This is a genomic window from Vibrio sp. HM8-C (assembly GCF_058630515.1).
This window is the reverse complement of record NZ_JBMMKS010000010.1, coordinates 115,343-173,013: the sequence shown is the minus strand read 5'-3', so window position 1 is coordinate 173,013 and position 57,671 is coordinate 115,343. Positions and strand designations below refer to the sequence as shown.

Annotated in this window: 48 protein-coding genes (1 of these 48 cut by a window edge); 18 read left to right on the top strand and 30 right to left on the bottom strand. The window is 43.2% G+C overall.

What is annotated here, in order from left to right; all coding sequences use genetic code 11:
- Nucleotides 1-708 carry the start of a DEAD/DEAH box helicase gene (locus tag ACOSVQ_RS13155; protein ID WP_491982999.1) on the bottom strand. 1,215 nt of this gene lie to the left of the window's left edge, so 708 of the gene's 1,923 nt are visible here — the first part of the coding sequence; it begins with the start codon at nucleotides 706-708; its stop codon lies beyond the left edge, outside the window.
- Nucleotides 709-1,085: 377 nt separating this feature from the next.
- Here ACOSVQ_RS13155 and rnb point away from each other — a divergent pair, with 377 nt between their 5' ends.
- A complete protein-coding gene (gene rnb / locus ACOSVQ_RS13150) occupies nucleotides 1,086-3,140 on the top strand; it encodes an exoribonuclease II (protein WP_491982998.1) in 2,055 nt (684 codons plus the stop codon).
- A gap of 143 nt (nucleotides 3,141-3,283) precedes the next feature.
- Here rnb and ACOSVQ_RS13145 read toward each other — a convergent pair whose 3' ends face one another.
- On the bottom strand, nucleotides 3,284-3,637 hold the full coding sequence (locus tag ACOSVQ_RS13145; protein ID WP_491982997.1) for a DUF3024 domain-containing protein: 354 nt from the start codon (nucleotides 3,635-3,637) through the stop codon (nucleotides 3,284-3,286).
- A 215-nt stretch (nucleotides 3,638-3,852) separates the two neighbouring features.
- Between ACOSVQ_RS13145 and ACOSVQ_RS13140 the strand changes: the two genes are divergently transcribed.
- Nucleotides 3,853-4,677, top strand: coding sequence for a phosphate ABC transporter substrate-binding protein (locus ACOSVQ_RS13140; protein ID WP_491982996.1), 825 nt, complete (start codon nucleotides 3,853-3,855; stop codon nucleotides 4,675-4,677).
- Between the two features lie 52 nt (nucleotides 4,678-4,729).
- On the opposite strand, the gene ACOSVQ_RS13135 is transcribed toward ACOSVQ_RS13140, so the two are convergent.
- The 4 genes from ACOSVQ_RS13135 to ACOSVQ_RS13120 all read right to left on the bottom strand — a co-directional run bounded on the left by ACOSVQ_RS13135 (nucleotide 4,730) and on the right by ACOSVQ_RS13120 (nucleotide 9,385).
- Complete coding sequence (locus ACOSVQ_RS13135) at nucleotides 4,730-5,401, bottom strand: MaoC family dehydratase (RefSeq protein WP_491982995.1); 672 nt, start codon at nucleotides 5,399-5,401, stop codon at nucleotides 4,730-4,732.
- A 314-nt stretch (nucleotides 5,402-5,715) separates the two neighbouring features.
- A complete protein-coding gene (locus ACOSVQ_RS13130) occupies nucleotides 5,716-6,564 on the bottom strand; it encodes an NAD(+)--dinitrogen-reductase ADP-D-ribosyltransferase (protein ID WP_491982994.1) in 849 nt (282 codons plus the stop codon).
- The gene (locus ACOSVQ_RS13125; RefSeq protein WP_491982993.1) at nucleotides 6,561-7,529 is read right to left on the bottom strand and encodes an ADP-ribosylglycohydrolase family protein; all 969 of its coding nucleotides are present in this window, start codon (nucleotides 7,527-7,529) and stop codon (nucleotides 6,561-6,563) included. The genes ACOSVQ_RS13130 and ACOSVQ_RS13125 overlap by 4 nt, the downstream gene beginning before the upstream one ends.
- A 149-nt stretch (nucleotides 7,530-7,678) precedes the next feature.
- Nucleotides 7,679-9,385, bottom strand: coding sequence for a methyl-accepting chemotaxis protein (locus ACOSVQ_RS13120; protein WP_491982992.1), 1,707 nt, complete (start codon nucleotides 9,383-9,385; stop codon nucleotides 7,679-7,681).
- A gap of 194 nt (nucleotides 9,386-9,579) precedes the next feature.
- Here ACOSVQ_RS13120 and ACOSVQ_RS13115 point away from each other — a divergent pair, with 194 nt between their 5' ends.
- Together ACOSVQ_RS13115 and ACOSVQ_RS13110 are read left to right on the top strand one after the other, a co-directional pair.
- The gene (locus tag ACOSVQ_RS13115) at nucleotides 9,580-9,864 is read left to right on the top strand and encodes a PepSY domain-containing protein (RefSeq protein ID WP_491982991.1); all 285 of its coding nucleotides are present in this window, start codon (nucleotides 9,580-9,582) and stop codon (nucleotides 9,862-9,864) included.
- The gene (locus tag ACOSVQ_RS13110; RefSeq protein WP_491982990.1) at nucleotides 9,857-10,372 is read left to right on the top strand and encodes a cytochrome b/b6 domain-containing protein; all 516 of its coding nucleotides are present in this window, start codon (nucleotides 9,857-9,859) and stop codon (nucleotides 10,370-10,372) included. The genes ACOSVQ_RS13115 and ACOSVQ_RS13110 overlap by 8 nt, the downstream gene beginning before the upstream one ends.
- 644 nt (nucleotides 10,373-11,016) lie before the next feature.
- Here the strand turns inward: ACOSVQ_RS13110 and uxuA are convergent.
- The 5 genes from uxuA to ACOSVQ_RS13085 all read right to left on the bottom strand — a co-directional run bounded on the left by uxuA (nucleotide 11,017) and on the right by ACOSVQ_RS13085 (nucleotide 16,539).
- A complete protein-coding gene (gene uxuA, locus ACOSVQ_RS13105; RefSeq protein WP_165313037.1) occupies nucleotides 11,017-12,087 on the bottom strand; it encodes a mannonate dehydratase in 1,071 nt (356 codons plus the stop codon).
- A 3-nt stretch (nucleotides 12,088-12,090) separates the two neighbouring features.
- The gene (locus ACOSVQ_RS13100; protein ID WP_491982989.1) at nucleotides 12,091-13,572 is read right to left on the bottom strand and encodes a mannitol dehydrogenase family protein; all 1,482 of its coding nucleotides are present in this window, start codon (nucleotides 13,570-13,572) and stop codon (nucleotides 12,091-12,093) included.
- A gap of 156 nt (nucleotides 13,573-13,728) precedes the next feature.
- Nucleotides 13,729-14,691 (bottom strand): TRAP transporter substrate-binding protein, encoded by a 963-nt coding sequence (locus ACOSVQ_RS13095; protein ID WP_491982988.1) that lies wholly within the window; start codon nucleotides 14,689-14,691, stop codon nucleotides 13,729-13,731.
- Between the two features lie 16 nt (nucleotides 14,692-14,707).
- The gene (locus tag ACOSVQ_RS13090) at nucleotides 14,708-16,069 is read right to left on the bottom strand and encodes a TRAP transporter large permease (RefSeq protein WP_165313040.1); all 1,362 of its coding nucleotides are present in this window, start codon (nucleotides 16,067-16,069) and stop codon (nucleotides 14,708-14,710) included.
- Nucleotides 16,066-16,539 carry a TRAP transporter small permease gene (locus ACOSVQ_RS13085; RefSeq protein ID WP_491982987.1) on the bottom strand — a complete coding sequence of 158 codons (474 nt, stop codon included), beginning with the start codon at nucleotides 16,537-16,539 and terminating at the stop codon, nucleotides 16,066-16,068. The genes ACOSVQ_RS13090 and ACOSVQ_RS13085 overlap by 4 nt, the downstream gene beginning before the upstream one ends.
- 442 nt (nucleotides 16,540-16,981) lie before the next feature.
- On the opposite strand from ACOSVQ_RS13085, the gene uxaC reads away from it, so the two are divergent.
- The 3 genes from uxaC to ACOSVQ_RS13070 all read left to right on the top strand — a co-directional run bounded on the left by uxaC (nucleotide 16,982) and on the right by ACOSVQ_RS13070 (nucleotide 21,451).
- The gene (gene uxaC, locus ACOSVQ_RS13080; RefSeq protein ID WP_491982986.1) at nucleotides 16,982-18,394 is read left to right on the top strand and encodes a glucuronate isomerase; all 1,413 of its coding nucleotides are present in this window, start codon (nucleotides 16,982-16,984) and stop codon (nucleotides 18,392-18,394) included.
- Between the two features lie 99 nt (nucleotides 18,395-18,493).
- Nucleotides 18,494-19,954, top strand: coding sequence for a tagaturonate reductase (locus ACOSVQ_RS13075; protein ID WP_491982985.1), 1,461 nt, complete (start codon nucleotides 18,494-18,496; stop codon nucleotides 19,952-19,954).
- A 9-nt stretch (nucleotides 19,955-19,963) separates the two neighbouring features.
- Nucleotides 19,964-21,451 (top strand): UxaA family hydrolase, encoded by a 1,488-nt coding sequence (locus tag ACOSVQ_RS13070; RefSeq protein ID WP_491982984.1) that lies wholly within the window; start codon nucleotides 19,964-19,966, stop codon nucleotides 21,449-21,451.
- A gap of 127 nt (nucleotides 21,452-21,578) precedes the next feature.
- Here ACOSVQ_RS13070 and ACOSVQ_RS13065 read toward each other — a convergent pair whose 3' ends face one another.
- Nucleotides 21,579-22,328 (bottom strand): GntR family transcriptional regulator, encoded by a 750-nt coding sequence (locus ACOSVQ_RS13065; RefSeq protein ID WP_491982983.1) that lies wholly within the window; start codon nucleotides 22,326-22,328, stop codon nucleotides 21,579-21,581.
- A gap of 197 nt (nucleotides 22,329-22,525) precedes the next feature.
- Here ACOSVQ_RS13065 and ACOSVQ_RS13060 point away from each other — a divergent pair, with 197 nt between their 5' ends.
- Complete coding sequence (locus tag ACOSVQ_RS13060) at nucleotides 22,526-23,212, top strand: DNA-3-methyladenine glycosylase I (protein WP_491982982.1); 687 nt, start codon at nucleotides 22,526-22,528, stop codon at nucleotides 23,210-23,212.
- A gap of 91 nt (nucleotides 23,213-23,303) precedes the next feature.
- Here the strand turns inward: ACOSVQ_RS13060 and yghU are convergent, their stop codons facing one another.
- Together yghU and ACOSVQ_RS13050 are read right to left on the bottom strand one after the other, a co-directional pair.
- A complete protein-coding gene (yghU, locus tag ACOSVQ_RS13055; RefSeq protein WP_491982981.1) occupies nucleotides 23,304-24,164 on the bottom strand; it encodes a glutathione-dependent disulfide-bond oxidoreductase in 861 nt (286 codons plus the stop codon).
- 288 nt (nucleotides 24,165-24,452) lie between these two features.
- A complete protein-coding gene (locus ACOSVQ_RS13050) occupies nucleotides 24,453-25,256 on the bottom strand; it encodes a MetQ/NlpA family ABC transporter substrate-binding protein (RefSeq protein WP_491982980.1) in 804 nt (267 codons plus the stop codon).
- Between the two features lie 215 nt (nucleotides 25,257-25,471).
- Between ACOSVQ_RS13050 and ACOSVQ_RS13045 the strand changes: the two genes are divergently transcribed.
- Both ACOSVQ_RS13045 and ACOSVQ_RS13040 read left to right on the top strand, forming a co-directional pair.
- On the top strand, nucleotides 25,472-26,188 hold the full coding sequence (locus ACOSVQ_RS13045) for a glutamine amidotransferase (protein ID WP_491982979.1): 717 nt from the start codon (nucleotides 25,472-25,474) through the stop codon (nucleotides 26,186-26,188).
- Nucleotides 26,189-26,291: 103 nt separating this feature from the next.
- On the top strand, nucleotides 26,292-27,215 hold the full coding sequence (locus ACOSVQ_RS13040; protein ID WP_491982978.1) for a GGDEF domain-containing protein: 924 nt from the start codon (nucleotides 26,292-26,294) through the stop codon (nucleotides 27,213-27,215).
- A gap of 76 nt (nucleotides 27,216-27,291) precedes the next feature.
- On the opposite strand, the gene ACOSVQ_RS13035 is transcribed toward ACOSVQ_RS13040, so the two are convergent.
- Nucleotides 27,292-28,416 carry a M14 family metallopeptidase gene (locus ACOSVQ_RS13035; RefSeq protein WP_491982977.1) on the bottom strand — a complete coding sequence of 375 codons (1,125 nt, stop codon included), beginning with the start codon at nucleotides 28,414-28,416 and terminating at the stop codon, nucleotides 27,292-27,294.
- 105 nt (nucleotides 28,417-28,521) lie between these two features.
- Nucleotides 28,522-29,442 (bottom strand): LysR family transcriptional regulator, encoded by a 921-nt coding sequence (locus tag ACOSVQ_RS13030; protein WP_491982976.1) that lies wholly within the window; start codon nucleotides 29,440-29,442, stop codon nucleotides 28,522-28,524.
- Nucleotides 29,443-29,572: 130 nt separating this feature from the next.
- On the opposite strand from ACOSVQ_RS13030, the gene ACOSVQ_RS13025 reads away from it, so the two are divergent.
- From ACOSVQ_RS13025 to ACOSVQ_RS13015, 3 genes are all read left to right on the top strand, one after another.
- A complete protein-coding gene (locus ACOSVQ_RS13025; protein ID WP_491982975.1) occupies nucleotides 29,573-30,328 on the top strand; it encodes an SDR family NAD(P)-dependent oxidoreductase in 756 nt (251 codons plus the stop codon).
- A gap of 212 nt (nucleotides 30,329-30,540) precedes the next feature.
- The gene (locus tag ACOSVQ_RS13020; protein ID WP_491982974.1) at nucleotides 30,541-32,715 is read left to right on the top strand and encodes an esterase-like activity of phytase family protein; all 2,175 of its coding nucleotides are present in this window, start codon (nucleotides 30,541-30,543) and stop codon (nucleotides 32,713-32,715) included.
- A gap of 148 nt (nucleotides 32,716-32,863) precedes the next feature.
- Nucleotides 32,864-34,591 (top strand): S8 family serine peptidase, encoded by a 1,728-nt coding sequence (locus tag ACOSVQ_RS13015; RefSeq protein ID WP_491982973.1) that lies wholly within the window; start codon nucleotides 32,864-32,866, stop codon nucleotides 34,589-34,591.
- 60 nt (nucleotides 34,592-34,651) lie between these two features.
- Here the strand turns inward: ACOSVQ_RS13015 and ACOSVQ_RS13010 are convergent, their stop codons facing one another.
- Together ACOSVQ_RS13010 and ACOSVQ_RS13005 are read right to left on the bottom strand one after the other, a co-directional pair.
- Nucleotides 34,652-35,845 (bottom strand): acetate/propionate family kinase, encoded by a 1,194-nt coding sequence (locus ACOSVQ_RS13010; RefSeq protein WP_491982972.1) that lies wholly within the window; start codon nucleotides 35,843-35,845, stop codon nucleotides 34,652-34,654.
- 323 nt (nucleotides 35,846-36,168) lie between these two features.
- A complete protein-coding gene (locus ACOSVQ_RS13005) occupies nucleotides 36,169-38,160 on the bottom strand; it encodes a TonB-dependent siderophore receptor (protein ID WP_491982971.1) in 1,992 nt (663 codons plus the stop codon).
- Between the two features lie 130 nt (nucleotides 38,161-38,290).
- Here ACOSVQ_RS13005 and ACOSVQ_RS13000 point away from each other — a divergent pair, with 130 nt between their 5' ends.
- Entirely contained in the window at nucleotides 38,291-39,271 is a 981-nt protein-coding gene (locus tag ACOSVQ_RS13000) for a helix-turn-helix domain-containing protein (protein WP_491982970.1), read from the top strand.
- Between the two features lie 14 nt (nucleotides 39,272-39,285).
- Here the strand turns inward: ACOSVQ_RS13000 and vctC are convergent, their stop codons facing one another.
- From vctC to ACOSVQ_RS12955, 9 genes are all read right to left on the bottom strand, one after another.
- Nucleotides 39,286-40,044 carry an iron chelate ABC transporter ATP-binding protein VctC gene (gene vctC / locus ACOSVQ_RS12995; protein WP_491982969.1) on the bottom strand — a complete coding sequence of 253 codons (759 nt, stop codon included), beginning with the start codon at nucleotides 40,042-40,044 and terminating at the stop codon, nucleotides 39,286-39,288.
- Between the two features lie 2 nt (nucleotides 40,045-40,046).
- Complete coding sequence (gene vctG, locus ACOSVQ_RS12990) at nucleotides 40,047-40,997, bottom strand: iron chelate uptake ABC transporter permease subunit VctG (RefSeq protein ID WP_165313073.1); 951 nt, start codon at nucleotides 40,995-40,997, stop codon at nucleotides 40,047-40,049.
- Nucleotides 40,987-41,925, bottom strand: a complete 939-nt coding sequence (vctD, locus tag ACOSVQ_RS12985; RefSeq protein WP_491982968.1) for an iron chelate uptake ABC transporter permease subunit VctD — start codon at nucleotides 41,923-41,925, stop codon at nucleotides 40,987-40,989. The genes vctG and vctD overlap by 11 nt, the downstream gene beginning before the upstream one ends.
- A gap of 79 nt (nucleotides 41,926-42,004) precedes the next feature.
- Nucleotides 42,005-42,913, bottom strand: a complete 909-nt coding sequence (locus ACOSVQ_RS12980) for a siderophore ABC transporter substrate-binding protein (protein ID WP_491982967.1) — start codon at nucleotides 42,911-42,913, stop codon at nucleotides 42,005-42,007.
- A 199-nt stretch (nucleotides 42,914-43,112) separates the two neighbouring features.
- Nucleotides 43,113-43,871 carry a class II glutamine amidotransferase gene (locus tag ACOSVQ_RS12975; RefSeq protein ID WP_491982966.1) on the bottom strand — a complete coding sequence of 253 codons (759 nt, stop codon included), beginning with the start codon at nucleotides 43,869-43,871 and terminating at the stop codon, nucleotides 43,113-43,115.
- A 172-nt stretch (nucleotides 43,872-44,043) separates the two neighbouring features.
- A complete protein-coding gene (locus tag ACOSVQ_RS12970) occupies nucleotides 44,044-46,044 on the bottom strand; it encodes a HAMP domain-containing methyl-accepting chemotaxis protein (protein ID WP_491982965.1) in 2,001 nt (666 codons plus the stop codon).
- Between the two features lie 172 nt (nucleotides 46,045-46,216).
- Nucleotides 46,217-46,477 (bottom strand): hypothetical protein, encoded by a 261-nt coding sequence (locus ACOSVQ_RS12965; protein WP_491982964.1) that lies wholly within the window; start codon nucleotides 46,475-46,477, stop codon nucleotides 46,217-46,219.
- Nucleotides 46,478-46,706: 229 nt separating this feature from the next.
- Entirely contained in the window at nucleotides 46,707-47,051 is a 345-nt protein-coding gene (locus ACOSVQ_RS12960; protein ID WP_491982963.1) for a HopJ type III effector protein, read from the bottom strand.
- 94 nt (nucleotides 47,052-47,145) lie between these two features.
- Nucleotides 47,146-48,126, bottom strand: coding sequence for an ABC transporter substrate-binding protein (locus ACOSVQ_RS12955; RefSeq protein WP_491982962.1), 981 nt, complete (start codon nucleotides 48,124-48,126; stop codon nucleotides 47,146-47,148).
- 160 nt (nucleotides 48,127-48,286) lie between these two features.
- Between ACOSVQ_RS12955 and ACOSVQ_RS12950 the strand changes: the two genes are divergently transcribed.
- Nucleotides 48,287-50,221 (top strand): PAS domain-containing sensor histidine kinase, encoded by a 1,935-nt coding sequence (locus ACOSVQ_RS12950; RefSeq protein WP_491982961.1) that lies wholly within the window; start codon nucleotides 48,287-48,289, stop codon nucleotides 50,219-50,221.
- Nucleotides 50,222-50,261: 40 nt separating this feature from the next.
- On the opposite strand, the gene ACOSVQ_RS12945 is transcribed toward ACOSVQ_RS12950, so the two are convergent.
- The gene (locus ACOSVQ_RS12945) at nucleotides 50,262-51,800 is read right to left on the bottom strand and encodes a DUF3369 domain-containing protein (protein WP_491982960.1); all 1,539 of its coding nucleotides are present in this window, start codon (nucleotides 51,798-51,800) and stop codon (nucleotides 50,262-50,264) included.
- Nucleotides 51,801-52,024: 224 nt separating this feature from the next.
- On the opposite strand from ACOSVQ_RS12945, the gene ACOSVQ_RS12940 reads away from it, so the two are divergent.
- Nucleotides 52,025-54,022, top strand: coding sequence for a methyl-accepting chemotaxis protein (locus ACOSVQ_RS12940; RefSeq protein ID WP_491982959.1), 1,998 nt, complete (start codon nucleotides 52,025-52,027; stop codon nucleotides 54,020-54,022).
- A 68-nt stretch (nucleotides 54,023-54,090) separates the two neighbouring features.
- On the opposite strand, the gene ACOSVQ_RS12935 is transcribed toward ACOSVQ_RS12940, so the two are convergent.
- Both ACOSVQ_RS12935 and ACOSVQ_RS12930 read right to left on the bottom strand, forming a co-directional pair.
- Nucleotides 54,091-54,582 (bottom strand): hypothetical protein, encoded by a 492-nt coding sequence (locus ACOSVQ_RS12935; RefSeq protein ID WP_491982958.1) that lies wholly within the window; start codon nucleotides 54,580-54,582, stop codon nucleotides 54,091-54,093.
- Nucleotides 54,583-54,618: 36 nt separating this feature from the next.
- Entirely contained in the window at nucleotides 54,619-55,131 is a 513-nt protein-coding gene (locus ACOSVQ_RS12930; RefSeq protein ID WP_463598026.1) for a nicotinate-nicotinamide nucleotide adenylyltransferase, read from the bottom strand.
- 105 nt (nucleotides 55,132-55,236) lie between these two features.
- Here ACOSVQ_RS12930 and nadE point away from each other — a divergent pair, with 105 nt between their 5' ends.
- Together nadE and ACOSVQ_RS12920 are read left to right on the top strand one after the other, a co-directional pair.
- Nucleotides 55,237-56,067, top strand: a complete 831-nt coding sequence (gene nadE, locus ACOSVQ_RS12925; protein WP_491982957.1) for an NAD(+) synthase — start codon at nucleotides 55,237-55,239, stop codon at nucleotides 56,065-56,067.
- Between the two features lie 252 nt (nucleotides 56,068-56,319).
- Complete coding sequence (locus tag ACOSVQ_RS12920; RefSeq protein ID WP_491982956.1) at nucleotides 56,320-57,648, top strand: anaerobic C4-dicarboxylate transporter; 1,329 nt, start codon at nucleotides 56,320-56,322, stop codon at nucleotides 57,646-57,648.
- Nucleotides 57,649-57,671 lie beyond the last annotated feature (23 nt).

Here is a 57,671-nt window from a genome sequence, read left to right as displayed (position 1 = left end):
CATTGCTTCGTCTTTCTCTACGCCTTTTACAACCCAGAATTGTTGCTCAACTTTCTCAACAGTTTGGTTTGAACCAGCAACGTCTACACGTGCAGGGTTACGTAGGAAGCGGTCAACAATCGTTTTTACCATTGGTGGCATTGTTGCAGAGAACAGTACGCGTTGCGCTGACTCAGGAGCTTGCTCCATGATCCAAGTAACGTCGTCAACAAAGCCCATCTTCAACATTTCGTCAGCTTCATCAAGAACGAATGTATGACACTCGTCCAGGTGTAGACGCTCACGAGTGATCAAGTCTTTCACACGACCAGGAGTACCAACAACAATATGAGCACCTGAGCGTAGAGAACGCATTTGATCAACGATAGATGCACCACCGTAGATTTCTAGAACTTTAAGGCCAGAAATGTTTTGACCTAAGTTTTTGATCTCAGCAGCTACCTGAATCGCTAGCTCACGAGTTGGAGCCATGATGATTGCTTGAGGTTTGTGCTGAGATAGATCGATCTTGTTTAAAAGCGGCAAAGAGAATGCAGCTGTTTTACCTGTACCTGTTTGTGCTTTACCTAATGCGTCGCGACCTTCTAATAAAAGAGGAATAGCAGCAGCTTGGATAGGAGTTGGAGACACGAAGCCCATTGAATCTAGGGCTGAAAGAACAGCACTGTTAAGTGCTAAGTCACTGAATTGAATTACAGTATCAGACATGGGGATCCCACTAAAATAATTATTAACCAAGGTCCCATGTGCTCCACCATTTCCAACCAATCCTGCGATTGTCTGATTCCGTTCAGATACGGATAAGTTTTGTAACGCATCAAGCCACTAGGGACATATAAGGGAGGCGGATTATTCCCTAAAAGCATAAAAAAAGCTAGAAAAAATTGAAATTCATCACAATTTATTCTTATAGAGGATAAAAAACCATCAGAGCCTTGTTCCAACCCTCTTATTACTAAGCATTTTGTGCCACCAAACCGACAAATATTACCTTTCAAAATGCCTGAGAAAGGTTATGGCTGGGTAGTAATAATCGCCTGTAATGATTATAGTGTGCGCAATTCACTAAGCTAGAAATAGAAGACATGTTCCAAGACAACCCGTTACTTGCTCAACTTAAGCAACAAATTCAAGAAAACCTGCCAAAAAAAGAAGGCGTCATTAAAGCTACAGATAAAGGCTTTGGTTTCTTAGAAGTCGATAGTAAAACCAGTTTCTTCATTCCGCCTCCATATATGAAAAAGTGTATTCATGGAGACAAAGTGGTTGCGATTATCCGTACAGAGAAAGAACGTGAAGTCGCGGAGCCACAAGAGCTTCTTGAGCAATCACTGACTCGCTTTATTGGCCGAGTAAAGCTGTTTAAAGGCAAACTTAACGTTGCACCTGATCACCCACAGCTTAAAAAGATGCCTTTAAAGGCAAAAGTTAAGAAAGGTTTGAATCAGGAAGAGTTCCAAGAAGGTGACTGGGTTGTTGCACATCTTATTCGCCATCCTCTAAAAGGCGATGATAATTTCTTCGTAGAAATTTCCGAAAAAATCACCGATGCCGAAGACAAAATCGCACCTTGGTGGGTAACGTTAGCAGAAAATGATCTACCAAACAGCGAACCAGCGGGTATCGAAAACTGGCAGCTTAAAGATGACGCTGAACTGGAGCGCTCAGATTTAACTCATATTCCGTTTGTTACCATTGACGGTGCATCCACCAAAGACATGGATGATGCTCTTTACGCGAAAAAACTTGAGAACGGTAGCTTTGAGCTAACGATCGCGATTGCCGACCCTACTGCATATATCACTCCTGATGATGAGATGGATAAAGTAGCGCGTCAACGCGGCTTCACTATCTATTTGCCAGGTCGTAACATCCCGATGTTGCCACGTGATTTGGCTGATGACTTATGTTCACTGATTGAAAACCAAGTCCGCCCTGCGCTTTGCTGTACGGTAACCGTTGGTGCAGACGGCGTTATCGCAGACGACATTCGTTTCTTTGCAGCAAATATTCAGTCTCACGCTCGCCTTGTTTATGACCATGTTTCTGACTGGTTGGAAAATGGCTCATCTACAGAATGGCAACCAACAGACACTATTTCAGAAGTCGTACGTACCTTGTATGAGTTCTCTCAAGCGCGTGCAAACTGGCGCGAAAACAATGCGGTGGTTTTCCCTGACCGTCCTGATTACCGATTCGAACTGAGTGAAGATAACGACGTTATCGCAATTCACGCAGATATGCGCCGTACTGCAAATCGTTTGGTTGAAGAATCGATGATCACTGCCAACATCTGTGCGGGTAAAGTGCTGCAATCAACGTTCAATGCGGGAGTATTCAATACACACGCTGGCTTTAAAGCTGACAAGATGACAGATGTAGTGGAGCTGATGACATCAAATGGTGCTCAGTGCGATGCTGAAAGTCTGGCGACATTGGAAGGTTTTGCTTCACTCCGTCGTTGGTTGTGTGGTCAAGAAACCTCGTACTTGGATAACCGCATTCGTAAATGTCAAAGTTACAGTGAAATTGGTAATCAGCCACTTCCTCACTACGCAATGGGCTTAGAGGTTTACGCGACTTGGACTTCTCCAATTCGTAAATATGGTGACATGATTAACCATCGCATGCTTAAAGCACACATCTTGAATAAAGAGCCTGTGCAACAGCCCGATGAAACAGTAGGCGAAGAGCTGTCACTGCATCGCAAGCATCACAAGATTGCAGAGCGTAACGTAGCGGATTGGTTGTACGCACGTACTTTGGCAGAAGAGCCTGCAAAGCAAACGCTATTTAATGCCGAGATCTTTGATATTAACCGTGCCGGTGCTCGTGTTCGTTTACTTGAAAATGGCGCAGCAGCGTTTATTCCTGCGTCATTAATCCTTGCCAATAAAGAACGCTTGGAGTGTAACGGTGAGCAAGGCATCATCACTATTGATAAAGAAGTGGTATACCGCCTCGGTGATACTCTTGAAGTAGTGTTGACTGATGTAAGCCAAGAAAACCGCAGTATCGTAGCAAAACCGACTCAAGTATTTGCAGACGAGTCAAAGCAAGTTGCTGAAGAGCAAGTGGAAGCTGAATCAGCTGAAAATGCACAACTGGCTCAAAGTAGCCAAGAAGAGAGCGCTGAATAAGCAGTTTTCTGTTCCAAAGTAGCGTTATTCGAAAACGTAAAAGGCATTCCAATGGAATGCCTTTTTTATTGGTTCACGATTATGTATTAAAAGTCGCTAGTCTATTCGGCAAAAGCCACTAGTTCATGGAGATAATAAAATGCTCACGACCAGAAATAGGATTTAGGATCTTTTTCAATCTCGCGCATCACGGCGGTAAGATCTGAACTTTTGGAAAGGAACGGGTATGGAACCCACTGTTCACTGTCGTTCTCATGCGAGGGGATATATAGCTCCCACAACCGTTTTTCAGCATCCCATAGTATACGAGCGACTGAGCTTGAGTACTCACTGTGCACAGAGTCCAATTTATAGTGTTGCAGTATGAATTCGACACCGTTATCTAACGATTCAAAACTCGATTTACCCAAATCTACAGGAAGACTTCGATTGCGACTATGGCACACAAGCTCTGCCCTACGTTCAATTTGACGCTGTAGCAAATTAACGACCGTCATGACTTTGGATACCCCATTATCTTGTGACCGAATTCGACATTAAGAGCCTCTATACTCGTGGTTCTTAAAGTTAACTCAGTATAAACCATCAGCCTCAAACTAGAGAGTTTTCAACCATATTTCAATGCGTACCATCAAACACTTTCATAAAACTGTCATTTATTCGCAATATGATATGTCGCTGATATGTTCTTATTTTTGCTTGGAGTTCTATTATGTTTCGAGTTGCGCTAGCCACTCTATGCTCGCTTTGTCTAGTAACACCTTTCGCGCACGCTAGCGAAATCAACGTTTCTGGCTCTACTTCAGTTGCACGCATCATGGATGTGATCGCAGAAGAATATAACTCTACCCATAAAGATACTTACATAGCCGTTCAAGGTGTCGGCTCCACTGCTGGCATAACACTGCTTAAAAAAGGTGTAGCGGATGTTGCAATGAGCTCTCGCTATCTTACGGATAATGAAGTTGAAGAATCGCTACAGACATTCATCATTGCCTTTGATGGTTTAGCGGTTGTAGTTAACCAATCAAATCCTGTCGGTGATTTATCGCGTGAACAGCTTTATGACATCTATAAAGGTAAAATCACTAACTGGAAACAAGTTGGTGGCAACGACCAAAAAATCGCAGTAGTCACGCGCGAAGCATCTTCTGGCTCACGTTTCAGTTTTGAAAGCTTGCTCGGACTAACCAGAGTGATTAAAGACAGACTGGTTTCTGATATAAACCCAAATAATCTCGTGGTGAATAGCAACAGTATGGTGAAAACGCTGGTTAACCATAATTCACAAGCGATTGGTTTTATCTCTACTGGTTCTGTTGATCGTTCCGTAAAAGCCATCAAGTTTGAAGGTGTGACAGCCACACCAGAGACTATCGCAAGTCACGAATACCAACTTTCTCGTCCATTCTTACTTCTTCACTACCCTGAAAAAGATAAGCAAGAGACAAAAGAGTTATTCCGTTTTATTCAGTCGGACAGAGTTAAGAAACTGATTGAAGAGTACGGTTACATACCTACAGCGAAATACAAATAATAGATATAAAAAAGGAGAGCTTCTGCTCTCCTTTTTTATAGTAATCAATCAATTAAAAGTGCAATTGAATAACTGAAGTTACGACACAGCCTGGTCGACGAACCCCTTCAATTTCAACTTTAATTTCTCGCTCAATTTCTAAGCCTTTCTTAATTGGCGTCACTTTTGATAGCGTACTTACCGCACGCACACGACTATCCACTTTAATTGGATAAGGAAAGCGTACTGAGTTTAAGCCAATATTCACCATCATTTTCGCCGTTGGGAACAACAACTTGTCTTCATCAACACTGTCCGTCAATTTTGGCAACAGTGCTAATGTAAGAAAACCGTGAGCGATTGTCGTTTTAAATGGTGATTCCGCTTGTGCTCTTTCAGGATCCGTGTGAATCCACTGCATATCTTCCGTAATTGCGCCAAACTGGTTGATTCTGTTCTGATCAACTAACAACCAATCCCCTGTATGGATCACTTCGCCTAATTTCGACTCAAGTTGGTTATACACTGCCTGAGCTTCTGGTTTTAATACGATAGGTTCAGCAACAGGAGTATCTTCATTTGCTGGCTGGTGAAAATCCTTCACCCATGAAAAAAGCTGGCGGCTATTGGTTTTATCCAATAGCTCTCCCCAGTACTCACGCACTGTCGGAGACATCAATTGTTTAAACTCATTATGCCTAACTAAATTTTCAGCATGATGTTTAAAAATATCCGCAACTTTCATCAAAACCTCATTCATTCTTAACTAAGAAGAAATACGAATGCACTAATTTTGAAGCACTTCACATTAATCCGCAAACACTTTCGAGCGTACATGCGTATACCGAACACCATAAAATTCTTTAAATACAACAAATTAAACAATAAAACGTTATTTTATTAGGATTTATATCATTAGAACAAATGCTCGAGTCAGTAAAACGGAAAGACTTTCAATTTCTTTATTATTCAATCAGTAATATAACTTTAGTTAACTGTGTGGATATTAACCAAATAGGATGAGATTTTTGTACAGCGGCTCACATAATACGTGCCACTTTATAAAGCCCAACGCTCTACCCTATAAAGACCACCTAATACCATAAACTCTTGCTCTCCCTGCAAACTATGTGGAAGAAGAGATTCAAAACACGCAATTTTGCAAAGAGGAACCTTAACGGAATACACCTTCGAACCAAAGCGAAGCGCGCTTTCAGGGTCTGCGGTAAATGAACTGAGGTTATTAAACAATTTTACGTTTTCACCTTCGATTGTGTGCTCAGCTTGTTCTGTACAACCTCGATATAGAGTTAAATGCTCAACATCTTTAAACCGCAAGCGCAGTTCATGCTGGCAAAACAAATAAAGCAAATCCAGCTGCGCATACAGTTCATTAGTATTGTATGTGGCACGAGTACACACTTGTCTGAAACGTAAATACTCTGGGGTATCCGGACCATGTAGTGAACCTTGGTGAAAACAGGTAAGCAAACCAAATCTTGATTCAACCCAACTTCGCCAAGCCGCACCCTGTTCATTATCAGAGTCAAATAGCCATCCAAGCAGCAATCTTCGGTAGTTCACTTTCGGTCTAGGCGGTGGATCTGCTTCGTCATTTGTGCTGTTAACACTTTTTGATAAATGGAAGTGCTCAGACATAAAGTGCTTAAAATGTTCAGCACGTTCATGATAACTGTCAGTAGTGTTCAACACTTTAAACAAGGCTGGATACCACACCTGCAATCCATCAATTTCGAGAGGAATAGGGTTTTGCTGATAGCTTAGGCTCGCCAGTAACTTAGACGGTACATTACAGTGATTCAGAGGCAGACAAATCTGTTGCAGAATCGAACTTTCTTCTTCGCTGTAAACATACTGGCAGGGTTCAACAAGAGGCAATTGCGTCATGCATCACCGCCTTTCATAGTGAGAGCGTTATTGCCGCTAACTGCAAAAGCGTAAAGGCTATCAGCAAGCTCCAGAATCTCATCATGCTGATATAAAACCTTTAGCCAATCACTACGAATTGCTTGATGTCCGTAAAAAGCACCTGCAAGTTGACCAGCAATTGCTGCGGTAGTATCCGCATCATTTCCTAAATTGGCTGCGGCCAAAACACAAGATTCGAAGCAATCGGTATTGATAAAGCACCATAGTGCGGACTCTAGGCTTTCGATAACATAGCCACTGCCGGTTAGATCGTTATAGGCTTTGGATAAAAATGAACCTGACTTTATTGCCATAACTTCTTCAGTTTCAGGGATATATGCCACGTCTGTGAAAATGTCTTTCCTATCACCATTAATCAAATGAACCAAAATGGAAGACAGATAGCGGCAGGCGTCAATACACAACGTTGAACCATGGGTGGTTCGCGAACTTTCTCCCCCATAAAGCACAGCATCTGAAAGTGAGCGTTGAAAGAAAATAGGCACGGGAGCAAGGCGCATTATTGAACCATTTCCAGAGCTCCATCTTGCTTTAGAGCCCGCAAAAGGCTCTCCAGTTTTTTGATAGCGACGCAGTGCCGAGGAAACTCCAACACCCACATCAAAACACACATCAATACTGCTCATATAACCGTTGTTCATCCAAAGACAGTATTTGTCCATTTGGTCGCGAGGATTGAACGCCTCACATTCCAACAGACTATGAGCAAGGCACAAAGCCATAGACGTGTCGTCCGTCCAGTAGCCTTTTTTAAGACAAAAGTGCCCGCCGCCCATCATGTCAGTAATGGGTTTAAACGTACCGGGTGGTTTGAATTCTAATGTGGTGCCTAATGCATCCCCCACTGCCAAGCCGATCAAACATCCTCTTGATCGATCTTGATTGGGCGTGACAGAAGGTATTTGAGTGATAGACCCAGTCATAACAGCTCCATTGCTACTAAACCTTCACTCCTGATAGAAACTTAAACGTCCGTCAGAAGTGTTCACTGATTTAGATTGCCATAGATTGTCTGTTCAAAAAGCCACCAAACTCTCAGCTTTAAAGGTTTATCGGGCGAAACAATGATTGGTTATGAGGCAAGCTGTGCTCTAACCTGAAAAGCCGACATCAAAGTACGTAAAGCGTTTGCCTGAACAGCCAAACCTTCACTGGCCATTGCTGTCTCTTCTGTGCTTTGTAAAACTCGGTCGCCTGAGTCTTTAATACCAATCAAATTCTGACTGATTTGATCGGCTGTCACCGCTTGCTCTTCGCTTGCTGCTGCTACTTGCGTATTGGACTCTGACAACTCTGCCAAAGCAGTCGCGATATGGTTAAGCTGATTTCGCGCCTGCTGTATGTACTCAGACGTTTGGCTCACTTTTTCATTGCTCTGGCTCATCGCATGGTGTGCATGTTCAGAACTCTTCATCAGCACTTCAATCAAATTACCAATTTCATTCGTGGCTTGTTGGCTACGAGAAGCCAACGCTCGCACTTCATCAGCAACCACAGCGAAACCTCTGCCTTGCTCCCCTGCCCGAGCTGACTCAATAGCAGCGTTCAAAGCTAATAAATTGGTTTGCTCTGCAATTCCATCCACCACCTTCACAAAGTCTTGAATTTTTTGCGTGCTGTTTTTTAAATCTAGGATCATGCTTTGCGACTGACTGGCTTGTTCCACCAGCACAACCGAAAGCTCTTGAGTCATGTCGATCGTTGAGCAACCTTCTTTAACATTGCTTTCTGCTCGGGATGTTGCGAATGCTGCGCTGTCTGCGTTACTCGCAACCTCTGTGATTGTTGCTGCCATTTCCGTCATTGCCGATGCCACTTGTTCAGTGTTTTCTTGCTGAACTTGCATCGCTTGACGGTTGCTGTCTGCAACCGCTGACAATTGTGTCACTGTAGCAGCGATAGCATCTGTTCGACTCATCACCTCTCCAATCATTTTGCTTAAAGAATTGGCCATCACGTTCATACTCGACATCAATTGACCAATTTCATCATTTGATTGCACATCAATATGCTGATCAAAATTGCCTTGCGCCATGTTCGCTGCAACAATTTTTGCCCGAGTCATGGACTTTACAATTCTGCGGCTAAATAAAATGCCGACGGTTAAACCAAATATAATCGAGACTATCGATATGGTTGCCATACCAATTAGAGCTTCATGTTCTTGTTCTACAGTTATTGAAATAGCGCTCTCCGTTGCACTTTCTAATCCAACTAAAAACTCCGCTAACTCTGAATTCAGCATTTGCTGAGTTTGTTCAAATTGATGCACTTTTGAAGACATCGCATCGTTATTTTGCTTCGCTTCTAGCCCATCCAAAATGGAAAAGAGTGTTGATTCATACGTTTTATGATGTTCTTCCAGCTGAGACAAATTGTTGGCTAATTGGGTAAGGTGTTTGAGCTGTTCCGGGGTGATGGCGTGTTTCTTCGCCTCAAAAAGGAGTGACTTTGCTTCTAGTATTTCATCATCAAAGAACTTAGATGATTGCCGAACTTGTGCGACAAACTTACTCATAGCTTGCTTATCTTCTCCAGAAGGAATCTCAGCCAAACGAAAGGCTTTTTCTAACAGTACGGCGCCTTCAAGCTGCTTGATGGTGATGTTACTCGCCAGCTTTACCAAAGGCATATTTTCATGAGCAATACCGTCAATTTCTTTAGAAACACGTTCCATCTTTAGTACCGCATAAAAAGAAACGATTAGGGTCAACGTGAGTAACGTGACAATTAATCCGATCAGTTTTTTGGTGATCGTTAGGTTTCTCAACCAGTTCATAAACACCTCAGCGTAGTCAGCAAACAAATTAAGAATAGTCGATACAAAAGTTTAGGTTGATATTTGTGCAAACAGTCGACTCGGTTCCATTCGTAACGAATGACCTAAACTTACTCAGTGATTCTTAAGTGTTCCTTAAGAAACGGTTGCCAAACTTAACCACGATCGTTCACCGATATTCTCAAGGAGAGAACATGACTACTCACGCACTGCTTCGTTCTGGTTTATTCGTAACGTTAATGGCTGCCTCAACATTAGCAATGGCTGACCCTGTTTGTACCAAAGAACCTGAATCTAAATGGATGTCGTTTGACCAAGCAAAACAGCAAGTTCAGGATATGGGATACAAAATTAAGAAATTTAAAAAAACCAGCACTGGCTGTTACGAGTTGTATGGCTATAACGCCGAGGGGAAGAAAACTGAAATCTATTTCAACCCAGTGGATATGAGCAAAGTAAAAGAGGAAGAAGATGACTAAACCTTACGTTTGGGACATTGTTGTACGTCTTACTCACTGGACAGTAGCCGCGATGTTTGCTGCGAATTACTTTGTCACTGAAGAAGGTAGTGAGACGCACGAATGGGTGGGATACATCGTTCTGGCAGCGCTAGCCATTCGGCTTGTGTGGGGTTTAATAACTCAGTCTCCTGCTCGTTTATCCGCATTCAAACCGTCAATGTCTCAGGCTGTGGAACACTTACAGCAAGTCTTACAAACTAAGTCAGATGAGCATCAAGGTCATAACCCTGCTGGTGCCGTAATGATATGGGTGATGTGGACATTCCTAATCATTACTGGCGTATCAGGCTGGTCGACTCAGTTAGATATGTTCTGGGGTGAAGAGTGGGTAGAACAAGTTCATGAACTGTTTGCGAACCTTACTATGTTCGCAGTTGCGATTCACATCAGTGCCGTCATCTTTATGACCCACTGGACAAAACGTTCTTATGTGAAGAGCATGCTATTCTCTCGCCACATCCGCTAACTTCATCATTTTTCCAATTATTTTAAACAGCCTGTTAGTTGAACTATCAGGCTGTTTTTCTTTATCTTTCGCATACAACACGCTGCTAAATGTAATTTAATTACACCATATGATATTAAAATCTTAAATACTGAGAAAATGATTAAAAATAACAACACATTTTATTGATCTATGTCATTTAACGGAGTAAAGTGTGACCAATATCTCGTTAAACTGTTAATAAAAAAGGTGACATCATGTTTGATAAAAAGAAATCGTTACTAAGCAACGTTCGTGAACTTGGCAGCATTTTAGCGCTATTCTCAGTTTCATCACTGACTGTACTATTACTAAGCCAAACTTGGGTTAACTTCTAATTCTGAGTCAATCACAGAGACACTGAGAAATATCGAGAAAACGAATCGTTGATAAATACTGCTCTACGATTGCATGCAATGTTTCCCTAAGCTTTCTAACTCGAAGCTGGAAACAAAAAAGCACATCACAGATGCAGTTAAGATTAAGGTTCTATTGGAGAGTTTTGATGGTTTGCTTGAGTTCAGATAACCCAAACAAGGTGTCATTTCACCGCTAGTATTTCACATTGAGTGAAATGACACACTTGCAAAAACAGACAATCATTGAATTACTGTCTGTTCCCTTTCTTAAGATTTAGCGTTCTTTTCCACGCTGTCCCAAACACCAAGAATATACATAATGCCTAGTGCACGGTCGTAAAGCCCGTAGCCTGGACGCGCCCACTTTTCTTCACCCCAGATATGACGACCATGGTCAGGACGCACATACCCTTCATAGCCATGTTTATGCAGAGTCTGCACTACTTTCACCGTATCTACTGAACCATCACATGCACGGTGTGACGCTTCAATGAAATCACCGTTGTCATAACGTTTTACGTTACGGATGTGCATGAAATGAATACGGTCATGGTACGCATCGATAATATCTGGAATATCGTTATTTGCTGAACCTAAAGAACCAGTACACAAGCTCAAGCCGTTGTATGGGCTGTCGACTAGGTTAAGGAAACGGCCAATATTCTCTTTATTGATGATCAAACGTGGTAAACCAAAAATTGGGAATGCAGGATCATCAGGGTGAATACCCATCTTAATGCCCACTTCCTCACACACTGGGATCACTTGCTCTAGGAAGTATTCTAGGTTCTTCCACAAATCTTCCGCAGTAAAGTTTTCGTATAGCTTAAAGGTTTCTTTCAGGCGAGATAAACGCTCTGGTTCCCAACCCGGCATGGTCACGTCAACGTTAGTTGATAGCTTTTCAATCAGCTCGATTGGATCGATATTTTCGATTTTGCTCTTTTCAAAGAAAAGTGCATTCGAGCCGTCTTCCATCTCTTTGTAAAGTTCGGTACGAGTCCAGTCAAACACTGGCATAAAGTTGTAACACACAACTTTTACGCCCACTTTCGCTAGACGGCGCAGTGTCTCTTTATAGTTCTCGATGTATTTTTCACGGCTTGGCAGACCAAGCTTGATGTCTTCGTGAACGTTAACGCTCTCAACAACATCGATGTGGAAACCCGCAGCTTCGATGATCGCTTTTTCTTTTGCGATACGCTCTTCGCTCCAAAGTTCACCAGCAGCCATATCATGTAGCGACCACACAATACCTTCTACGCCTGGAATTTGTTTAATGTTACCGAGCGTAACTTTGTCGTTACCTTCTCCGTACCAACGAAATGTCATTTTCATGGATTATTTCCTCTGTGCCACGAAGCTTGCTACTGATGCTTTAGCACCATTTGCAAACAGCTTTTCTAGCGCTGATTGCAGCTCTGCTTTGAATGTTTGATTACCCGCTAGCTCTTGGTCAAAGACGCTGCGAAGTGCTAAAAAGCCATCAACGACTTTTACTAAATCTGTACCTGCTTGCTGCCAAATTTGTGCAAGCTGTTGTTTTAACGGGTCTTGAACGTCGATCTCTTGTCCTTGCTCGTTAACACCACTGACGTAACACATCCACGCCGCCAGTGCTAGGCATAAGCCTTCAATCGAAACACCATTTTTTAAAGAGTAGCGAATGGTTTGTAAGAAGCGTTGTGGGATCTTCTGCGTTCCGTCCATTGCGATCTGCCAAGTACGGTGTTGCAACGCTTTATTCTCATAGCGTTCGATCAACTGGTCTTTGTACTGGTCGAGATCGATACCTTCAATATTCAGTGACGGAGTGATTTCCTCATCCATCAAATAACGAACAAAGGTTTTAAAATCTGGGTCTTGAATCGTTGTCGCCACTGTCTCGTAACCCGACAGATAGCCCAAGTAAGCCATTGTTGAGTGAGTTCCGTTCAGTAAACGTAGCTTCATCTCTTCAAACGGCACAACATTGTCTGTCACCTGAACATTGGCGATAGAGGTCTTCTCCCACTGCGGACGATCGTTAACAAATTTGTCTTCAATCACCCATTGCAAGAACGGCTCTGTGATAACACACACTTTGTCTTCAATGCCGAGCGCTTTCTCAACACGTGCAATGTCATTATCTGTAGTACGAGGAACAATGCGGTCAACCATAGTGCATGGGAATTGGATTTCTTTTTTAATCCATTGATACAGATCTTCGTCCAGTTGTTTTGCAAATTGCAGAACGACTTTCTCCAACACTCGACCATTCTCAGGCAAGTTGTCACAGGTCATTGGTGTGAATGGCTGAATGCCATTCTGATGGCGATAATGCATAGCAGACACCAAGAAACCAATCGCAGATTTCGGTGCTTCAATATTTTGTAAATCATGCTGGATAAGAGGATGTGATAAATCCAAATCACCCGTTGCAGGGTTGTGGCAGTAACCTTTTTCAGTAACCGTCAGTGAGACAATTTTCACTGCTGGGTCACGCATATAACCAAGAACTTGCTCAGTTTGTGCTGCCATCAGTACCGTTTCGATTGAACCAACGATATTGATATCTAATTGATCGTTGTATCCGACACCTACCGAATACAAACTGTCTTGCGCGATTAAATCTTTCTGTAAATCAACAGAGCTCCAAGTGACGCCGACAATTTTCCAATCGCCGCCGATTTCTTTGATCACAGCATCGGTAATCAGCGCCTGATGAGCGCGGTGAAAAGCACCAAAGCCCAAATGAACAATCCCAACTTTTGCTTTTTTGTTGTTGTCGTTAGGTTTTATTAGGGCATTAGCCGCAGATAAGTGAGCTTGACTTAATCTCATAATCATTCGAACCAAATTATGTTAATACACGCAAAATGGACTCTTTCTAAATAAAACCATGTGTAGAGAAAGAAACAATTTGCGAAGAAAGTATTGATAAAGAAAGGGTCAAATAGCGCAGGGAAAACTCCCCGCGCTATAAAGAGACATTTCAAATTACATAGCTTGAACTTTGTCTAGAAGTGGTACTAGGTCTGGGTTTTCCTTACGGAATTTTTCATACACAGGCTTAACCGCTTCTTGGAACTTAGGAATGTCACTTTCAACAAAAGTAACGTTTTGGTTTACAAGTTCCGCTTTCGCTTTTTCTACGTAGTTTGCCCAGTTAACATCTTGTTGCTTAACGGTCTCTTTCGCGATTTCACGAATTTTTGCTTGGTCTTCTGCAGATAGGCTATCCCATACACCTGTTGACACTACAAGTACGTCTGGAACCATAGTGTGTTGGTCATAAGAGAATGTTTTCTTCACTTCATAGTGACGAGAAGAGAAGTAAGACGGAATGTTGTTTTCCGCACCATCAACAACACCTTGTTGCAGCGCTGAGTATAGCTCACCGTATGGTAGTGGAACTGGTGTGCCACCTAGAGCTTTGATGGTATCGATTGAAAGTGCTGAGTTTTGAACACGGATTTTCAGACCTTTCAAATCGTCTGGAGTACGAATTGGTTTGTCAGTATAGAAGCTACGTGCACCCGCATCTAGGAATGCTAGACCGATAAAGCCAGACTCTTTAGAAGACGCTAGGATTTGCTCACCAATTGGACCTTGTAGAACTGCATCGTATTGTGCGCGGTCACGGTAAAGGTATGGCAGAGAAAGTAGTTTGTAATCTGACGCGAATGCTGTCAGTGGCGCCGCACTTACTTTAGTAAAACCGATAGTACCGCCTTGTACCATCTGTAGTAGTTCAGTTTCATTACCTAGAGTACCGTTTGGATACACTTTTACGCGCATTTTTGTTTCTTTAGACACTTTGGCTGCGAACCAATCCAAAGATGCGTGAACTGGGTGCTCTGTTGGTAACGCATGAGCTAGCTTAACAGTAGCTGCATAAACGTTGCCTGCCATTAGTGTAGAGAGGGTACAAGCAAGTAAAAGTTTATTTGTTGTTTTCATTTTATAGTCCTATCAATTATTGAGGTTTATAACCAGCTAGTTCCGGTAGCCATAATGAAAGTGAAGGGAACAAAGTAACTATCGTCAACGTTATCACCATGAGGACGAATAGCGGTGCCAATTTAGGAACAACAGCGCCCAACTTGGTGCCTGTAACACTACAACCAACAAACAAGGCAGTGCCTACTGGTGGTGTACAGATACCGATACATAAGTTGAACACTAGGATGATCCCAAAGTGAATCGGGTCTATACCAAGCGTGATAGCAATTGGTAAGAAAATTGGAGTAAAGATAAGTACTGCTGGTGTCATATCCATAAACGTACCTACCACAAGCAGAATCACGTTCATCAATAGGATAACCATGATTGGGTTGGTAGATGTTTCAAGTACAAACTCAGCGATGTAAGTAGGGATATCCGCGTTCGCCATTGCCCATGACATTGCAGAAGATGTAGCAACCATCAACAACACGATAGAAGTTGTGATCACACTATCAACCAATACTGGGAACATATCGCTCATTTTCAGTTCGCGATAAGCGAAACCTAGGATAAGAGCGTAAACAACCGCAATAGCAGACGCTTCTGTTGCAGTGAAGATACCGCCTAAGATACCACCCATGATGATGATAACTAGCGTTAAACTTGGAATAGCATCCCAGATAACTTTGCGTTTCTTCTCTGTTGAAATAATTTTCTCACGAGGAATGTTGTAACGTTTACCCAGTAAGAAGATACCAACCATGACACTCAAGCCCATTAGAATGCCTGGGATATAACCTGCAATGAAAAGGTATTGAACAGAAGTACTACTTACCAATGCGAACAAAATAAGAATGTTCGATGGTGGAATGAGAAGACCTGATGGACAAGACGCTACGTTAACCGCAGTTGAGAAATCCATTGGGTATTTGTGCTTCTCTTGTAGTGGTTTCATGATGCCACCTACCGCAGCAGCAGAAGCAGCAGCAGAGCCAGACAAAGAACCAAACAACATGTTTGCCATAACGTTTACATGAGAAAGTGAGCCTGGTAAGCGGCCACCAAAGATCATTGCAAAGTTAATCAAACGCGAAGCAAGACCACCACGGTTCATCAAGTTACCGGCCACTATGAAGAATGGCAGAGCAAGCAAGCCGAAGTTGTCTAATCCATTCGCCAGTTTCTGAGAAACCAGAATGGTCACTTGTTCAACTGGGAAATCGATAAATACAGTAAGTAGTGCAGCAATACCGATTGCAAACGCAATTGGTACACCAATAATCAGCAACACACCTAATACGCCGAACAGAACAACTGCTGGAAAGAAGTCGTAAAATGCGTCAGGAGCGTTCGCCAAAAAGTCTTGTGAAAACAATAAATCCATCAAAGTCATTTTGAATATCCTTCTGCTGCAACTCGGTCTTCTTTATTCACTAACGAAAGAACTGAAGAGATAATATCGACAGTACCGAAGTAAGAAATAATGTAACCAGTCAGTGGTACAACAACGTAAACATAACCAATCAATAGGTGGTGACCACCAATCACGATCCCTGGTGAGATCTGTCCATGTTTCAGTGTGTTTGTTACCAGAGCAGTACCGCCATAAATAAAGGCGACCGCAGCGAAAGCAATGATGATTAGGTTAATAATGATACCTAACACCAGTTGTCCTCTGTGGCTTAGCTTCGGAGCTAGAAGCTCTAATGCTAAGTGGCGTTTGATTGCGTAAGTGTAAGCACCACCTAGCACACCAATCCAAATAAGTAAGTAACGTGAAAGTTCATCTGTAAATGCAGACGGATCTTGCAGAACAAAACGAGTAAAAACTTGCCAGACAACCGCAACGATCATTACGGTCATGAATATGCTCAAAACAACGCGTAATAAGCTATTAATGTAAGAGTTGATAGACTTAATTATCATAGTAATTAATCTCTAATTAGTTTTTTGTGCCACCAGACTGAACAAATAATCCGTTATCTTTTCTGCTCAGCTAGTCGCTTTTCCCTGAACAACGTGTGCCGCTTGCAATCATCACAATTCGCTATTCGTAAACTTAATCATCGGAAATACCGATAATGAAGTGATCCTACATTTGGTATAACAATAAAAAATTGGTCTAGGTCATAAAACAAAACAGGCTTTCATTTTTTTACTTAAAGTATGATCACCTTTAAACTTTTGACAAAAATCACCCGAAATCCGTTTATAATTTAATCAAAACTCTACTTAAATCGTGTTTATTTGGCTTTTTTGAGTTTAATATCGCACACAAATGGTAGAACAACTAAGGGTTACATGTATGACATCTTTTCTTTCGGAGGATTTTTTACTCCACAATGAATTTGCAAAACGTCTTTATCATGAAGTAGCAGCCGATTTACCTATCATCGACTACCACTGTCACTTGCCGCCACACCAAGTCTCAGAAGATTATCGTTTCAAAAACCTGACGGACATTTGGCTTCGCGGAGACCACTATAAATGGCGTGCGATGCGTATTAATGGCGTAGACGAGCGTTTCTGTACTGGCGATGCAACGGATAAAGAGAAGTTCTTAGCGTTCGCACGTACAGTTCCATACACCATTGGTAACCCAATTTATCATTGGGCTCATTTAGAGTTACGTCGCCCATTTGGAATCTCTGGCATGGTGTTAAATGAAGACACAGCAGAGCGCGTATGGAATGAAACCAACGAAATGCTGGCTACACCTGAGTTCTCTGCTCGTTCAATCATGCAGAAAATGAACGTAGAAATGGTTGGTACGACAGATGATCCAATCGATGACCTAGCAGCACATAAATTGGTGGCGGAAGATAAGAGCTTCCCAGTACAAATGCTGCCAAGCTGGCGCCCAGATAAAGCGTTCAACATTCATCTAGAAACCTTCCCTGCTTATATGGAAGCACTGTCTAAAGCAGCGGATGTTGAAATTGCTCGCTTTGCTGACCTTTGTTCTGCACTAGACAAACGCCTGCAACACTTCGCAGACCACGGCTGTTGTGTCACTGACCACGCTCTGGATACGGTTTGTTATGAAGATTCCACCGAGCAAGAGCTTGATGCGATTCTTGCTAAACGCCTAAGTGGCGGCCAAGTAACTGAATTTGAAACAGCTCAGTTCAAGACTGCGGTATTGGTATACCTAGGCAAAGAATACGCAAAACGCGGTTGGGTACAGCAGTACCACATTGGCGCACTGCGCAATAACAACCAACGTATGTTCAAACTTCTTGGTCCAGATACCGGTTTTGACTCAATCAATGATGGCTTAGTAGCTATGCCTTTGGCTCGTCTTCTAGACGCGCTTGATCGTGATAACGCACTACCAAAAACCATCCTTTACGGTTTGAACCCACGTGATAACGAAGTTCTTGCAACCATGTGCGGCAACTTCCAAGACGGCAGCATCGAAGGCAAGATTCAATTCGGTTCTGGTTGGTGGTTCAACGACCAAAAAGACGGTATGGAGCGTCAGATGACTCAGCTTGCACAGCTTGGTCTACTAAGTCGCTTTGTCGGTATGTTAACAGATAGCCGCAGCTTTATGTCTTACACCCGACATGAATACTTCCGCCGTATCCTTTGCCAAATGATTGGTAAATGGGTTGAAGACGGTGAAGTGCCAGCTGACTTTGAACTACTAAGCCGCATGGTTCGCGATATCTGTTACTACAACGCGAAAAACTATTTCGGTATTACCGCTAAATAATCAGACTCTCTGTGGTTGCTGTTTGCAAGTGAACAATTGGCTCTAAATGAACCGTTAATTCTAAAAGCAGCAACCGCAGCATATCGACAGGTAACTATTATGAAACAGCTAAACCGAGATACCTTTCCCGGCCCATCTTACCCAACCAAAATCATTCAATTTGGTGAAGGTAATTTTTTACGCGCATTCTTAGACTGGCAAATTGACCAGCTTAACGAACACACTGATTTCAATTCAGGTGTCAGCGTTGTTCGTCCGATCGATACTGATTTCCCGCCAAGTTTGAATACCCAGCAAGGTGTTTACACCACGCTAATCCGAGGTCTGGATGAAACAGGTCAAGCAGTATCACAATCACGTGTTATCTATTCTGTTAACGAAGAGCTGTCTGCGTACTATGATTTCCAAGCACTACTAGGGCTTGCTCGTAATCCAGATACTAAGTTTGTGTTCTCAAATACAACAGAAGCAGGTATTGCATTTGTGGAGAGCGATCTTCTTGAAGATTTGCCACCGAGCAGCTACCCAGCAAAACTGACACGTATGCTTTGGGAACGCTACAACCACTTTGAAGCGGATGAAGACAAAGGTTGGATCATCGTTCCTTGCGAACTGATTGATTACAACGGCGAGTGCTTGAAAGAAATTATCTGGCGTTACATCGAAACGTGGAATCTACCAATTGAGTTCAAAGAGTGGGTAGAAGCGGCGAACACATTCTGTTCAACACTGGTTGACCGTATTGTTACTGGCTATCCAAAAGATGAAGTAACCGAGCTAGAAGCAAAACTTGGCTATAAAGATACCTTTATGGTGAGTGCGGAGAACTTCTATTTGTTCGTGATTCAAGGACCACAATGGCTAAATCAAGCACTGTGTCTGGATCAACTGAGCCCAGAACAATCGCTCAACATTAAGATTGTTGATGACATCAAGCCCTACAAAGAACGTAAAGTCGCGATTCTTAACGGTGCACACACTGCCCTTGTGCCTGTGGCATTCCAATCTGGTATTGATACCGTTGGTGAAAGCATGGCAGATGGACAAATGGCGGCATACCTGAAAGAAGTGATGTTCTCTGAAATCATCCCTACTCTTTCGCTGCCAAAAGATGAACTGCAAGCCTTCGCTCAAGATGTGGAATATCGCTTCAAAAACCCTTACATCAAGCATCTGCTATTGTCGATTTCATTAAACGGTATGACAAAATTCAAAACCCGAATTTTGCCTCAGTTGCTGACTTATCAAAAAACAACCAACCAGCTTCCTCGTTATTTAAGTTTTGCGCTAGCGGCTTTGATCACTTTCTACCGTGGTGAGCGTGAAGACGGAAACTACCCTCTAAATGACGACCAACCTTGGCTTGATCTGTTCGCAAGCGAGTGGCCAAAAGTCACATCTGGCGAGCAAAGTTACTCTGCATTGGTTGAAACTGTACTAGGTGATGCAGTTCATTGGGGTGAAGACCTTAATAAAGTTCCTGGTTTGACAGAATGCGTCACTGCACATGTTGAACGTATTTGCCAACTTGGTATGCGACAAGCACTCGCTGGCTGTTAAGGAGACACTATGAACTCTCTGATCAAAATACATCCAGCAGATAACGTAGCAGTTGCATTGAAAGACTTGAGTGCAGGCACAACAGTTGTTGTAGATGGACAGGAAATGACTTTGCATGAGGATATTCCTCAGGCTCATAAAGTCGCTCTGCAAACCTTTGCTCAAAATGATCTGATCATCAAATACGGCTGCCCTATCGGCCATGCGTTGCAAACGATTGAACTTGGCCATCGTGTCTATCAGGACAACATTCGTACTAACTTGAGCGATCTCAACGAATACCAATACCAACCTGATTTTCAAAATGTGATTAGCACATTGGAGAACAAGCCAGTAAACATTTACCGTCGTGCGAATGGTGATGTCGGTATTCGTAACGAGCTTTGGATCATTCCAACTGTTGGCTGTGTTAATGCCATGGCTAACATGATGAAGAAGCAGTTTGAGTCTGAAGTCGACATGTCTGCTATCGACGGCGTGCAAGTGTTTACTCACCAATACGGCTGTTCACAGCTTGGTGATGACCACAACAACACTAAAATTCTGCTGCAGAACTTGGTGAAGCATCCGAACTCTGGCGGTGTTTTGGTCGTGGGTTTAGGTTGTGAAAACAACCAAGTAAATGCTTTTAAAGACACACTAGGCGAATACGATGAAGAACGTGTCCAATTCATGATCTGTCAAAAGCAGGATGATGAAGTGGAATACGGCGTTGAGATGATGAAAAAGCTCTATGACGTGATGTCGAAAGACCAACGTGTTCCGGGGCATCTCAACGAAGTTCGCTTTGGCTTGGAATGTGGTGGCTCTGATGGCTTCTCTGGCATCACAGCCAACCCTCTACTAGGTCGCTTCTCCGATTACCTTGTTACTCATGGCGGTACAACCGTACTGACTGAAGTACCTGAAATGTTTGGGGCAGAACATATTCTGATGAGCCGCTGCGCAGACGAGAGCGTGTTCGACAATACCGTATCGATGATCAATAACTTTAAGCAGTACTTTATCGATCACAAACAACCGATTTACGAAAACCCATCTCCGGGTAACAAAGCTGGCGGCATTTCTACACTGGAAGAGAAATCTTTGGGTTGTACGCAAAAGGCTGGCTCAAGTCAGGTAATGGATGTTTTGAAATACGGTGAACGCTTGACCAAACCAGGTTTAAACCTACTGAGTGCTCCGGGTAACGATGCTATCGCGACCTCGGCTCTTGCTATGGCTGGTTGTCACATGGTGCTGTTCAGTACTGGTCGCGGTACTCCTTATGGTGGCCCTGTACCGACGTTGAAACTGGCAACCAACAGTGACTTGGCTCGTCGTAAACCACACTGGATCGACTTTAACGCTGGCACTTTGGTAGAAGGAACGCCTATGGATACGCTGCTTGAGCAGTTTGTCGATAAGGTGGCGGACTTTGTCAATGGCGAACCGACGCGCAACGAAATCAATGAGTTCCGTGAAATCGCAGTATTCAAGAGTGGCGTAACGCTTTAATAAGCAGCTAATCACCTCTGGCAATACCAACAATAAAGGCTACCTACCGGTAGCCTTTAGTTTTAGAACTCTTTGTGATTTTTAGTGAGAGAACCCCGTCAGTCACCATATCTTCTTATGGTGTACCTTATGACGTAGTAATTGGACTTTCTGAGAACAAGAAACGGTCATAATCGTCGTTAGAAGCATCGAACAGCATCGTTTTGGTGTTCTCAATATGGTGCCATGTCGCCTGACGCGCAGCCACTGGGTCACGTTTAATCAGTGCTTTAACAATCTCATCGTGATCACTGCACCAACTACGAATCTTGTTGTCTTCGATATGCTCATGAAGCTTCTTCCAATAAGGGTTATTTTCACGATGTTTCGACAGCATTTCCGCAATATGCACGACGACCGAGTTTTGTGTGCAGCGAGCCATTTGAATGTGAAATTCAATATCCCAGTAGGAATCACGTGAGTAATCGTCTTGCTTTGCTTGCTCTTGGATTTTCATCAAAGCAACCAAATCTTGTTTGGTCGCTTGAGTCGCAGCGAACTCTGCAATATTGCTTTCAAAGAGCTGACGAGCTTGCAACAACTCAAATGGTCCACAGGTCAACATGAAACCAAGGTCACCAGCTGCTTGCGCAATGTCTGGCACTACGTTATCGACTTGCGTATTAATGACTCGGATACCCGAACCCTTACGCACTTCAACATAGCCTTCCACTTCAAGCATTATCATTGCTTCACGAATCACAGTCCGACTGACTTCCATCTGCTCAGCGATCACTCGCTCCGCGGGAAGCATATCCCCAACCTTGTACACGCCATTGAAGATTTCTGTTTTAAAGTGATTGGCGATTTTCTGATAAAGCTTAATATTCGGTTCCATATTAATCTCTTAAACCACTTGTTATACCAATTTGATTTCAGCTTAACATAGATAACATTCCAATCCCTAGCTAAAACTTTGGTCCAATTTCAAAATTTTTAAAATGACTCGCGCCACGTCTCATTACTGTTTCACGTGCCGATTGCCAACCCGTTTGCTAGTATTTTGTTTCTTCAGCCAAACAAGAGCCTTCGACCATGACTTTCGAGAAATTTACCTCCATTTATCAACGCGCTGCCGAACGCAAAGGCGGTGAAGATCAGCTAGAGAAACTGCTCAAGATTCCATTGAGTAAAACCGAGCTAGCCGCAGTTCCTGAAGATCGTTGGTTATCAGCATTCAGCATGAAGGTGTTTCAATCGGGGATCTCTTGGGATGTAGTTAGAAAGAAATGGCCAAACTTCGAAGAATTATTCTTTGGATTTAAAATAGAACCGCTACTGATGCTTTCTGACGAAGTATGGGAAGAAAAAGCGCAAGACCCACGCATTATTCGCCATCTAGCGAAAGTCATGTCCATTCCACGTAACGCTCGTATGATTTATGAAGCCAGAGCGGAGCACGGCTCTTTTAGTCAGATGGTTGCTGAGTGGCCTTTGGAGAACATTACGGGTCTATGGGAATACATGAAAAAGCACGGTGACCGTCTAGGTGGTAATACGGGGCCGTACACGCTTCGTCAAATGGGTGCGGATACGTTTATTTTCTCTACCGATGTAGAAGCCTATCTTCGCAATACTGGAGTCATTGACAGTGCGAAGACAACCAAGCGTGCAATGACATCAGCCAATCAGGCATTCTGCCAGTGGCAGCAAGAGTCCAACCGCACTATGAGTGAAATCAGCCAGATCATTGCCTACAGCACCGGTGAAAACAGAATCTAATTATCATTGGTTTTTCTAGTTCTGTTCGATGAAATAGAAAAGAGAGAGCATAGCCCTCTCTTTTAAATAATCCGGAGCAATCAAGCTTTATCTATTTAGGCTGCTTGCTCAGTACTGCATCGATGTCAGCGGCGCTGTGTCGTTCATCAACACGTTCCCACTCTTCACCCATAGTGCGGTTTACAATACGTCCGCGTTGCACAGCTGGACGCTCAGCCATCATCTTCGCCCAACGTTGCACATGTGTGTATGACTCGACATCAAGGAACTCGCCTGCGTTGTAAGCTTTACCTAACGCTAGATTGCCATACCAAGGCCAAATCGCGATATCCGCAATGCTGTATTCCCCGCCAGCAATAAAGGTGTTTTTTGCTAGCTGTTTATCCAGTACATCCAGTTGACGTTTTGCTTCCATCGCAAAGCGGTTAATCGGATATTCAAATTTCTCTGGTGCGTACGCATAGAAGTGACCAAAGCCACCGCCAAGATATGGCGCAGAACCTTGTAACCAGAATAGCCAGTTCATCACTTGAGCTCGTGCTGCACCTTCTTTTGGCAGAAGATGACCAAACTTCTCAGCAAGATAAAACAGAATGTTGCCTGACTCGAATACGTTTACAGGCTCTGCACCTGAACGGTCAACCATCGCTGGAATTTTAGAGTTTGGGTTTACAGCTACAAATCCAGAACTGAATTGGTCGCTGTCGCCAATGCGAATCAGAAACGCATCGTACTCAGCTTCCGTCACCCCAAGAGCAAGCAGCTCTTCAAGCATGATGGTTACTTTCTGCCCATTTGGCGTACCCATCGAGTAAAGCTGGATTGGGTGAGAGCCCACTGGAAGTTCTCTTTCAAAACGAGCACCTGAATCAGGTCGGTTAATACTCGCCCATTGACCACCGTTTTCGCTGTCCATCGTCCAGACTCTTGGTGGGATATATTCACTTGCCATGGTTTATCCTTCTCTAAATTTACGTATTCGCTTTTGGTTCACGTATCCGGTCTAAGTTTGCGTAATGGAATTACGACGACTTACTTTATGACTATCTGCTTTGTGGCTAACTAAGATATAAGGGCAAATTATTGCAGATAAAGTCTTTTACGAATTTTTAGTTATAACAATAAATTATGGCAAGGGAGAAGAAATTATATACGCGGGATAAACAACGAAGAGTAAGAAACAAGAGAAAAAGAAAAGGTATTCCCGCAACGACGGATGTCACTGCGGGAATCTTAAGCATTAGAAGGCAGGTTCAATCGTGCCATTAAAGGTTTGTTGCATGAAATCACGAATCGCTTGTGACTGATAGATTTCTACAAACTTTTTGTACGCCGCGTTATCTTTGTCTTTTTCACGACTTGCAATCACCATGACCGCTAGTGGTGCTTGCTTAGATTCTAGGTAGATACCTTGTTTCTTCGGATCAAGACCCGCAGACATAACGTAGTTCATCGTAATAGCGGCGGCATCAACATCATCAAGTGTACGCGGCAGTTGAGCTGCATCTACTTCGAGAAACTCAAAATTTTTCGGGTTTTCAACGATGTCATTTAGGGAAGCTTTAAAGCCCACATCTGCGCGTAGCGTTATCAAACCTGCATCAGCAAACAGCAGTAAACCACGGCCACCGTTTGTTGGGTCATTTGGAATTGCAACACGAGCGTTCTCCGGTAACTCTTCTAATGATTTGTATTTATTAGAGTAAATACCCATACGCATTAGAATAGATTCACCAATAGAAACAAGGTGAGAACCTTGGCTCTTGTTGTAGTTGTTTAGGAAAGGTAGGTGTTGGTAGCTATTCAAATCGATGCTGCCATCTTCCAATGCTGCGTTTGGCGTAATGTAATCCGAAAACTCAACAACTTTCACTTTAAGACCTTGCTTGGCAGCTTCTTTCGCTACCGCTTCAACAACCTGTGCGTGTGGACCTACAGTTGCACCAACCGAGATTTCATCACTCTCTTTCTGGCCGCATGCTGCTAGACCGAAAACCAAAGAAGCCACTAAACCCAACTGAGTGAGTTTTTTATATCCGTTCATAAAATTATCCTTACCTAAACAAAAGACGTATAGCCGTCTAAACAGCTATATTATCGATGGTTAGATAATATGCAACTAAAAGTTCGCTATAAGATATTCACTTCTACACGTGTTGGTTTGCTATGCCAATTCGCTACAACTTTAAATAGCCATTGAACTCATATTTTCTTTTCTCTAAATTAGCCAAATTATCAGGAAGGCAGGAAAAGGAATTTATGAAGACGCTATTGATAGTCAATGTTGGGCAAGCACCAGAGCAACAACTAGAAAAATACGGTGATTTTGAGTTATGGGCGCAACGTGCCATTAGCGAAGTCGATATCAACATCTCTTTCTTAGACGGCGTTAATAACGCATTGCCTGCTTATGACACTTTAGCTGGAGTAATCATCATGGGTTCGCTTGCCATGGTGACAGAGAAAACAGACTGGATGTTAAGGCTCTCAAACAACATCATCGAACTAACCGAGAAACAGATCCCTCTGCTTGGTATCTGCTTTGGGCATCAACTAATAGCCCAAGCGCTTGGTGGCATCGTAGATTACAACCCTAAAGGTCTGGAAATTGGAACCGTTGAGCTAGAAAAACTAGCAAGCGCAAGCAGCGATCCACTGTTTGAACAAGTACCACCTAGCTTTGCTGCGCAAACGGTGCATTTTCAATCGGTACAACAACTCCCACCTAACTCTGTTTGTTTGGCAAAAAGTGAACTCGATGACCATCATGCCTTCCGAGCGGGAAGCTGCACTTGGGGCGTACAATTCCACCCAGAATTTACCAGCGACATTATGCGAGACTCTGTCAAAGGTTTGAAACAAGCCATAGCTGACAATTTTGATAACAAACTTGAACAGGTTGCCGAAACCGAGCAGGCAAAGCAGATTTTGGTTCGGTTTGCTCAAATGTGTAAATCACACTCTGATCAACAATAAGTCTTCAAAATATGAGCTAAAATAGCTTCAATAACACCACCTTTGTTTCTTTAGAGAACGCTCACGTTCCGGATAAAGGTGGTACTTAGTGAAGGTAGAGCATATGGCTAAAGAGTATGATGAGTGCGAAGAATATGCTGCTGTAATTTCAGCTCTTCCAGACATGGTCTTTGTTCTGACCGAGTCTGGGCGATATGCCGCTATTTTTGGCGGAGAAAACTCTGACCTCTACCACGACGGCTCATCACTCAAAGGGCTTACCCTTGCCAACGTACTTCCGGACGATAAAGCCAATTGGTTCAAAGACCGCATCAAAGAAACTCTTGAGGCAGATTGCGTTATGGTTTTTGAATATTCTCTTTCCGTCAATGATGTCGAAACAGTAGACGCTAAGTCTGGTCCATCTGGTGAACAACGATTTGAAGGACGAGTAAGCCCTTTAAAATCATTACGCTATGGCGAACGTGCCGTTGTTTGGGTTGCACGAAACATTACTGCTCGTCATCATATTGAACAGCAACTTATCTATCAATCCGAAGTGGACGACCTTTCTAAAACGCTAAATCGACGAAAGTTTTTCGAACACCTCTACGATGCTTTTTATACTTTCAAGCGATATCACGAGAACTACTGCTTCCTGATGGTTGATATCGATAATTTCAAACGAATTAACGACTCTTATGGGCACAGTCTAGGCGACGAAGCGATACGAAAAGTTGCAGACATATGCAAACTCAAGATCCGTAAAACTGATGTAATTGGTCGCTTAGGCGGAGACGAATTCGGCATCATTCTGAAACACACCGCAGAGATTTCCCCTGTTGCTTTTGCTGAAAGGTTAATCGAAGCGGTTTCAAATACGTTGTTGCACGCCGAACTGTCAGACACACGTGTGTCGATCAGCATCGGCTTAAGCCATTTCAAAGATTCCGATGAAGGTATGGAAGAGATATACCACAGAGCCGACCTCGCTCTTTATGATGCGAAGAGAAGAGGCAAGAACCGGGTATCCGCGCAACTCAATTAATTACGCCAGAACGAATCCAGTAGTTAGTCCAATAAAACAAAAAGGCACTCCGTTGTTATTGGAGTGCCTTTCTACGTTATAGGTGGTCGATAACGGCAGGAATCGCAGCAAGGACATCCTGACCAAACGCCACACTGCGTTCAGGTGACCAGCCGTAAAGCTCATCAGGATGGCAGTTGTGGTCTTTAAATGGCATTTCAAGTGTGTAAGACAAACACTGGAACTCTTCCGCAACCCAGTTAGAACCAACCGTTAAGTTCGCTTTACCCGGTTCATCTTTGTCATAACCAAACTCGTCCTGAAACTCAGGCGTGATAAAGGTTAATGCTTGCTTAAACAGAGCTTCCAAGCTTGCCATTTTTTCGTTGTAACTTGGAACACCCTCTGCGCCAGCCACAAAGTTATATGGGATCGCTTCGTCGCCATGAATATCAAGGAACATATCAACGCCCGTTTCGATCATACGCTCGCGCACATAATACACTTCAGGGCTTTTCTCTAGCGAAGGCGTTTGCCATTCACGGTTTAGGTTGACACCAATCGCATTGGTTCTCAAATGCCCACGCACGCTACCATCTGGGTTCATGTTCGGCACAATGTAGAACACAGCTTTCTCGAGCAATGCATTAGCAACGGTGTCGGTGTTATCCAACAAGCGCTGTAGCAAACCTTCAACAAACCATTCAGCCATCGTTTCACCCGGATGTTGGCGTGCAGTGATCCAGATATTTTTCTTCTCACTGCTCGGCTCACCAATGGTTAATAGGCTGATGTCTCGGTTATCCAGTGTTTGACCTAACGTTTGCAACTTGGTTTGAGGATGCATTTGAGCTTGGTGTAACAAGTCTAAATGACGCTCGTAACTGTAAGGAGCAAAATAGGCGAAATAGATAGAGTCATACTCTGGCAAAATAGAGAAGCTTAGGTTGTCACCATCATAAGTAGCCGGTACACGAAACCACTCTTCTCTATCATAAGAAGCGACCACATCGAAGCCATTCCAGCCTTCTGGGTAAGCTGATTTCGCCAGATTAGCAATGCGGAATTTGTGTTCAGTGTTCGCTTCACTTTCTACACGAAAGAAGAACCACTGAGCGATTTCAGTTTGGTTATCACGTTTGATGGTGAGTTGAATATCTTCACGATTCTCTGCGCTGACAACGTCAATATTGCCTGCGTCAAAATTACTAAATATCTTCATAAAGTCACTATATGGTTCGATCATTTGGTGGTTCGGTAATTTGGTTGTTCGGTGTTTTGTCTAATCTATCAATATAAACCATGGGTTAAAAGAACGTTCTAGAGATTACAAGTTTGTCTCTTTTCTATTGTGGTTCATCCTTTCAAATAGGCGGCTTATCCAATCGATGAACTCCCGTATTCTTCTTGGCTGTTGATGTCTCGACTCATAGAGCACAGACATCGTCATTGGTTTACAAACATAGTCGCTGAGCACTTCTATAAGTTCACCTTTGGCGATCTGCTCTTGAACACCCCACTTAGGTAACTGAATGATACCCAACCCACTCAAACAGGCAGACAAATAAGCATCCGTTGTACTCACAGAAATTAAGCTTTGGGTTGAAACGAAATAATTCTTGCTGTTTTTAACGTATTCAAAGCCACTTGCTGAAATGCCCTGTTCTGGAGAGTAATCCACCACAAAGTGCTTATACAGCTCATCCAATTGAGTCGGTAAGCCATGCTTTTCAACGTAGCTTGGACTAACACAGTTGACCATTTCAATACTGCCCAAATGCCGCGCCACAAGATTGCTGTCTTCCAATACTCCACCACGAATGACGCAATCGATCCGCTCTTTGATCAGGTCAATACGGTAATCCGCTCCTACTAACCTAAGCTGCGTTTTGGGGTGAAGTTCAAACCACTCATGAAGATTCGGAGCTAATACCGTCGAGAAGAATCGACTGGGCATATCCACTTTGATGACTCCACTTAACTCGTTACTTTCTCTCTGGAACTGATTTTCCAATCCTTCCAGTTCATCAATCAGCCGTTGGCTATGGGACAGATAACGTTCACCGGCTTCCGTCAACGAAACCTGTCTTGTGCTGCGTCTAAGTAACCTTGTTTGTAAGTGCTCCTCAAGACGACTCACCGAAGTTGAGATTGCCGATTTTGGTACACCTAGCTGATTGGAAGCCTGAGTAAAACTGCCGGTTTGAGCAACCGCAATAAAGCGCTTCATTGTTTCGATTTTATCCATACCGCCTAATCCAACAACTTATATTGTTCGTGATATATGAACAGTGTTATCTGATTGAGCGTATTTTTCAACCCAATACCAAGGAGTAACTTATAAATGAACCCAACAACACAGCTCAAAAGGTAACAAGATGAACAAAATTGCTTTAATCACTGGCGGTAGTCGTGGCTTAGGAAGAAGCGCAGCAATTAAACTGGCAGAAAAGAACATCGACATCATTTTCACCTACCACAGCAACCAACAAGCAGCGATGGAAGTTGTCGAAGAGATTCAGAGCAAGGGACAAAAAGTAGTCGCTCTGCAATGTGATATTCGCGATACATCTACGTTTGACACTTTCGTTCAGTCACTAAAAACTATCTTGCAGGAACAATTCTCGCGTTCTGATATTGATTATCTGTTTAACAACGCTGGGACTGGTTTACATGCAACGATTGAAGAAACCAGTGTTGACGACCTTGTAGAAATGTTTGATACACATGTAAAAGGACCGTTCGTTTTTACTCAAAAAATGCTTCCGCTGGTTAAATCAGGTGGTCACATCGTCAATGTTTCTTCTGGCTTAACACGCTTCTCTTTCCCAGGCTCTGCGGCTTACGCAATGGCAAAAGGCGCAGTCGAGGTGATGACACGCTATATGGCAAAAGAGTTTGCTGCCAAAAACATTCGTGTGAATACTTTGGCTCCTGGCGCTATCGCTACCGATTTTAGAGGTGGAGCCATTCGCGATAGCCAACAGGCGCAAGCCATGGTTTCGTCAGTTACCGCACTAGGCCGAGTAGGTGAAGCTGACGATATTGGAAAAATCATATCCTCTATGTTTAGTGAAGGTTTTGATTGGGTAACAGGACAACGAATTGAAGCATCTGGCGGTATGATTCTTTAGTTCACGATACGAAGGGCGTAGTTTGACTATGCCCTTTTTCAATTCAATACACTGTTTGATAAACAGTTTCTAACTCATTCGTGTGTAATTTAAAAGTAAGCGTGGCGTTGCAGATCCAAACGGTGTAAACATAACGACATAAAACTCTCATGCAACTGACACACAGCCCATCTAGCGTGATCGGCTAAGTCTTAAATAACTAGGAATAAGGCATGGAAGTCAAACATTTAAAAACTACATTTATTGCAGCAGCGATTGCTGCAACTTGTTCTATCGCGCATGCAGAATCTTTTCAACGCATCTCAACATTTGCGGTCGCAGATAACATTCCTGCGGGCAAAGAAAAATCATCGGTAACGTCTTCAGAGATAATCACGGCTTCGGAAGATGGGAATACCTTGATCTATTCCGACAGCCCAATGGGTGGCATTGGATTTATCGATATCAAAAATCCGAAACAACCTTTGGCATCTGGTTTTCTCGACCTGCAAGGTGAACCGACATCAGTAGCGGCAATAGGAAATTTTGTTGTTGCAGGTGTAAACACATCCAAAAGTTACACAGAGCCTTCAGGCTATTTGGCAGCCGTGTCAATCACCAGCCATAAACTGATGCAGAAATGTGATTTAGGCGGGCAACCAGACTCGGTTGCGGTATCGAAAGATGGTCGTTTTGTCGCTGTGGCTATTGAGAACGAACGCGATGAAGAGCTCAATGATGGTGAATTACCGCAAATGCCTGCTGGTTATCTTTCTATCGTCCCAATTAAAAACAATAAGCTTGATTGCGATGGCATTAAGAAAGTTGATTTAACGGGTATTGCTGAAATAGCGCCGTCAGATCCTGAACCAGAGTTTGTGGCTTTCAACGAGAAAAACGAAATTGCTTTAACTCTGCAAGAGAACAATCACCTTGCGGTCATTGATGCGGAATCGGGAAAAGTCATAAACCATTTCTCTGCAGGTACAGTTGATCTAAACAACATCGATATCAAGAAAGACGGTGCGCTCACATTTAGCCACTCTCTGTCGAATGTTCGTCGCGAACCTGATGCGGTGAAATGGCTCGACAATGATCGATTTGTAATAGCAAACGAAGGCGACTACAAAGGTGGTGCGCGTGGATTCACCATCTTCAACAAAGACGGAAAAGTGCTGTTTGAAAGCGGTGCGAGCTTTGAATATGAAGTGGTAAAAGCAGGCCACTATCCAGAGAAACGTTCTGGCAAAAAAGGGGCTGAGCCAGAAGGTGTTGAAGTTGCTAAGTTCGGCGACAATACATACCTATTTATCATGTCTGAACGCGGTTCAATCATGGCGGTTTACCGTGATACTGGCGCTGAACCAGAACTTGTTCAAATGCTACCTTCAGGCATTGCTCCTGAGTCAGCGATAGCGATTCCCAAACGAGGACTGATTGCTACAGCAAACGAAGAAGACCTAGGCAAAGATAAACTAGCTCGTTCACACGTCATGATCTATCAACTAAGTGATAAAGAACCAACCTACCCTATGATTCAGTCGACTATGGATAACAACGGTCGTCCTATCGGTTGGGGGGCATTATCTGGACTGGCTGCCGACCTTACTCAGGCAGGAACTCTCTATGCCATCAGCGACAGTTTTTACTCCGCTCAGCCGGCAATATTTACTATTGATGCAAGCCAAACTCCGGCTCTGATCAAAGATAAGATGATTGTCACTAGTGGTGGGCATGCGGCTGAAAAACTCGACTTGGAAGGCATCGCAGTGGATCCAAAAGGTGGTTATTGGCTCGCGTCTGAGGGTAATGCTGAGAAGTCTGTTCCTCATCAACTACTTCATATAACGAATTCAGGTGCGATAGACCAAACAGTACCTTTCCCTGAAGAGCTGCTTCAATACCAAGAGCGATTTGGTGCCGAAGGTATTGCTATACATGGCGACACTCTATGGGTAGCCATTCAACGTCCATGGAAAGATGATGAGAAGAACACTGTCAAACTGCTTTCTTATAATACGCAGAGTAAACAATGGGGTGCAGTTAAATACCCATTAGAAACGGCCAAGAAAGGATGGATAGGCTTATCTGAAATTACTATTTACGGTGATAATGCGTACCTTCTTGAACGTGACAACCAACTCGACAGCGATGCGAAGGTGAAACGTCTTTATAAAGTTGCGCTCTCAGAACTCCAACCTTCACCACTCGGTTCTGCATTACCAACCGTGAAGAAAACATTAGTTCATGACTTTCTTCCAGATCTGAAATCGACTAACGGCTATGTGGTAGACAAGATCGAAGGCTTTACTATTGATGCATCCGGACAAGGTTATGCTGTGACCGACAACGACGGTGTAGATGACAGCAGCGGTGAAACACTGTTCTTCAAAGTGAATCAGTTCTAAGCTCAGATTCAGCTCAGATTACCAAGCGAGCTTTCATGGGCTCGCTTTTACTTTTTCCCACCAAAGTAGCACTTTAGTATTAGAACCACTTGCTCACTTATTAACTATACTATCAGTAATCTCTTAATTAAGTTTAAGGAGAACAATCATGATAATCATGCGCAATGTTCTGCTGTTACTGCTAACAACCTTTTTTATTTCAATCAGCTATGCTCAAAATTCTGACGCACTAAGCAAATATATTGTGGTGATTAAACCCAGTTCTTCCCCTTCAGAAGTTGCTTCACAAGTCGCACAACAAGCAAACGGCCGAGTTGGATACGTGTATGAAAATGCCATACAAGGTTTTTCTATTTCACTACCAGAGCAAGCTCTAAATGGGATCTTAAAAAACCCCAACGTCTTGTATGTTGAACAAGACCTACCGATAACAGCATTTGCACAAACCACTCCAACGGGTGTTGAAAGAATATTTGCGAATAGCTCAGCTTTGAGCATCGACAATAACGATGACCTAAGGATTGATGCTGATGTCGCTGTGCTTGATACCGGTATTGATGTAGATCACCCAGACCTAAATGTGGTTGGGGGAGCAAACTGTTTGAACTACACAGGCAAATCGCCTCTGTATCGAACTTACTTCTGTGATCCTTCAATTAGCCATGATGATGATCATTATCATGGGACTCACGTCGCTGGGACAATTGGAGCTTTGGACAATAATATTGGTGTTGTAGGTGTAGCTCCGGGCGTACGTTTATGGGGGGTGAAAGTGCTTGATTCATCCGGTTCTGGCTCACTTTCAGGCATCATCGCTGGTATCGATTGGGTAGTGAAGCAAGGCAATATCGAAGTCATCAACATGAGCTTAGGTGGCAGTGGACAAAGTAGCGCAATGAACAGTGCTATTGAAACGGCATTCAAAAGTGGCGTGTTTGTTGTTGTCGCAGCCGGGAACTCAAATGCTGATAGCGCAGGTTATACCCCTGCAAACGCTCCTTATGCGTTTACAGTTTCAGCGCTTGCTGATTTTGATGGAGTAGAAGGTGGCAATGGCTCTGCTACATGTAGATCAGACGAAGATGACACGCTAGCTAACTTTAGTAACTGGGGACAACCCGTCGACATTGCCGCTCCCGGGGTATGTATTACTTCGACCTATCCAATCGAGCGAGGAAGCTATGGAACGATCAGCGGCACATCAATGGCATCGCCACATGTAGCAGGTGCAGCCGCACTGTTGGCAAGTAACGATACGCCACCTGATGAGATAAAAGCTACGCTGATCGCTATGGGAAATGACAACTGGGAAGACACAAGCTCTGACGGAGTGAAAGAGCCACTCCTTGATATCCAACTTGACGAATTTATCCCTAAACTAATTCCCAAAAATACCAGTAACGATAACATCCCACCAAATGCACAATTCGATGCTGTTTGTGCGGAACTAACATGTACTTTTGACGCGTCTGCCTCAACGGATAGCGGTGGAACTATTGTTTCTTACGAGTGGACTTTTGGCGATAGTTCCGAAGGATTTGGTGAAATTGTCAATCATGTGTACGGCGCTTACGCTTCCTATAACGTGACTCTAACAGTTACAGACGATCAGGGGGCAATGGATGTATATGAGCAGAGTGTGATTGTCAGTGAAGCTCCAACTATCGTTACGCAAAGCATCAACAGTGGCAAAACGTGGACAGCTGTCGTTTCGTATAGCTCAGGAGATAAAATATCTGGAGAGTGGGTTGGATATAGTGATTACTCATGTACTCTTGTCGATGAATGTGTTCTAGATAAAATATCTAAGAAAAAAGGGAGCGTTACGTTTATTGATTATGCAACTAATCAGTCTGTGACGATCTTAAAACCATAAATTATTTCAGCCACAAAAAAGCGAGCCAATAGGCTCGCTTTTTACTAACACGATTTGAACTTATAGAAGCGCAACAGATTGTTGTGCGATTACGAATTCTTCATTGGTAGGGATAACCATAACCACTGCATTTAGCAATTCAGATTTGCCGATGATACCTGCATTACCAAAACGAGCATCTTCGTTACCTTTCACATCTTCAACAAAGCCTAGTAGTTTTAGGTCGTTCAAGATTTCACGACGAATATCAAGTGAGTTTTCACCGATACCGCCAGTAAAGATAATCGCATCTAAACTATCTAGTGGAATCATGTATGAGCCGATGTATTTAGCAACACGGTAAGTGAACACTTCAAACGCAAGTTTTGCACCAGCGTGACCGTTTTCCATCGCTTCAAGAATGCCACGAGCATCAGAAGTTAAGCCAGATACACCAAGGAAACCAGACTTCTTGTTCAGTGTGTTGAACACTTCTTCCTGAGTCCAACCTTTCTTCAATAGGAACTCAATGATACCTGGATCAAGGTCCCCAGAGCGAGTACCCATCATTAGGCCTGCAAGAGGTGTAAAGCCCATTGAAGTATCTACTGATTTGCCATTGCTGATTGCGCACACAGATGCGCCATTACCAAGGTGAACAGTGATGAAGTTTGATTCATCAATCGGCTTGTTCAGCATTTTTGCAGCTTCACGGCTAACAAAGTAGTGGCTAGTACCGTGGAAACCGTAACGACGGATACCGTACTTCTCATACAGTTCATGAGAAATTGCACCAGTGAATGCTTTTTGCGGCATAGTTTGGTGGAACGCGGTATCAAATACAGCGAATTGAGGAAGGCTTGGGAAAGCCTGCATTGCAGCACGAATGCCTTTTGCGCCTGCCGGGTTGTGGAGCGGTGCTAGATCCGACAAGTTTTCAATTTCAGTCAGTACTTCATCATCGATACGAACCGTTGAAGTGAATTTCTCACCACCGTGAACGATACGATGACCTACTGCAACTAAGTCTTTTGTAAATCCCAAGCTTTCCATCAAACCCACAATACGATTAATTGCATGTTGATGATGATTGTCCGGAGCCGTAATCGCCTCTTCGGTTTTCTTTCCCTGATATTTCCAACCAAGAACTGCTTCAGGAAGGCCAAAGCATTCCCCTAAACCAGTAACCAACGCTTCACCGTTCTTTGAATCAATGACTGCAAATTTTAGTGAGGAGCTACCAGAGTTGATAACCAACACATACGAGTTCGACATGGGGCTCTTTCCTGTATCCGACAATGAGTTTGAAGCTAACGCTTCGTGTGTTTGCTTGCATCCATTATTCAATAATTTTTTAATCTTTCAACTTTGTTTTAATTTTTTTATGCAACTCTTACGATTTTTTTTGATCTCTAGCAAAATTTCATTTCTTTCGATGTATGAAATATTTAATCTGTGCTTAACACCAACAATCGCCTACTAAACGAAAAAACCGCCCACAAATTAATACAAGCGGTTGAATTACCTAGCCTATTATTGTTAGTGATTTTCTCACCAATATGCCACTAGACACTGTGAGTCAAATTGATTCAACTTGATTAGAATTGATACGCTGCAGATATTTTATAGCTTCTACCTGGTTCGTAATCATCGGTTGTCGTTCCATTTACAGCCCCGAGACGTGAAGCATGTGATATATACAGTTCATCAAAAATGTTTTCGATACCCACTGTTACGACCAAATCGGGAACTTGATGCGGTGTCCATTTGGCATGCATACTGTGAACGTCATAACCTTCTTTGATTGCAGATCCAGACATAACGTTATCTTCGTCAACAACAACTATCGACGTCCAACCAAACAGCATGTCTATAGAATCTGCTTGGTAACCCAAGCTAAGTGCAAAACTGTCGCCCATATCAGCACTCGCACCATACGAGTCAGGCATTGGTCCACCGTTAGTCACATCGTTTGCTTCTGAGCGAGCATAAGAGAGCTTGGAGCTAAACATATCATAGGAATAAGTAGTACTTACCTCTAACCCCTTAATTTCCATATCTCCGGCGTTGCTGATGTTATATGTAGCTGAACTGGAATCCCAATCGGTTGAGATGTAATCGTCAATTTGAGTTTTAAACACTGTTACATTCATGCCCAACAGATGCTTATCGAATCTCTTATCAAACCTTACACCTACTTGGCTGTTCAAACCTGTTTCGGCTTTAATATCGTCCGCCAAATACGCCACATCTTGATATCTGACAAAAGTCTCAAGCAACTCAGGACCTTTAAACAAAGAACGTGCATTTGCAAACAGCGTCCAATCTTTAGTCACATCCCATTCCGTTCCAAGTGACCAAGTCACATCGTCAAAGCTTTTGTCGGACGTCACGGCTTTACGCTCAAAGTCATCAAAACGCAATCCAGCCGTTACTGACCAAGCATCTGTTAGATTGAGGCGATTCTCTGCAAATACGGCGGTAGAAATCGTCGACTCTTCCATGAATTGTGTGCCGCCATAAGCACTTTCACTGGTTTGATCGATATAGTCTGCACCATAGGTGACTTTATTGTTTAAGCTCGCCAGTTCGTAATCAGACTGAAACTTTACATTCACACCGATGTTTCTGTTTGTCGCAGTGTTTGTAGATTTGCGAACAGGAGCCCAGCGGCTAGTGATGACTGACTCATCTCGGATGATCTCTGTCTCACTGCTATATAAAGTAACCTTACCTTTGTGCTTTTCCGTGTCTAACTCATAAGATCCAGTAATAGTATCCCTGTCATATTGAGTTGGGATGAGTTCTTCCCCTGTTAACGACAAGTTGGCACTGCCTGCCATATCAGGACGTGGACTATAGTCGCCTTTATCGCGATAAACATCGTAGGAAAGTTGAAATCGATGCCCAAGTGCAGGCTCAAATCCTACCTTACCTAGTACATTGTAGGTATCACCATCAGCACCAATGGTTTCGTCCCCTTTGCCGTCTTCGAAGTTGTCACGCGATATCTGCTGCCCATAAATCATTGCGTCGACTTTATCACTCAGTTGGCCATAGACAGTTACCGAGCCTTGTTGATTGGCATTCGACGCATAACCAGCAAATACACGCGCACCAAAGGATTCATCGTAACGAAGAAGATCTTTTGCATTTTTAGTTTCAAAGTAGACTGCACCACCCAATCCACCGGAAACAACGGAGTTATTTCCGACTTGAATATCCGCGGATTTCAGAATATCTGGATTCAACGTTAGGCTGCCAATATGGTGAAACATATTTGCATGCTGAGAAGCGCCATCTAAACGAATGTCTAAATCGCTTTCACCGAGACCACGAATGTTTATACGTTGGTTAACAGAGTGAGTACCGCCAACATCTACGCCGGGTATGTCTCGTAATAAATCGGACATATGGTCCGCTTGTTTCACAGATAGATCATCCGTTGTTAGGGATTCAGAGTTACTCGATACTTTTGTCCCCCACACAACAACTTGTTCAGGCTGAGCTTCTTCCTGTTGAGCAAATACTCCGCCACTAAGCACTGATGTAATTGCTAAACATACCACTGACTTCTTATTCGGATACATATCCTTTATTTCCTTACATTCACACATAAAATACAAATGATAATCGTTATCACAAATGTTAATATTTATGGCATGAAGTAGGAATACGAAAAACTTATGCAAAATCGTATAAGAGTTATGGGATTTGATGATGACTGAAAAATCAGCAACAAGAGTACAGCCTTTTAAGAAGGTCCTTTTAACGCAAAAAGTGAATGGACAAGCTCAACAAACCATAGTGACCAAGCGCAAAAACTCATCACTGTCTCTTGCTCAAGGCGAGTTTATTAGCCACACCTGCGATGGCATATTCACACTTCATGGTGGAGATATCCATGAGCTAGAGGACTCACAAGTTGTTTGTACCAGCCAAGCGGCGACCATCATTACTCTGTTGATTAAAGGCAGCATACAATTTGGTTATGACGACTTAGAATTCAGCCTGAATGCGCAATCCCAACCTCAGGCTCTTATTGTAAATCTGGCGAAGCCTTGTAACTTTCATCGCCGTTTGGTCAAAGACAACCATGTAGTGAAACTCAACTTAGCAATATCCCCTCAATGGATAGCAAATCGAATTAAGCGGAAATGCCCTGCAAGCCATTTTGTATCCACACACAAAGCCTCAACAGTGCTGCAATTTTCGGATGAAATGTTAGATGTTACCCACACTGTGCTGCATCTTCATTCCCCTAAAACACTGAAAGATTTTGTCCAACTTGAAGCCAGTTGCCTTACATTGATCCAGATGTGTATTGAGCAAATAACGCAATTCCCTGAATCTGATTCTATTCAGAACTCTGCAACTTACAGTGATTCAATAGATCGAGCGATCCAATATATTGAAGAACATCTCTCAGAGAATATCCCCATAGGAAAGTTGGCTCAACATATGGCTATGAGCGTGTCGAGCTTACAAAACAAGTTTAAGCATCAACTTGGAATGACCATAGCAAACTACACTCGTGATCGCCGATTACACGTCGCACGCAAACACTTGGAAAAAGGCTATAGCAGTATTACTGAAGCCGCTTATGAAGCGGGATACCAACATCCGTCTAACTTTTCTGCGGCATTTAAAAAAGCCTTTGGTGTATCACCTCAGGCTTTCCTACAAAACAACCAAGATTAAATCAGGCTAAAAAATTAAGTGTGATACAAACACATGCGTTTTCCTTCCAACTCAACCACTCTGAAAGGCGTTTCGTAGATGTTGCTCAGCACCTCAGCTTGAATCACTTCTTCTACGCTCCCCGTGGCTACCATCTCGCCTTTCTTCATCGCGATGATTTGGTCTGAATAGCACGATGCGAAATTAATATCGTGTATGACCACAACAACCGCTTTATCGAGTTCATGGGCTAGCCTCTGAATAGTCGACATGATTTGCAATGAGTGTTTGATATCCAAGTTGTTGAGTGGTTCATCAAGAAATACGTAGTCGGTGTCTTGAGCGATGACCATAGCAATAAAAGCAAGTTGACGCTGTCCCCCACTAAGTTCATCAAGATATTTATTTTGAATATCAGACAGATCTAAATACTCGATTGATTGGTCGATAACTTGCTGATCTTCCTGAGTCAGTTTTCCTTTTGAGTAGGGAAAACGTCCAAAAGAGACCAACTCACGAACAGTGAAACGCATGGTTAAGCTGTTCGCCTGACGTAATACAGAGAGCTTTTTCGCGAGCGCTTTAGTATCCCAATCCACCAGCTCACGATTATCAATCCACACTTCACCTGCGTCACGGTTGATCAAACGGCTAGCCATAGACAGCAGTGTACTTTTACCCGCGCCATTTGGGCCGATAATTGAAGTCACTTTTCCTTTCTCAAATTGAGTGCTCGCAGCTTTTACTACCGTTTGTTGACCAAACATTTTGGTCAGATTTTTCAATTTGATCATGACTAAACCACTTTGTTACGAATTAAGAGTGAAAGGAAATAAATACCGCCGATAAAGTTAATAATCACACTCAAGGTGGTACTGAAATGGAAGACTTTTTCCACCATCCATTGCCCAGCGAGTAACGCTGAAACAGACATGGCAGAGCAAGCGAAAAGCAGTACTCGATGCTGATAAGATTTAAACCACTCACGGGTCAAGTTGGTGACTAACAGACCAAAAAACATGATTGGTCCTACAAGCGCCGTCGATATTGAAATCAAAAAGGCGCTAAGCAGCAGAACGTTACGTGTCATCTTGCGTACATCCACACCCAAACTTATAGCATTGTCTTTATCGAGCCAGAAGACGTCCAATGTGCGATTCATACTAAACAGTGCAGCTGACGCCAACAGCAACAATGGAGTCCCCAGATAAACCAGATCAACATTCACGTTATTGAAACTGGCAAACATAGTTGCTTGTAAAGAAGCGAAGTCGTTAGGATCCATTAACATAATGAAAAATGAGGCGATGTTGGAAAACAACTGACCAAAAATCACGCCAAGAAGTAACAGCATGATTAAACTCTGATTCTGTTTTCTAAAGTAAAAAGCAAACAGCATACTCGAGAAAATCAGCATGACAGAAACAGCTAGAGAGAAGTTCAAATAGGCATCTAAGATAAAGCTGCTCATACCGCCAAACGTAGCCACAATCGTGGTTTGAGTTAACAGGTAGAGGGAGTCAAAACCCATAATACTCGGCGTTAAAATGCGGTTGTGGGTAATTGTCTGAAATGCCAGCGAGGATTGAGCAATGGCAATGCCCGCAATCACAATCGCCAGTACTTTAGGTACACGACGTGAAAGGAAATATTGGTAGTTGTCAGCGGTTAAACCTATCCCAATAAACAGACCGATAAATACCAATGAAACAACCACTAATAAGACGATTTTACTTTTATCCTGCATGACGTTTGCCTTTGGTAATCAGGAAGATAAATGCAACACCACCTAACATACTGATGATCATGGAAATGGGAACTTCATAAGGGAAAATGATCACGCGACCAACCAGGTCACACAACAAAACCAAAAGCGCGCCGAAAATAGCGGTGCGTGGAATGTTCGCTCTCAAGTTGTCACCGTAGAAATAGCTCACCACGTTTGGCACGATTAGCCCTAGAAATGGAAGTTCACCGACAATCATCACCACACTGGCAGACATCACAGATACCAAGCAGACCCCGATGACCAACACTTGCCCGTAGTTCAGACCAAGGTTTACTGCAAAATCTTTCCCCATGCCTACTGCGGAAATACGTGTAGCATATAAGTAACTGAATATCGCAATTGGTATAGCGATATATAGAAGCTCAAAATCCCCTTGCAGAAGGTTGGCGAAGTTAGCCACTTTCCATGCTGAGAGGTTCTGAATGGCATCATATTTATAGGCGATGAACGTTGCAGTGGAGTCGACAACATTACCAAATACGATACCAATTAAAGGGACGAAAATGGCGTTTTTAAACTGTACGTTTTGAATGAACCAGACAAAGACCAACGTCCCCACCATTGCGACTGAAAAAATAAGCCACAAATGTGACCCATTGCCAAACAGGACAAGGCTTAACACATAGCCCAACATGGCACATTCAATCGTTCCAGAAGTAGAAGGCGCTGCGAATCTGTTTTGACTAATCTGCTGCATGATCAAACCAGCAATACTCAATCCAGCACCCGCGAGAAGGATGGCAAGTAATCGCGGTAAACGACTAGTCCAAAATAACTGCCATGACATTGGGTCATGGTTGAGAAGAGAAGAAAGAGAGAGATTACCGACCCCCACAAACAGTGAAGCAACGCTAACCATCAATAAAGCAAGCAATAACCGTTTCAAAGCTAACCCCAGCTATGAGGCAGTTTCCCCCAGCGAAGAAACTGCCTCTCTTATAGTTTAAAATTGACGCTGAGTCAGATTAAAGACCAACCGATTTTTCCATATCAGAGATCATCTGCTCGGTTGCTTTCACACCTGAAATAGAAAGATACCAAGCATTCAAGTCGAGGAATGCGATGTTATTGTTCTTATAAGCTTGCGTTGCCTTCACAAGGTCGTTGTAAAAATCTTTACTACCTTGGTCATTGCTTGGGTCGGTTAGCTTGTTACGGTCAATAACCAATAGTACTTTCGGGTCATGTTCACGAATGAATTCATAAGAAATCAAATCCCCGTGGCTAGCGTTCTTTTTCGTGGAAACTGTCTCTTTAAAACCAAAATCTTTGTAGATTGAAGAAAAACGAGAGTCGACACCAAAAGCAGTAATGTTGCCACCATTGGTCATCACGGTCATTGCATCAAGATTGTGGTTTTGGTTGTATGCGCGAACTGCTTGGAACTTCTTATCAAGTTGATCGATCTTTGCATCCACCTGGCTTTCAATGTTGAACACCTTACCAAGGTTCTTCCACTGCTCTTGCGTGCTTTCCCAATAGCCTTTGTTTGCATCAACAGCAAATACGATTGTCGGGGCAATTTTGGAAAGTTCGCCGTAGCTCTTTGATGCACGAGGGCCTATAAGAATTAAGTCCGGTTTCATTGTGTAGATATTTTCAAAGTCAGGTTCAAACAACGAACCTGCTGCACCGTATTTTTCTGCTTTGTACTTTTCCAAATAATTTGGAATTTGCGGCACTTTTGAGATAGCTACTGGATCAATACCAAAGGTGTCCAAAGCATCAAGTACACCTAAGCCAATCACTACAACACGTTGTGGGTTCTGCTCAAGCGTGGTTTTACCCATGCTATGTTCAATCGTGACGGGTGCTGCGTGCGCCGTCATAGATAATAGGATGCCAACAGTAGCCAAACTGATACGCTTTTTCATTCGGGTTCCTTTTTACAACTGAGAAGATTATTGATAATCATTATTGTTTGCGTTGAACTATAACGTTCAAAGTTGTCATAAGCAACCGGAATAATGGGTACAAATGTAAGAGTTGATGAAGCTTTTGGAACAACTTCAAATTGGGGATGTGTACAAGGCTTCACCGAGATTGACCTCAATGAAGCCTTCTGAAGAGGAGTTATATTTGGTAGGTCTGACAATGATTACCCAACACATGGGTAATCGTTTGTGGAGCCACACTCTCCCAGCCGGGTTCATTTGCTAGGGGCTCGGATGCAAGCACGATATCCTCACCCTGCTTCTTCACAAACACCGTCGGTGGTTGTTGGTCAGAGCTATAACGTACAAGCCAGAATTGCTCACCGTCAGAAACACAAATTGATGCTTTAAAAGGTTCTGTCGCCCCTTTTCGCGCCATTGTCTGCTCAATGTCGTAAATCGTTTTACGAATTGCCGAAACTGGCTGCTCAAACAATCCATTCATGATCATCAACAAGAAGATTAACTCACTGTCAGTACTGCCTTGCTGCTTAATATATATATCTTCCGGCAACATATGCTCTAGCGAGTATTTCACCTTGCAGAACTCACCAATTTGCCCGTTATGCAAAAACATCCAGTTATCAATGATGAAAGGGTGGCAGTTACTGCGCGACACGCGGCTACCCGTTGAAGAACGCACATGCGCCATAAAACGGTGAGAACGTATATGATGCGCAAGAGAGCGTAAGTTTTCATCTCCCCATGCGGGAAGCACCTCATGAAATTGTCCCGGTGTGGAACGCTCGGTATACCAACCTAATCCAAACCCGTCAGCATTGACTCGGGCGATCGTTTTTCGAGCTTCGATACTTTGATGAACAAGAGAGTGTTCAGGGTGAAAAATAAGCTCATCTAAATAGATAGGGCTACCCTGATACGCGAGCCAACGGCACATAAAACACGCAATCCTATAACGACAAAAAACCCTAATTAACCACGAATTTTATAAGGACGCAATCAGTAGCTATAGGACAGAAACGCTTGGTATATATAGCTTGAGAGGATATAGGTCACTTGCATTCTGTGTTCGTCAGAAGTATCGAACACAGAATGCAAAAACCACAAGATTAGTGCAGTTTAAATTGTGCCATTTCGCTATTTAATTCGGTAACGCGGTCACGAATTTGCAGTGAAGTTTTATTGGCATTTTGGCTAATAGAATCGACGTCTTTCATTGACGTCGAAACGTTCTGCATGTGCTCAGTGATCAAACGTGTTGCTTCAGATTGCTGATTTGCCGCAGCCGCCAATTGCAACATCTGCTCATTGAGTGCTGAGATTTGATCCGTAGAATTCACCAACTTGATGACGGCTTCTTCAATATGCTCTGAGCCTTGTTCCGCCATTTCTTGACTGCGTTGAATCTCTTTCACTACAGAACCTGTGGCACTTTGAATCGCATTTACAATGCTGTTAATTTCAGTGGTTGATTTCGTGGTACGCGATGCCAGCATACGAACTTCGTCAGCAACCACAGCGAATCCTCTTCCCGCTTCACCAGCTCTTGCAGCTTCAATCGCCGCATTCAGTGCCAATAAGTTGGTCTGCTCCGCTAAGCCTTCAATCACTTCGGTGACTTTACCAATGGCTTGGCTTTCCAAATTCAATTTCGCAACCAGTTCACTCGTCACTTCGATTGTTTTATGCAAAGACGCCATAGTCGCTTTGTTTTGCTCTAAAGATTCTCTGCCGAGCGTTAATTCGTACTGACTGTCTGAAAGGGTTTCAACTGAACGCTGAGCCTGATCAAGAGTGTGTTGAGTAGATTGCGCCACATCTTCCAACTCTGTTTCCATCCGCTCGATACTTTGTTCCTGATTTTTCACTTGGCTAAGCGTTTGCTGGCTAGAGCTCAATAGCGCTTCCATGCTGTCATTTACCTGACCTGCTTTATCCGTTACCCCTTTGACGATATTGGACAAAGACTGGTTCATGCTGTTGATTGAGATAGTTAATGCTGACAACTCATCGCTGCCATTAACAACAAGTGGTTGTTGTGATACGTCACCAGATGCAATCAGCTGCGCACGCTTCGAAATTTGAGCAACTCGGCGGCCAATGCTTCTCCCCATATAAGTCGATACCGCAAGCGATGCTATCACCACCAAAATCAACGCCACCACCAATATGGTCAACACTTGGTGAATAGACTGATTAATGCCTTCTCCACTTCTATCGGCTTTACTCTGCTGAGCAGCAACTACAGACTCTAAACTGATGTTCAGTTGCTCTGCCGCTGGCACAAGCGTATTGGCCATCTCTTGGTTGACTAAGTTCCAGTCTGTAGACTGACGAAGTGCAATAGTTTGATCTGCCAGAGGGAAGAACAGTTGTTGCATCTCTTTAAACAGTTCCCACAAAGATTTGTCATCTTCATTCAACAAATCAATTTTGCTCTCGATTTCACTAACCGATTGCTTGTGTGCTTTGATGAAATCTTGGTACTTAGTTAGGTACTCTGGATCACCATAGAGAAGAAAATCTCGCATCGCTGAAAGCGCATTGGCCAGCGAGTTATAGCTATCTGCATAGACTTTAAACAAACGCTTACGCTCTTCGCCTTCTCTGTTTGAAGATTCTGCATTGATCAACCCTTGGATCTGATCCAACGCAACTTCAGCAATCGGCGCCGCTTCGCTAGTAAACAAATTATGCGCTGGCAGATTTTCTGGGGTATGCGTCATCTCGACAATTTTATTTACCGATGCTTTGACTTCGTCCCAATGCTGAACCACGTTCTGATAATCGGATTCCTGAATGAGGTTTTCCAACACTGGAAGCGACTCGTCTGTTTGAGCGATGATGGTATTGATCTGAGCTTTCAGGTTTTCTCCTGCTTGCTCATCACTCCCCAACAACATATATGCACGAACGGTTGAAAGTGTCGCTTGAATAGACTGCTGAATACCACGGGATGTATCCACCGTTGGTAAGTCAGATTGAAGAAGTGAATTAGTGTGCGTCTCTAACACAGAGACATTTCGATAGGTAACGACTGCAGATACCGTAAATAACACGGCTAAGAGTAAAAAACTTAACTGCAACTTCCCTGAAATCGTTAGCTTCATCCTTGAGCTCCTGTACAACTTTTATCAGACTATATCGTTAATTAAACGTTAACGGTACGCAGAAATAAAACTTGAGGAGTGTTTGGCTACTGTTTGTACAATTTCCGTATTTTATTCGGTATTTCCATACCAAGTTGCCCGTTTTCCGTAATCTACGCATGGAAATTAAACATTAAGGCAGCAACGAATAAGAACACAATGATGGCAAAAGAACACAGATAACAAATGCGGAATGTGTTAAAGCTGAATAGCGAAAACGTATCAGCAGTGGTGCAGTAACAAACAGTGTGATCAACACCGGAATGGTATCAATATCGACAGCAAAGTGGAGAATCACTAACAGCACAGCCAGCCCTATCATCGATACATAAGGAACAAGCACTTTTTTGCCTAACAGAAGCATAAAGAAAATAGTGGCTAGGAAAGAAAACATCAACAAACCTTAATTAATAATAATTATCATTTAGATTTAAATAATATGTTTACTGAAAGGGTAAATCAAGCAGCAAAATTAGTTTTTGCTTACTTAAAGAAGAGTTAGGAACAGTGATCAAAAAAGAGCAGCGTATGAATGCTGCTCTTTTCAATGGGTACTTTTTGATGAGTACTTTATCTGCCAATAGGTTAGCTTACTTAACTTTTACAAGTTTACCTGCAAGACGCTATTTTTCAGATAGTGCCTGAGCGGTGAATTTCACGCCTTGCCATCCAAAACGGATAAAGTTACGAATGTTTTGGTGGTCATCCTTATCTGGATTCTGCAGAACATCTTTACGGTAAAAATCACCAAAGCAAGCCAATGTTTGCGCTTCAGATAAACCTTGGTGTTGTGCAAAAGAAAAAATCTTACATGAACCATTATTCTGGTTCTCAGCATTCATTGTCTCGCCATTAACGAAAGCGGTAGGTGTAAACTCGTAATTCTCATCGATAGTCGCAATGACTTCTTGGAACTCTACCAATTCAGGCTGTTGGTTTAACTTTTCAAGCAGTGCTGCAATTTCCATATGTCGTTATCTATCCAGTTTACAAACAAAAAGGCAGTCTAATGAAAAACTGCCTAGATGCAAACCCGCTTTGAAACACGCCTTTCGATTTAAACTACCATTCCACAGGTTTCCAACCATTAGGAGGGCTGATCTCCCAACGCTTAAACTCTTCGGCAATGTAAACTTCCATCCCATTGTGCCCGACTTGGATAGGTACGTTGTTGGCATCCAGTTTTTTATCGAGAATCTCTTTCGCCATGCTTCCAGCTTGTAAACCTTGAGACCGTCCATCCAAGATAACGCCACCAGCGGCCTTACCCTTTCCTATGGAGTAGTCCCAGAACCCAAACATGGGCACTTGGCTATTTTGGTAAGTCCAATTCATGATCTCGTCGGAGTCCACACTCTCGCCATTACTGTTGATCAGGGTTTGATACAAACCAACGACTATTGCGCTGACTCCTTTTCTTGACGCGTTAGTCACTGCATCCTGCCACGCTCGCTCAGTTGAAATAACCATAACCTCAGTATCAATACTCAAGTTCTGTTTGATTAAATTGATCTGGCTTTCAATGTTACGTACAGCGATTTTTGCCGTGTTTCCTGAATCAAAAAGAACCAACACTTTCGGCTTGGTATTTGGACTATCGAGTACTTCGCCAATCCCCGCCATAGTTTTAATAAAAAATGGACGCTCCAATACCCCCGTCACACCAGCTTTACCTACATATTTAGCCAAGAGATCTCGCGGGTTTGAATTGATACCTAAAAACACAATGGGGATGGGATCTTGATATAACCTCGGCAGCATGTAACTCAAAGCATTGTCATCCCCAACAACAACCAAATCTGGCTTCAACTGCAAATAGGCTTGATACGCTAAATCTGCTCTTTCTTCATACTCACGGCTTGGCACACGTTTGGTATCCATCTCAAAAAAAGTAAGCTCATGATCTGATGCAAGGCTCTCCATTAGCCCCTGTCGGTAGCCGCTGTCCCAACCAAATCCCGCATGATAACTTTCAATGACCAGAACTTTTGCTGCCATCACAGGCGCTGACAGCAAGCTAAGAAGCAGTGCAATTCGAACCATAGTTAACACCTTCATTTCTTTTTATTTTTTAAGTTTAGACAAACTTCGCCAATTACCACTGGTAGACCTTCTATACTGGGATCATCCTTAAGTTAAAAACATTAATTAAAACGGCTGCAACTTTAGGTAAATAAAACTTCAAGTAGAAAGGGAAAGCTTAATGATTAAAAGTCGGCAATTCATAGAAAGTGATACCAACCCGTTTTATAGCCGTATTGGCCGAAGAATTATCATTATTTTGGTTTTGCTCAGTGGCGCCGTCACACTCATCGCAACACTGGCGCAAACCTATTTTGACTACAAAAGTGAGTTTAGCGACGTTGATCAGCGCCATCACGAAATTGAAATCATTCACTCTGAGCTGCTTTCTGCATCACTTTGGGACTATGACTTAGTTTTGCTGCAACAACGTCTCGATAGCTTGGTGGAATTACCTAAGGTCAACTACCTGCAAATAGAGTCTGGCAAATATAAGTTCGAAGCTGGAACACCTGTGGTAGGAAGTGCTGTTTCAAACACTTATCCCTTGTATCACATCAATCAAGACAATCACCAAATGGAGCAATTAGGCACGATTTACATCGAATCTAGTGCTCAAGAAATTTATAACGACCTGATTAAGCAGTTCATCATCACCCTATTAGTAAACACCGTTAAAACACTGTTTGTCTGCGCCGTGATTCTGATGGTTTTCCATGAAAGCGTTAACCGACGTATTTTCTCCGTCGCCCACTACTTACGTAAGTACAACCCGCGTCATCCAGCAGATAAGCTCTGTCTGGAACATAAAAAGTGGATCATGGAAAGAGATGATGAGCTGGATTGGCTGGCAGAAGAGACCAACACGATTACCAGTAACGTAACGACCCTTTATCGCAATATTAAGTTCGAACAGGAACGCTTTGCCGACTTTACACTCGTGTCCTCCGACTGGTTATGGGAAACCAACATGGAAGGACATCTCACTTATGTTTCAGAGCCAATGCGTGAAATGCTTGAGATTGACGAATTTACCCGTCCCACATTCGCACAAATTCCTTGGTTTGTTGACGTAACAGATTTACTTCGCGCTCTAGAAACAAAGCAAGACTTCGCCAAATGCGAACAGCAGTTGAAGATTGATGGTTTCAACATTTACATGATGTTTCAGGGAATTGCTCGTTACGAAAACGACCATTTTGTCGGCTATCGTGGCACCAGTATCAATATCACTCAGCTCAAAACCACCCAGTTGGAGTTGCAAACCCTCAACTTCAATCTGGAGAGAAAAATTGATGAGCGAACCAGCGATCTCAAACAGAGTATGGAGCATCTACAGCGCACACAAGATCAACTAATCGAATCAGAAAAATTGGCTGCTTTAGGGGGATTGGTTGCAGGTGTGGCGCATGAAGTTAACACACCGCTAGGCATTGCTGTTACCGCAACATCAGTAATTCAAGAGGTGAAAAGCGAGCTGAACTCGGCGTTTGCCTCACAAACATTAACCAGCACCCAGTTTAGTGAACTGATGCAGCGCCTTGCTGATAGCAGTAAGTTGCTCGAAAGCAATCTTAATCGAGCAGCGAAGCTCGTCAGAGATTTTAAACAAACGGCGGTAGATCAGGTTTCCGAGCAGCGCAGCCAGTTCCGAATCCATCAGGTTATTGAAGCTCTGATTGCCAGCTTGCATTCAGAAACCCGTAAGATTCCCGTTGAGCCGCAAATTAAGGGTAATGAGCAGCTCATGATGACCAGCTTGCCCGGTGTGCTTACTCAGATCCTGACCAATCTGATCATGAACAGTGTGAACCACGCATTTAAAGAGACGCCTCAGCCAACCATCTTGATTGATTTCTACGAGCAAGGTGACGATGTTGTTTTGGAATACAGAGATAACGGCTGTGGCGTTGCAGAGCATCTACATCAGAAGATTTTCGAACCGTTTTTTACCACGAAACGTGGTGTGGGCGGCTCTGGGCTAGGTTTGAATCTGGTGTTTAACTTATTGAAGAAAAAGCTTAAAGGCGAGTTAGTGTTTGAATCGGAAGTTGGGCAAGGTGTGCACTACACCATCACCATGCCCAAAGTACTGCTTCAAGAGCCACTGAGTTAGTAACAAGATAAGCGAGTCTGAATCGTTTCGGATGAGACTATTAATCTGGCCAAGCGGATCTTATTTCAACAAATGCGTCCCAGTGCTCAAGGAGCAAATCAACCAACTTAGGTTCAAAATGCTGACCTCTTTGTGCCAGAAGCTCCTGTTTAATGTCAGCATCTGACCAAGGATCTTTGTAAACCCGTTTAGCACCTAAGGCATCAAATACATCTGCCAACGCAGTGATGCGTCCACAAATTGGAATCTGTTCCCCTTTAAGCTGTTTAGGATAACCTTGACCATCCCATTTTTCATGGTGTGTAGCGGCGATTTCTTTGGCAACAACCATCAATGGTCGTTTGGATTTGCTCAGGATATCAACGCCATATTCGACGTGTTTTTGCATTTCCGCCCACTCTTCTGCATCGAGTTTGCCGGGTTTGTGCAAGATACGATCGGGAATAGCGACTTTGCCCACATCATGTAACGGTGAAGCATTACGAATAAGCGCCGCTTCTGCGTCCGTTAAACCATACAAAAGCGCCAGTTTTTCACAGAACAGCGAAACCCTTTGAACATGTGCGCCCGTTTCTTTACTGCGAGCTTCCACCGCGTTAGCTAAGTTGTACACCAGCTCTTTCGACGTCTCTTTTAGATCTTCCATAAGATTAATCTTTTCAAAGGTTAATCCTATGTTGTACATGTAAATTTGAAGCAGTTGCTTGTCCAACTCAGACAACTCTTCATTCAGATTCACATAGAGAAGGTTATCTGCGCCGCGTTCATCGTGGAGATAGCAAACGTAAGCGATACCAAAATCTTCAGATTGACGAGTTTCGAGCACTCTCTTACAACGCTTAACCACTTCGTCGGGTAACACTTCGAACGCGCAGTCTTGGTAACAATCGACATACTCGCCTGTTGCAGCCAAGGTAAATGGTCGCGCTTCTTCACCTGCACTTCGTGGCTTTACTATGCAGTAGAATGCGGAAGCGTTCAGTTTCAAAAGTGAGGTCATCTGACTCAATACCGATGAAGCATAGGTCTTGAGTGTCGTGGTATTTTGTACCTTCGCGGAAGCTTCAATTACTCGGCTCAAGCCTTGCTTTTGCTCTTCTATCAAACACAAATCGCGATACGATCTCAGCATCGAATAAAGCAAAGTCCGAAGTTTTTGAGTGGTGAGTTCGGTCTTCTCCTTATAGTCATCAATCTCATACTCTTGGATGACTTTATCTTCAGGAGCTTGACCAGCCTGACCCGTTCTTAGTACTAAACGAGTCATTTTATTGTTGAGATGCTCACGGATATAGCGGACTAACTCTAGCCCCGCGTGTTCACTTTCCATGACCACATCGATCAAGGCCAAAGCGACATCATCACGCTCTTCCATCACTTTACGCGCAGCATCACCAGATAAGGCTGAAATCAGTTCAAGGGGGCGGTCCTGAAAACGGAATCCGCTAAGGGCTAACTTGGTGACTTGATGCATTTCGTTGTCATCATCCACCAACAAAACTTTCCATGTGTTAACAGCTACTTGGGGCTCTTTATTCTCTGTTACCGAGCTGCCACGCATGTCAGCAAATAAATCCATTTACAGCCTCATTATAGTTATTTCTATACGCCACTTTTAGCGTAGCACATTCCCTAAAGTTGCAATGTTACCTATGGCACTATTTTGCTGAACATTATTCAGCGTCAATCTTTACTTTTTACCGTACGGCAATAGAAATGCATGTGAGTGCACAGCAAAAAATTCACTGTCATCTAAAATAGTTAATTCAGTCAGTTGAAACTCTAAACTTTTAAGGTAATACAATGAAAAAACTGCTAAGACTTTTTCCTTTGTACTTAGTTGTAACCGTAATTGCAGGTATACCTATATTGATAGCGCTTGTGCTAGCCGTCTCGAATATTCTTGATTTAAACAAGCGCGTTAGCATTGCTGCACATGACCAAGAAACCGTTCAGCTCATCCTTTTATACGATAACCTTGCACACAATTTAGCGGTTGAACGTGGATTAACAGCTGGTGTATTAGGTTCAAAAGGTCAAGGCGCTCAGGTTGAAGCATTGAAAAAACAGCGCACGCAATCAGACACTCACATTCAAAATCTTCAAAGTTTTAGCCCGACAAACATTCCCAAAGCTTTCACTGAAAAATTGAAGACCGACATCAACGCTCAACTTCAATCACTAGCTGAAGTGAGAAAACAAGTTGATGCGCTTCAACCGAAAATTTCACCTTTTGCCTACTATTCCAACTTGAATCAGTTGGCTATTGATAACGCTCGCATACTCTTAGATACCGTAGATGATGCCAACGTTTCAGAAATGGGTAGCTCACTGATCTCTGTGGTCATTATGAAAGAGCGCGCGGGGCAAGTTCGCGGAGCACTCAATGGTGCGTTTGCTAGTCAGAAATCAAACTTGGCTCAATACACTTCAATCAACGATTACATTTCATCTGGTAACTACGCAGAACGTTCACTGCAACTGACTATGCCAGCACAATTTGTGCAACAGTTTAACGATGCGAAAAACTCCGCCATTTGGAAAAATGTAGAGCAGATTCAACAAAGCTACCTAAGCCAAGCAAATCAACTGGATAACCTACAAGGCCCTAAACCTACAGAATGGTTTGGTGCAGCGACAGAACGTATCGGTTTACTCAATCAGGCGAGAAACAGTATTCAAGGTCAGATGATGTCGATGTCTGCGCAGCAATCAGAACGCGCAAAAACCAACGAAAATATCATCATCACTTTAAGTGCTCTAATTGGCGCGATTTTAATTTTCGGACTTTATTCTTCGGTTCATACATTAAGAGCCCGCGTCGGTAGCCTAACCCAAAAGCTCGCATTGATGTCGAGAGACAGAGATTTAAGTATTTCACTGGCTTCCGAAGGACAAGACGAGATTTCTCAAATATCGCAGAGCGTAAACGGCTTAACCACCAGCATTCGTAATCTGCTTACTGACGTAACCGATGCCAATGACCACAGTTCGCAGCGCTTGAAACAGCTGATCCAAAGCTCAAAAGATCTCACCAAAAGTAGTCAATCAACCACTGCTAAATGTGAAAACATTGCAGCGGCGATGACAGAGCTGTCTCAATCCAGCGTAGAGATTGCACAATCTTCGGAACGTGCTCTAGACGAAACCAATACCATGACATCGAGAGTTATTGCTTGTCAGAATCAGAGCCAGTCTTCGTTCAAAGCAGTAGAAGCCTTAGTTGAGCAAATAGAACAGACTCAGATTTGTATGCAAAATCTGGAAAAAGATGCCATGAGCGTGAGTAAGATTGTCGATACCATCAGTGGCATTTCAGAGCAGACAAACCTACTTGCACTAAACGCAGCTATCGAAGCCGCACGCGCGGGCGAGCATGGTCGCGGTTTTGCAGTGGTTTCATCGGAAGTCCGCGACCTAGCACAGCGCAGTAAAGAAGCGACCGAACATATCAGCCAATTGCTTAATAACATGTCGAACAATACCAATACAGCTGTTAGCTTTATGGAAAAAAGCCGACAAGCAACACACACGACCTTTGAATCTGTATCGACGGTAAATACCAGTGTAGCGGAGTTGGAAAGTGTCATTGAGGAAGTGAACACTCACATTACCAGCATCGCTAACTCCACCGTTGAGCAGTCTAAAGCCAGCGAAGCCGTCGACAGAGATGTAGATGTACTGGCAGAGATTGCCCAAAACACTGGAGAACTTGCCAACGAACTTAACAACATCGTTAGTAGTTACAGCAAAGAAGCAGACACGGTTAAGCAAGCTCTGAACGAGTTCAAACTCATATAGCCGTTCGGGAATACAACAGACATAAAAAAGAGTCATCCTTGGATGACTCTTTTTCGTAAAACTTCAAATTAAAATGGCACTTCTATGTGCATCATTAGGTCGACTTCATAGTCATCATGCCAACGATAATCCATTCGCATGCGTGGTTCGCCTTTTTTCTTACTGCCAAAGCCTAAACTCAGCAATAAACCATGGCTTTTTAACCACTCTTCCGTCGTCATCTCTGCCTGCTCTTTCAAAAGCTTTGTGGGCATCCATACACCGACACCGATGTAACTTTGGGCAATCTTATGAGTAAAGAAAGGTTCTTCTTCTTGTTCAAAACCCCACTGTCCCCAGTAATCACTAATGTTTTCGTTATCTTTAAAAAAATCTAATTCAAAGAGTTTTTTAGAAGCGTACTCAAATCCGTGGATAAACGAGATACAAAGTACACGACTGTCTGATAGCTCTACAGTTTCAAAAGGTTTGTGCGATGGATCTTTATACGCAAAGGATTCGCATGCACTCGCCAAATTTGAAACCAGTAGCAGCATTATGCATGCAGCAAAAGATTTCATTAAACAGCAGCTCCGACCTCTTGGAGCGCTGATTTTCTAATAGACTTTTAGACGCTGCAATAACCCTTCAACACTTGGGGTCGTTAAACCGCTGATTTCAGCGTTATCTGACAAACGTCGTCTTATCTCAGTACTACGAACAGGTATTTTTTCCGGACAAACCATGATCGACCAACGCTGTAAAATCTCTGCGGATTTATAGAATTTGTCGAAATTGAGCAAATTATCAGGACCAATAACAAACGTGATGTCAGCTTGAGGAAAAATTTCTTCAACTTTTGTTAAAACTGCATGAGTGGTTACGCTATTGCCGGGTGTAACCAGCTCCTGTTCAATTTTGCACAGAGTGACTTTGCTTGAACCGATATCTTTAATGAACGCTTCGATAAGCTGGCAGCGGATGTCGTAATCCAACATATCTTTACCCCAAGCATGAGAAATACTTGGTACCAGCAGAATGCGGTCGAAGTGATCCAAAGAATCAATGACACTCTTGTGTCCCAAACTCGGTGGATTAAATGCACTGCCAAACACAGCAATTTTTTCCATCTTTACCCCTACTAAGAATGAAATCTCTATTCTCGGTTTTCTAATTGCATGATTGAGGTATGATACTACGAAAGTTTGTTAATGCTTGCAGGAAAAGGAAACCCAATGGAACAAATGATTCGAGATGAGATGCGAGTACTTCCTAGCATCGATCCTGCGTTCGAGATCGAGCGTCGTGTCGCTTTTGTAAAACGTAAGCTACTAGAGTCAGGCTGCAAATCTCTAGTGCTTGGTATCAGCGGTGGTATTGACTCTACAACATGTGGGCGCTTAGCTCAGTTAGCTGTAGAAGCGCTGAACAAAGAAAGCGACTCAAATGACTACCAGTTCATCGCCGTTCGTCTACCTTACGGTACCCAAAAAGACGAAGACGAAGCTCAGCTGGCATTATCTTTTATCAAACCAACGCACTCTGTGTCAGTGAACATTAAAGCAGGCGTCGATGGCTTGCATGCGGCTTCGCATGAAGCATTAGCGCACACTGGCCTACTTCCAGCTAACGCAGAGAAGCTTGATTTTGTAAAAGGTAACGTAAAAGCACGTGCACGTATGGTTGCTCAATATGAAATCGCTGGCTACGTTGGTGCCTTAGTGTTGGGTACTGACCATTCAGCAGAAAACATCACTGGTTTCTACACCAAGTTCGGTGACGGTGCATGTGATATGGCTCCGCTGTTTGGTTTAAGTAAGCGCCAAGTTCGTCAAGTTGCAGCAGCTCTAGGCGCACCAGACTTACTTGTTCACAAAACGCCAACCGCGGATTTGGAAGAGCTTTCTCCACAGAAAGCCGATGAAGATGCATTGAATCTGACCTATGACCAAATTGATGACTTCTTAGAAGGCAAACCGGTTTCTAAAGAAGCGTCTGATCGCCTAGTGGCTATCTACAAAGCGACCCAACATAAGCGTCAACCAATCCCAACAATTTACGATTGATCTCTGGATTGAAAATAAGTCTAAAAAGCCAAGCAAAACGCTTGGCTTTTTTACATCCAACCTGAGATTACAATACATTTCACTAACACTTTATTTATCTCTTCATCACTTAATTGATGAATAATGTGCTCCAAATCTGATTCATATAATTCAATTACTTGAGCGCATTTTTCTGTGAACAGCCCTCCATAATTTGAACACATTTGGTTACACAATGTACCCATCCACAAGTCAAATTTAGAGAGCGCCGATATGTTATATGTCGAATTTATGTTCCTGTTGCTGATGCTTTACATCGGCTCACGTTATGGTGGTATCGGATTAGGGGTTGTATCCGGTATCGGTCTGGTTATCGAAGTGTTTGTCTTCAAGATGCCCCCCACTTCTCCACCTATCACCGTTATGCTAATCATCTTGGCTGTGGTTACCTGTGCTTCGATTCTTGAAGCGGCGGGCGGTCTGAAATACATGCTTCAAGTGGCTGAGAAACTACTGCGTAAGAACCCTAAACGCGTTACGTTAATTGCACCTTTTGTTACTTACACTATGACGTTCATGTTGGGTACTGGCCATGCGGTTTACTCCATCATGCCAATCATTGGTGACGTTGCGTTGAAAAACGGAATTCGTCCTGAGCGCCCAATGGCAGCGGCTTCAGTGGCTTCTCAGATTGCTATTACCGCATCTCCAATTTCTGCGGCAGTGGTTTACTACCTCGCTCAGCTTTCGGATATCAACCACAGCATCACCTTGGTTTCTATTTTGATGGTGACCGTACCTGCGACCTTGTTCGGTACCCTGTTGATGTCTCTATACAGCCTTAAACGCGGCAAAGAGCTTGAAGATGATCCAGAGTACCAAGAACGTTTGGCAGATCCGGTATGGCGTGACAAAATTCTCAATACTACGGCAACTTCATTAGATGAAACACTACCAGCGGCAGCTCGTAACTCAGTGTTGCTATTTATCCTTTCATTATTGGTCATTGTCTTTATAGCGATGGTGCCTGAAGTCAGAACAATTGGCGAAGGTGCGAAACCTATCAGTATGGCAGTTGTGATCCAAATGATGATGCTCTGCTTCGGTGGTATCATTTTGCTTGCAACCAAAACCGACCCTCGCGGCGTACCAAACGGTGTGGTATTTAAATCCGGTATGGTCGCAGCAATCGCTATCTTTGGTATTGCATGGATGTCTGACACCTACTTCCAATACGCTATGCCCCAGTTCAAATCTGGCATCGTCGCCATGGTTACGGACTATCCATGGACATTTGCGCTAGCGTTGTTCATCGTATCTGTAGTGGTTAACTCTCAAGCAGCCGTAGCACGTATGATGCTACCAGTAGGTTTGGGCTTGGGCTTAGAACCTGCGCTGCTCATCGGTTTAATGCCAGCCTTGTACGGTTACTTCTTTATTCCAAACTACCCGTCAGATATCGCAACCGTGAACTTTGATAGCACAGGTACAACCAAAATTGGTAAGTGGTATTTCAACCACTCATTCATGTCTGTTGGTCTGATCGGTGTTATCAGTGCAAGTGGTTTGGGCTATGTGCTAGGTAAAATGATCATCGGCTAAACTCTATAAAATGCGTAAGTAAA

What these genes read in the sequence shown, in the direction of transcription:
- rnb (WP_491982998.1), top strand. Translation starts at nt 1,086, where the DNA reads ATGTTCCAAGACAACCCGTTACTTGCTCAACTTAAGCAACAAATTCAA.
- ACOSVQ_RS13145 (WP_491982997.1), bottom strand. Translation starts at nt 3,637, where the DNA reads ATGACGGTCGTTAATTTGCTACAGCGTCAAATTGAACGTAGGGCAGAG.
- ACOSVQ_RS13140 (WP_491982996.1), top strand. Translation starts at nt 3,853, where the DNA reads ATGTTTCGAGTTGCGCTAGCCACTCTATGCTCGCTTTGTCTAGTAACA.
- ACOSVQ_RS13135 (WP_491982995.1), bottom strand. Translation starts at nt 5,401, where the DNA reads ATGAAAGTTGCGGATATTTTTAAACATCATGCTGAAAATTTAGTTAGG.
- ACOSVQ_RS13130 (WP_491982994.1), bottom strand. Translation starts at nt 6,564, where the DNA reads ATGACGCAATTGCCTCTTGTTGAACCCTGCCAGTATGTTTACAGCGAA.
- ACOSVQ_RS13125 (WP_491982993.1), bottom strand. Translation starts at nt 7,529, where the DNA reads ATGACTGGGTCTATCACTCAAATACCTTCTGTCACGCCCAATCAAGAT.
- ACOSVQ_RS13120 (WP_491982992.1), bottom strand. Translation starts at nt 9,385, where the DNA reads ATGAACTGGTTGAGAAACCTAACGATCACCAAAAAACTGATCGGATTA.
- ACOSVQ_RS13115 (WP_491982991.1), top strand. Translation starts at nt 9,580, where the DNA reads ATGACTACTCACGCACTGCTTCGTTCTGGTTTATTCGTAACGTTAATG.
- ACOSVQ_RS13110 (WP_491982990.1), top strand. Translation starts at nt 9,857, where the DNA reads ATGACTAAACCTTACGTTTGGGACATTGTTGTACGTCTTACTCACTGG.
- uxuA (WP_165313037.1), bottom strand. Translation starts at nt 12,087, where the DNA reads ATGAAAATGACATTTCGTTGGTACGGAGAAGGTAACGACAAAGTTACG.
- ACOSVQ_RS13100 (WP_491982989.1), bottom strand. Translation starts at nt 13,572, where the DNA reads ATGAGATTAAGTCAAGCTCACTTATCTGCGGCTAATGCCCTAATAAAA.
- ACOSVQ_RS13095 (WP_491982988.1), bottom strand. Translation starts at nt 14,691, where the DNA reads ATGAAAACAACAAATAAACTTTTACTTGCTTGTACCCTCTCTACACTA.
- ACOSVQ_RS13090 (WP_165313040.1), bottom strand. Translation starts at nt 16,069, where the DNA reads ATGACTTTGATGGATTTATTGTTTTCACAAGACTTTTTGGCGAACGCT.
- ACOSVQ_RS13085 (WP_491982987.1), bottom strand. Translation starts at nt 16,539, where the DNA reads ATGACCGTAATGATCGTTGCGGTTGTCTGGCAAGTTTTTACTCGTTTT.
- uxaC (WP_491982986.1), top strand. Translation starts at nt 16,982, where the DNA reads ATGACATCTTTTCTTTCGGAGGATTTTTTACTCCACAATGAATTTGCA.
- ACOSVQ_RS13075 (WP_491982985.1), top strand. Translation starts at nt 18,494, where the DNA reads ATGAAACAGCTAAACCGAGATACCTTTCCCGGCCCATCTTACCCAACC.
- ACOSVQ_RS13070 (WP_491982984.1), top strand. Translation starts at nt 19,964, where the DNA reads ATGAACTCTCTGATCAAAATACATCCAGCAGATAACGTAGCAGTTGCA.
- ACOSVQ_RS13065 (WP_491982983.1), bottom strand. Translation starts at nt 22,328, where the DNA reads ATGGAACCGAATATTAAGCTTTATCAGAAAATCGCCAATCACTTTAAA.
- ACOSVQ_RS13060 (WP_491982982.1), top strand. Translation starts at nt 22,526, where the DNA reads ATGACTTTCGAGAAATTTACCTCCATTTATCAACGCGCTGCCGAACGC.
- yghU (WP_491982981.1), bottom strand. Translation starts at nt 24,164, where the DNA reads ATGGCAAGTGAATATATCCCACCAAGAGTCTGGACGATGGACAGCGAA.
- ACOSVQ_RS13050 (WP_491982980.1), bottom strand. Translation starts at nt 25,256, where the DNA reads ATGAACGGATATAAAAAACTCACTCAGTTGGGTTTAGTGGCTTCTTTG.
- ACOSVQ_RS13045 (WP_491982979.1), top strand. Translation starts at nt 25,472, where the DNA reads ATGAAGACGCTATTGATAGTCAATGTTGGGCAAGCACCAGAGCAACAA.
- ACOSVQ_RS13040 (WP_491982978.1), top strand. Translation starts at nt 26,292, where the DNA reads ATGGCTAAAGAGTATGATGAGTGCGAAGAATATGCTGCTGTAATTTCA.
- ACOSVQ_RS13035 (WP_491982977.1), bottom strand. Translation starts at nt 28,416, where the DNA reads ATGAAGATATTTAGTAATTTTGACGCAGGCAATATTGACGTTGTCAGC.
- ACOSVQ_RS13030 (WP_491982976.1), bottom strand. Translation starts at nt 29,442, where the DNA reads ATGGATAAAATCGAAACAATGAAGCGCTTTATTGCGGTTGCTCAAACC.
- ACOSVQ_RS13025 (WP_491982975.1), top strand. Translation starts at nt 29,573, where the DNA reads ATGAACAAAATTGCTTTAATCACTGGCGGTAGTCGTGGCTTAGGAAGA.
- ACOSVQ_RS13020 (WP_491982974.1), top strand. Translation starts at nt 30,541, where the DNA reads ATGGAAGTCAAACATTTAAAAACTACATTTATTGCAGCAGCGATTGCT.
- ACOSVQ_RS13015 (WP_491982973.1), top strand. Translation starts at nt 32,864, where the DNA reads ATGATAATCATGCGCAATGTTCTGCTGTTACTGCTAACAACCTTTTTT.
- ACOSVQ_RS13010 (WP_491982972.1), bottom strand. Translation starts at nt 35,845, where the DNA reads ATGTCGAACTCGTATGTGTTGGTTATCAACTCTGGTAGCTCCTCACTA.
- ACOSVQ_RS13005 (WP_491982971.1), bottom strand. Translation starts at nt 38,160, where the DNA reads ATGTATCCGAATAAGAAGTCAGTGGTATGTTTAGCAATTACATCAGTG.
- ACOSVQ_RS13000 (WP_491982970.1), top strand. Translation starts at nt 38,291, where the DNA reads ATGACTGAAAAATCAGCAACAAGAGTACAGCCTTTTAAGAAGGTCCTT.
- vctC (WP_491982969.1), bottom strand. Translation starts at nt 40,044, where the DNA reads ATGATCAAATTGAAAAATCTGACCAAAATGTTTGGTCAACAAACGGTA.
- vctG (WP_165313073.1), bottom strand. Translation starts at nt 40,997, where the DNA reads ATGCAGGATAAAAGTAAAATCGTCTTATTAGTGGTTGTTTCATTGGTA.
- ACOSVQ_RS12980 (WP_491982967.1), bottom strand. Translation starts at nt 42,913, where the DNA reads ATGAAAAAGCGTATCAGTTTGGCTACTGTTGGCATCCTATTATCTATG.
- ACOSVQ_RS12975 (WP_491982966.1), bottom strand. Translation starts at nt 43,871, where the DNA reads ATGTGCCGTTGGCTCGCGTATCAGGGTAGCCCTATCTATTTAGATGAG.
- ACOSVQ_RS12970 (WP_491982965.1), bottom strand. Translation starts at nt 46,044, where the DNA reads ATGAAGCTAACGATTTCAGGGAAGTTGCAGTTAAGTTTTTTACTCTTA.
- ACOSVQ_RS12965 (WP_491982964.1), bottom strand. Translation starts at nt 46,477, where the DNA reads ATGTTTTCTTTCCTAGCCACTATTTTCTTTATGCTTCTGTTAGGCAAA.
- ACOSVQ_RS12960 (WP_491982963.1), bottom strand. Translation starts at nt 47,051, where the DNA reads ATGGAAATTGCAGCACTGCTTGAAAAGTTAAACCAACAGCCTGAATTG.
- ACOSVQ_RS12955 (WP_491982962.1), bottom strand. Translation starts at nt 48,126, where the DNA reads ATGGTTCGAATTGCACTGCTTCTTAGCTTGCTGTCAGCGCCTGTGATG.
- ACOSVQ_RS12950 (WP_491982961.1), top strand. Translation starts at nt 48,287, where the DNA reads ATGATTAAAAGTCGGCAATTCATAGAAAGTGATACCAACCCGTTTTAT.
- ACOSVQ_RS12945 (WP_491982960.1), bottom strand. Translation starts at nt 51,800, where the DNA reads ATGGATTTATTTGCTGACATGCGTGGCAGCTCGGTAACAGAGAATAAA.
- ACOSVQ_RS12940 (WP_491982959.1), top strand. Translation starts at nt 52,025, where the DNA reads ATGAAAAAACTGCTAAGACTTTTTCCTTTGTACTTAGTTGTAACCGTA.
- ACOSVQ_RS12935 (WP_491982958.1), bottom strand. Translation starts at nt 54,582, where the DNA reads ATGAAATCTTTTGCTGCATGCATAATGCTGCTACTGGTTTCAAATTTG.
- ACOSVQ_RS12930 (WP_463598026.1), bottom strand. Translation starts at nt 55,131, where the DNA reads ATGGAAAAAATTGCTGTGTTTGGCAGTGCATTTAATCCACCGAGTTTG.
- nadE (WP_491982957.1), top strand. Translation starts at nt 55,237, where the DNA reads ATGGAACAAATGATTCGAGATGAGATGCGAGTACTTCCTAGCATCGAT.
- ACOSVQ_RS12920 (WP_491982956.1), top strand. Translation starts at nt 56,320, where the DNA reads ATGTTATATGTCGAATTTATGTTCCTGTTGCTGATGCTTTACATCGGC.